The sequence below is a fragment of the Paenibacillus algorifonticola genome (assembly GCF_000971975.1).
GTDB classification, from domain to species: Bacteria; Bacillota; Bacilli; order Paenibacillales; family Paenibacillaceae; genus Pristimantibacillus; species Pristimantibacillus algorifonticola.
The window spans coordinates 1-57,671 of record NZ_LAQO01000047.1; the positions used below are offsets into that span (position 1 = coordinate 1).

48 protein-coding genes and 2 pseudogenes (1 of these 50 running past the window's edge) are annotated in these 57,671 nt (G+C 50.3%); 43 read left to right on the forward strand and 7 right to left on the reverse strand.

Features of this window, described 5'->3' with window-relative positions; genetic code table 11:
• The first annotated feature begins 256 nt into the window (after positions 1-256).
• The 4 genes from WH37_RS29650 (at position 257) to WH37_RS37180 (ending at position 6,635) form a co-directional block, all read left to right on the forward strand.
• Positions 257-580 (forward strand): transposase, encoded by a 324-nt coding sequence (locus tag WH37_RS29650; RefSeq protein WP_052737294.1) that lies wholly within the window; start codon positions 257-259, stop codon positions 578-580.
• A 29-nt stretch (positions 581-609) separates the two neighbouring features.
• Positions 610-1,206: an IS3 family transposase gene (locus WH37_RS35090; protein WP_082111066.1), complete on the forward strand. Its 597-nt coding sequence runs from the start codon at positions 610-612 to the stop codon at positions 1,204-1,206.
• Positions 1,207-1,241: 35 nt separating this feature from the next.
• Positions 1,242-1,496 carry an integrase core domain-containing protein gene (locus tag WH37_RS37590; protein ID WP_177218090.1) on the forward strand — a complete coding sequence of 85 codons (255 nt, stop codon included), beginning with the start codon at positions 1,242-1,244 and terminating at the stop codon, positions 1,494-1,496.
• A 537-nt stretch (positions 1,497-2,033) separates the two neighbouring features.
• A complete protein-coding gene (locus WH37_RS37180; protein ID WP_063838052.1) occupies positions 2,034-6,635 on the forward strand; it encodes a rhamnogalacturonan lyase family protein in 4,602 nt (1,533 codons plus the stop codon).
• Between the two features lie 355 nt (positions 6,636-6,990).
• Here WH37_RS37180 and WH37_RS29665 read toward each other — a convergent pair whose 3' ends face one another.
• Positions 6,991-7,686, reverse strand: a complete 696-nt coding sequence (locus tag WH37_RS29665; protein ID WP_046234268.1) for a uracil-DNA glycosylase — start codon at positions 7,684-7,686, stop codon at positions 6,991-6,993.
• A gap of 206 nt (positions 7,687-7,892) precedes the next feature.
• Between WH37_RS29665 and WH37_RS29670 the strand changes: the two genes are divergently transcribed.
• The 5 genes from WH37_RS29670 (at position 7,893) to WH37_RS29690 (ending at position 14,697) form a co-directional block, all read left to right on the forward strand.
• Positions 7,893-9,242, forward strand: a complete 1,350-nt coding sequence (locus WH37_RS29670; protein WP_046234269.1) for an ABC transporter substrate-binding protein — start codon at positions 7,893-7,895, stop codon at positions 9,240-9,242.
• Positions 9,243-9,439: 197 nt separating this feature from the next.
• Positions 9,440-10,384 carry a carbohydrate ABC transporter permease gene (locus WH37_RS29675; protein ID WP_082111068.1) on the forward strand — a complete coding sequence of 315 codons (945 nt, stop codon included), beginning with the start codon at positions 9,440-9,442 and terminating at the stop codon, positions 10,382-10,384.
• A gap of 3 nt (positions 10,385-10,387) precedes the next feature.
• Positions 10,388-11,230, forward strand: coding sequence for a carbohydrate ABC transporter permease (locus tag WH37_RS29680; RefSeq protein ID WP_046234270.1), 843 nt, complete (start codon positions 10,388-10,390; stop codon positions 11,228-11,230).
• 39 nt (positions 11,231-11,269) lie between these two features.
• Positions 11,270-13,081, forward strand: a complete 1,812-nt coding sequence (locus tag WH37_RS29685) for a cache domain-containing sensor histidine kinase (protein WP_046234271.1) — start codon at positions 11,270-11,272, stop codon at positions 13,079-13,081.
• Positions 13,078-14,697, forward strand: coding sequence for a response regulator (locus WH37_RS29690; RefSeq protein WP_046234272.1), 1,620 nt, complete (start codon positions 13,078-13,080; stop codon positions 14,695-14,697). Before WH37_RS29685 ends, WH37_RS29690 begins: the two co-directional genes overlap by 4 nt.
• Positions 14,698-14,835: 138 nt before the next feature.
• On the opposite strand, the gene WH37_RS29695 is transcribed toward WH37_RS29690, so the two are convergent.
• A complete protein-coding gene (locus WH37_RS29695; protein WP_046234273.1) occupies positions 14,836-15,018 on the reverse strand; it encodes a hypothetical protein in 183 nt (60 codons plus the stop codon).
• 345 nt (positions 15,019-15,363) lie between these two features.
• Here WH37_RS29695 and WH37_RS29700 point away from each other — a divergent pair, with 345 nt between their 5' ends.
• Both WH37_RS29700 and WH37_RS29705 read left to right on the forward strand, forming a co-directional pair.
• Complete coding sequence (locus WH37_RS29700) at positions 15,364-18,039, forward strand: YhgE/Pip domain-containing protein (protein WP_046234274.1); 2,676 nt, start codon at positions 15,364-15,366, stop codon at positions 18,037-18,039.
• An 18-nt stretch (positions 18,040-18,057) separates the two neighbouring features.
• Positions 18,058-18,654, forward strand: a complete 597-nt coding sequence (locus WH37_RS29705) for a hypothetical protein (protein WP_046234275.1) — start codon at positions 18,058-18,060, stop codon at positions 18,652-18,654.
• A gap of 356 nt (positions 18,655-19,010) precedes the next feature.
• Here the strand turns inward: WH37_RS29705 and sigK are convergent, their stop codons facing one another.
• From sigK to WH37_RS29725, 3 genes are all read right to left on the reverse strand, one after another.
• Complete coding sequence (sigK, locus tag WH37_RS29710) at positions 19,011-19,709, reverse strand: RNA polymerase sporulation sigma factor SigK (RefSeq protein ID WP_046234276.1); 699 nt, start codon at positions 19,707-19,709, stop codon at positions 19,011-19,013.
• Between the two features lie 865 nt (positions 19,710-20,574).
• The gene (locus tag WH37_RS29720) at positions 20,575-21,516 is read right to left on the reverse strand and encodes an aldo/keto reductase (RefSeq protein WP_046234278.1); all 942 of its coding nucleotides are present in this window, start codon (positions 21,514-21,516) and stop codon (positions 20,575-20,577) included.
• Between the two features lie 96 nt (positions 21,517-21,612).
• A complete protein-coding gene (locus WH37_RS29725) occupies positions 21,613-22,023 on the reverse strand; it encodes a MerR family transcriptional regulator (RefSeq protein ID WP_046234279.1) in 411 nt (136 codons plus the stop codon).
• Positions 22,024-22,207: 184 nt separating this feature from the next.
• Here WH37_RS29725 and WH37_RS29730 point away from each other — a divergent pair, with 184 nt between their 5' ends.
• The 21 genes from WH37_RS29730 to WH37_RS29830 all read left to right on the forward strand — a co-directional run bounded on the left by WH37_RS29730 (position 22,208) and on the right by WH37_RS29830 (position 43,171).
• Positions 22,208-23,239: a hypothetical protein gene (locus tag WH37_RS29730; RefSeq protein WP_046234280.1), complete on the forward strand. Its 1,032-nt coding sequence runs from the start codon at positions 22,208-22,210 to the stop codon at positions 23,237-23,239.
• Between the two features lie 196 nt (positions 23,240-23,435).
• Positions 23,436-24,278: a class I SAM-dependent methyltransferase gene (locus WH37_RS29735; RefSeq protein ID WP_231594429.1), complete on the forward strand. Its 843-nt coding sequence runs from the start codon at positions 23,436-23,438 to the stop codon at positions 24,276-24,278.
• Between the two features lie 2 nt (positions 24,279-24,280).
• Positions 24,281-24,520: an acyl carrier protein gene (locus WH37_RS29740; protein ID WP_046234308.1), complete on the forward strand. Its 240-nt coding sequence runs from the start codon at positions 24,281-24,283 to the stop codon at positions 24,518-24,520.
• Positions 24,517-25,851, forward strand: coding sequence for an ATP-binding protein (locus tag WH37_RS29745; RefSeq protein WP_046234282.1), 1,335 nt, complete (start codon positions 24,517-24,519; stop codon positions 25,849-25,851). The genes WH37_RS29740 and WH37_RS29745 overlap by 4 nt, the downstream gene beginning before the upstream one ends.
• 30 nt (positions 25,852-25,881) lie before the next feature.
• The gene (locus WH37_RS29750; RefSeq protein WP_046234283.1) at positions 25,882-27,012 is read left to right on the forward strand and encodes a hypothetical protein; all 1,131 of its coding nucleotides are present in this window, start codon (positions 25,882-25,884) and stop codon (positions 27,010-27,012) included.
• 32 nt (positions 27,013-27,044) lie between these two features.
• Positions 27,045-28,154 (forward strand): radical SAM protein, encoded by a 1,110-nt coding sequence (locus WH37_RS29755; protein WP_231594425.1) that lies wholly within the window; start codon positions 27,045-27,047, stop codon positions 28,152-28,154.
• A 79-nt stretch (positions 28,155-28,233) separates the two neighbouring features.
• The gene (locus WH37_RS29760) at positions 28,234-29,424 is read left to right on the forward strand and encodes a radical SAM/SPASM domain-containing protein (RefSeq protein ID WP_046234284.1); all 1,191 of its coding nucleotides are present in this window, start codon (positions 28,234-28,236) and stop codon (positions 29,422-29,424) included.
• A 14-nt stretch (positions 29,425-29,438) separates the two neighbouring features.
• A complete protein-coding gene (locus WH37_RS29765) occupies positions 29,439-30,467 on the forward strand; it encodes a Gfo/Idh/MocA family protein (RefSeq protein ID WP_052737295.1) in 1,029 nt (342 codons plus the stop codon).
• 14 nt (positions 30,468-30,481) lie between these two features.
• Entirely contained in the window at positions 30,482-31,474 is a 993-nt protein-coding gene (locus tag WH37_RS29770; RefSeq protein ID WP_046234285.1) for an ABC transporter ATP-binding protein, read from the forward strand.
• Positions 31,461-32,270 carry an ABC transporter permease gene (locus tag WH37_RS29775; RefSeq protein ID WP_046234286.1) on the forward strand — a complete coding sequence of 270 codons (810 nt, stop codon included), beginning with the start codon at positions 31,461-31,463 and terminating at the stop codon, positions 32,268-32,270. The genes WH37_RS29770 and WH37_RS29775 overlap by 14 nt, the downstream gene beginning before the upstream one ends.
• A gap of 5 nt (positions 32,271-32,275) precedes the next feature.
• Positions 32,276-33,079: an ABC transporter permease gene (locus WH37_RS29780; protein WP_046234287.1), complete on the forward strand. Its 804-nt coding sequence runs from the start codon at positions 32,276-32,278 to the stop codon at positions 33,077-33,079.
• A 130-nt stretch (positions 33,080-33,209) separates the two neighbouring features.
• Positions 33,210-33,992 (forward strand): glucose-1-phosphate cytidylyltransferase, encoded by a 783-nt coding sequence (gene rfbF, locus WH37_RS29785; protein WP_046234288.1) that lies wholly within the window; start codon positions 33,210-33,212, stop codon positions 33,990-33,992.
• Between the two features lie 19 nt (positions 33,993-34,011).
• The gene (locus tag WH37_RS29790) at positions 34,012-35,106 is read left to right on the forward strand and encodes an NAD-dependent epimerase/dehydratase family protein (protein WP_197091404.1); all 1,095 of its coding nucleotides are present in this window, start codon (positions 34,012-34,014) and stop codon (positions 35,104-35,106) included.
• Positions 35,103-36,398: a UDP-glucose dehydrogenase family protein gene (locus WH37_RS29795; protein ID WP_046234289.1), complete on the forward strand. Its 1,296-nt coding sequence runs from the start codon at positions 35,103-35,105 to the stop codon at positions 36,396-36,398. The genes WH37_RS29790 and WH37_RS29795 overlap by 4 nt, the downstream gene beginning before the upstream one ends.
• Complete coding sequence (locus WH37_RS29800) at positions 36,385-36,651, forward strand: phosphopantetheine-binding protein (protein ID WP_052737314.1); 267 nt, start codon at positions 36,385-36,387, stop codon at positions 36,649-36,651. Before WH37_RS29795 ends, WH37_RS29800 begins: the two co-directional genes overlap by 14 nt.
• Positions 36,652-36,656: 5 nt before the next feature.
• Entirely contained in the window at positions 36,657-37,721 is a 1,065-nt protein-coding gene (locus WH37_RS29805) for an LLM class flavin-dependent oxidoreductase (protein WP_052737316.1), read from the forward strand.
• A complete protein-coding gene (locus WH37_RS29810; protein WP_046234290.1) occupies positions 37,699-38,742 on the forward strand; it encodes a hypothetical protein in 1,044 nt (347 codons plus the stop codon). The genes WH37_RS29805 and WH37_RS29810 overlap by 23 nt, the downstream gene beginning before the upstream one ends.
• Positions 38,739-39,767, forward strand: coding sequence for a phosphotransferase enzyme family protein (locus WH37_RS29815; RefSeq protein ID WP_046234291.1), 1,029 nt, complete (start codon positions 38,739-38,741; stop codon positions 39,765-39,767). Before WH37_RS29810 ends, WH37_RS29815 begins: the two co-directional genes overlap by 4 nt.
• Positions 39,768-39,807: 40 nt before the next feature.
• Positions 39,808-40,068, forward strand: a complete 261-nt coding sequence (locus tag WH37_RS29820) for an acyl carrier protein (protein WP_046234292.1) — start codon at positions 39,808-39,810, stop codon at positions 40,066-40,068.
• On the forward strand, positions 40,065-40,946 hold the full coding sequence (locus tag WH37_RS29825) for a cysteine peptidase family C39 domain-containing protein (protein ID WP_046234293.1): 882 nt from the start codon (positions 40,065-40,067) through the stop codon (positions 40,944-40,946). Before WH37_RS29820 ends, WH37_RS29825 begins: the two co-directional genes overlap by 4 nt.
• A 236-nt stretch (positions 40,947-41,182) precedes the next feature.
• On the forward strand, positions 41,183-43,171 hold the full coding sequence (locus WH37_RS29830; RefSeq protein WP_052737317.1) for an amino acid adenylation domain-containing protein: 1,989 nt from the start codon (positions 41,183-41,185) through the stop codon (positions 43,169-43,171).
• Positions 43,172-43,352: 181 nt separating this feature from the next.
• Here the strand turns inward: WH37_RS29830 and WH37_RS35100 are convergent.
• Positions 43,353-43,606, reverse strand: a pseudogene (locus tag WH37_RS35100) (hypothetical protein); the annotation flags it as partial.
• Positions 43,607-43,711: 105 nt separating this feature from the next.
• On the opposite strand from WH37_RS35100, the pseudogene WH37_RS36790 reads away from it, so the two are divergent.
• The 9 genes and pseudogenes from WH37_RS36790 to WH37_RS29880 all read left to right on the forward strand — a co-directional run.
• Positions 43,712-43,813: pseudogene (locus WH37_RS36790) on the forward strand (RNA polymerase subunit sigma-70); the annotation flags it as partial.
• A gap of 11 nt (positions 43,814-43,824) precedes the next feature.
• Entirely contained in the window at positions 43,825-44,202 is a 378-nt protein-coding gene (locus tag WH37_RS29840) for an S-layer homology domain-containing protein (protein ID WP_269431355.1), read from the forward strand.
• 212 nt (positions 44,203-44,414) lie between these two features.
• Positions 44,415-45,764 carry an ABC transporter substrate-binding protein gene (locus WH37_RS29845; protein ID WP_231594426.1) on the forward strand — a complete coding sequence of 450 codons (1,350 nt, stop codon included), beginning with the start codon at positions 44,415-44,417 and terminating at the stop codon, positions 45,762-45,764.
• 93 nt (positions 45,765-45,857) lie between these two features.
• A complete protein-coding gene (locus WH37_RS29850; protein WP_414812597.1) occupies positions 45,858-46,763 on the forward strand; it encodes a carbohydrate ABC transporter permease in 906 nt (301 codons plus the stop codon).
• Between the two features lies 1 nt (position 46,764).
• Positions 46,765-47,592, forward strand: a complete 828-nt coding sequence (locus tag WH37_RS29855; protein ID WP_046234295.1) for a carbohydrate ABC transporter permease — start codon at positions 46,765-46,767, stop codon at positions 47,590-47,592.
• 94 nt (positions 47,593-47,686) lie between these two features.
• Positions 47,687-49,258 carry a glycoside hydrolase family 43 protein gene (locus WH37_RS29860; protein WP_046234296.1) on the forward strand — a complete coding sequence of 524 codons (1,572 nt, stop codon included), beginning with the start codon at positions 47,687-47,689 and terminating at the stop codon, positions 49,256-49,258.
• Positions 49,259-49,311: 53 nt separating this feature from the next.
• Positions 49,312-51,135 carry a cache domain-containing sensor histidine kinase gene (locus tag WH37_RS29865; protein WP_231594427.1) on the forward strand — a complete coding sequence of 608 codons (1,824 nt, stop codon included), beginning with the start codon at positions 49,312-49,314 and terminating at the stop codon, positions 51,133-51,135.
• The gene (locus WH37_RS29870; RefSeq protein ID WP_046234297.1) at positions 51,128-52,708 is read left to right on the forward strand and encodes a response regulator; all 1,581 of its coding nucleotides are present in this window, start codon (positions 51,128-51,130) and stop codon (positions 52,706-52,708) included. Before WH37_RS29865 ends, WH37_RS29870 begins: the two co-directional genes overlap by 8 nt.
• A 294-nt stretch (positions 52,709-53,002) precedes the next feature.
• Positions 53,003-54,154, forward strand: a complete 1,152-nt coding sequence (locus tag WH37_RS29880; protein WP_046234299.1) for a glycoside hydrolase family 88 protein — start codon at positions 53,003-53,005, stop codon at positions 54,152-54,154.
• A 208-nt stretch (positions 54,155-54,362) separates the two neighbouring features.
• Here the strand turns inward: WH37_RS29880 and WH37_RS29885 are convergent, their stop codons facing one another.
• On the reverse strand, positions 54,363-56,264 hold the full coding sequence (locus WH37_RS29885) for an AraC family transcriptional regulator (RefSeq protein ID WP_046234300.1): 1,902 nt from the start codon (positions 56,262-56,264) through the stop codon (positions 54,363-54,365).
• Positions 56,265-56,651: 387 nt separating this feature from the next.
• On the opposite strand from WH37_RS29885, the gene WH37_RS34050 reads away from it, so the two are divergent.
• Both WH37_RS34050 and WH37_RS29895 read left to right on the forward strand, forming a co-directional pair.
• Positions 56,652-57,035 (forward strand): AraC family transcriptional regulator, encoded by a 384-nt coding sequence (locus tag WH37_RS34050; RefSeq protein ID WP_052737322.1) that lies wholly within the window; start codon positions 56,652-56,654, stop codon positions 57,033-57,035.
• 43 nt (positions 57,036-57,078) lie between these two features.
• On the forward strand, positions 57,079-57,671 hold the 5' portion of the coding sequence (locus WH37_RS29895) for a LacI family DNA-binding transcriptional regulator (protein ID WP_082111074.1). 424 nt of this gene lie beyond the right edge of the window; the window shows 593 of its 1,017 coding nt (coding positions 1-593); its start codon is at positions 57,079-57,081; its stop codon lies off the right edge, out of view.

The window sequence follows — 57,671 nt, forward strand, 5'->3', positions numbered from 1 at the left end:
TTCTTTTTCGTTACGTCTATTATTAGGCGTTCCTTAATGCTGTGTCCACTTTTTATTCTAGCTACAGGAGATCCGCTATTGCCTTCATAATCCCTTCAAAATGACGATTGGCAGCGCATTAGCGGCTCCTGAGTCCGCAGCCTGTGCCAAAACCCGTGATTCGGTTGAAATAGCGGCTGCTGTCTCTTTAGCCCCCTAATCCACTTGGACACTTTTAACCCCTTCAGCTACACTATAAGAAGTGGAGGAAGTATCCATGAAAAGACGATTTCGGTGCCCCGTGCAAACGAAGAAGGAGTTTGTCGTGGAGGTGCTGTCGGGGTACCGGATAGAGGCGGTAGCCCGGCAGCATGGCCTCTCCCCCAAGACACTCGGAAATTGGGTTCGCCAATATCAGGATGAGGTGGATGACCTTATGGAAAAAAAGCAAAAAGAGGCCAAGCAAGTCCAGCAGGATGCGGCGCAGTTTCAGGACCTCCAGAAGAAATACGAGGACGCCGTTAAGCTGTTGGGTGAAAAAGAACTGGAGATCCATGTCCTGCGAGACCTGGTTAAAAAAAAGTATCCCGACTGGAAGTAGCAAGCCATTGGATTGGACAAGGCTACCCCGTGCGTACCGTGCTGCGAATCTGCGGGGTTCCCCGTTCTACCTACTATTACCGTCTCCAGCATCCAGAGCCTCAGCGGCCTGCTGGTAAAGGCCGTCCGGTACCTGGATTTTCATACGACAAGACAGGAACGCAGGTGAAAGATGTCCGCATTCAAACGTGGCTGCGGCGCTTGGTACAGGGACCCAATGGTGCTTTTGGTTACCGGAAGCTCACCGTCCTTTTGCAGCGGAAACATGGTCTTCTCATTAACAAAAAGAAGGTGTATCGGCTCTGTAAATCCCTGAACCTGCTGGCTCCAAAGCGGGAGAAAACGAGCGTGGTCCCTCGAAAGATCGCAAACAACCGCGTGGTCACCGGAGCCAACCAGCTTTGGCAGATGGATATCAAATACGGATACGTAGCTGGCCAGCGCAGACACTTTTTTCTGGCTAGTATTATTGATGTGTTTGACCGGAATATTGTCGCGTACCACCGGGGTTCTACCTGTCGCACGCCAGAAATCCTGCGGACCGTACAGAAGGCGATAGAAGCCCGCAAGGTGGGGCAAAGGGATACCCCGCTGATCTTCGCACGGACAATGGCCCTCAATTCATAAGTAAAGCCTTCTATGCGTACTGTGAGCAGGCGGGGGTGGAACACGAGCGGATCCCGCCACGGACCCCGAACAAAAATGCTTTTATTGAGTCGTTCCATAGTATTTTGGAACGGGAATGCTACCAGCGCAACTGTTTTGAAAGTAAAGAGGAAGCCTTTGCCGAAGTGGACCGTTTCGTTCGGTATTACAATAATGATCGTATTCACGGCAGTCTATATGACTGGCCTCCAAAGGAATATCTGCGCAGGGTACAGACAGGAGCGCTATCTCCTAAGACCCTTGCGCTTTAGTGCGATTTTGCAAGAATGAATGGGGTAGTGTCCAATTTTAAGGGGTTAAACCGCTGTGTCCACCAAGTTATGTCCACCAAGTCTATCTTTGTATCTTCGTCTTTGTGTCTTCGTGCAGGGAGCAAACCCCTGAAACGAAGAGTATGAAGCTGCCTTTCGGTACGTATGTTCAGATTCAGAAGTTGTGACAACTGGTAGTAGAGGGAATACGTTTGACGCTGGCCTCTATCGGGATCTGGCTTGCTTACGTTTGCATACACGCCCTAGAACGGGGTTGGAACGGGTACAATGCAGATAAAAACTCATATACATTTGGATAAAATGTCTAGTTTTTAATCAAACAGCTCTGTTTTTTGGCGTGGTTTATTTCGGAAAATTCCCTATAATTGGAGAAGTATTCTCCAGAGCAGCAAGGGTGCCTCATGTATTTTAGCATGCTTGCCTATTTTGGAAAGCGCTTTATTTCTGCGGGGGAGAGGATGGACCTTCAGGAGAAAGACGGGATACAAACCTAATTTCAGGGAGGTAATAACGGTAATGCGAATGCGCAAGAAGGGGAAAGGAACCGCAGCGATGTCGAAGTTCCTGTCATGTCTTTTAGCACTCACTCTCTTAGTCCCAGCCTTTTCTATGCCTGCAGCGGCAGCTGATTCGGTGCTTGTATCCGATGATTTCAGCAGCTATGCGCTTGGCGATCTGACAATTGGAAGCGGTAACACTTGGACGAAGGAAGGCGCTGCGCCAGCTTTTAAAGTCAAGCAGGATTCCGTTACAGGTTCTACTTATGGAGCGATTACGAATGAATCGACTGGCTCCTCTTATATTGGCCAACGTTTTGCCGGAGAAAGCGGCGGCTTAATCGTTGAGTTTGATGTCAATCTGCCAACGAATAAAGGAGGCGCGCTATGGGTCATGGATGGCAAGGTGAATGCTACAAATGCCGCCGCTGCCCGCTACCAGCTGGATGCTGGCGTCATCAAGCAGCATAACGCAGCTGTGGATAAGCAGCTTGCTTATGATGTGACGCATTGGTACCGTTTCAAAATGGTATTTAATGTGCCAAGCAAGCAATATAATGTAAGCGTTACCGATTTGACGACGAACCAAACGGTAAACTGGCCGTCCGCTTTTTACAGCAATCGGGAACGGATCAGCAGCTTTGGCTTCTTTGTTAACCCGAATGGCGGCCAAATCAATGTGACGAATGTGCGTGTAACCGCGCTTGATGTGAAGCTGGCTGGCCTGGTGCTTGGCTCAGGCGAATTTGCACCATCGCTGAATCCGCCCTTTGATCCAGGCGTGTACGATTATACGGTAGAGCTGCCGTATTCGGCTACTTCGGTGGATGTAACACCAACAGCAAGCAACGCTGGATTTGTTAGCCTTAAATTGGATGCCGATGCGATTGCAAGCGGACAGAAAAGCACGGTTCCATTGACGGGCGACGAGACGGAGTTTGGCATTTCGGTAACCTCGTCGGCTTACACGGACATTAGCCGTTCGTACAAGGTGAAAGTCAATAAGCTGGAAAAGTCGCCTAATGTGAAGTATGTCGTCAGTGAAGCGTATGATAAAACGGTCAAAATCGGCTGGGAACAGCCTCAGGACCCTGCTTTTAAGGAAACGCGCGTTTATTTGAAAAATGAAGACGCTTCCTTGACACTGGTCGATACGGTGCCGGCAGGCAAATATATCTCGACCATCGCAGCGCTTGCCAATGGCACGACGTATTCATTCGTAGTCAAAGGCGCATATGAATATGCGGGAGAAGCGGTTAGCGAAGCAAGCGGCGTAGAAATTAGCGAAACGCCAATCAAACTCGCTCCCCGTCAAATGGAAGCGCTTGATCGCGGCCTCGTTGCTGTGAAGGAAGCGGACCACGTATATGTGGGCTGGCGCCTGCTGGGCACCGATGCAGAGGATATTTCATTCAACCTGTACCGTGACGGCGTAAAGCTGAACAGCACGCCAATTACGAACAGCACCAACTATGCGGATGCGGGCGGCAGCAGCAGCTCAACGTATTATGTGCGGGCCATCACAGGTGGAGTGGAGCAGCCGCAATCGGAAACGGTTGACGTGTGGGATACGAACTACTTGAATATTCCGCTTGAGAAGCCGGAAGGCGGCGTAACCCCAGATAGCGTAGCTTATACGTATTCGGCGAATGACGCTTCCGTTGGCGATTTGGACGGTGACGGGCAATACGAAATTATAATGAGCTGGATGCCGAGCAATGCGAAAGACAATTCGCAGGCTGGCTACACAGGCAATGTGTATGTTGATGCTTACAAGCTCGACGGCACACGCCTGTGGCGAATGGATTTAGGAAAAAATATGCGCGCAGGCGCCCATTATCTCGATATTATGGTCTACGATTTGGATGGAGACGGCAAAGCCGAGGTGACGTTCCGCACGGCGGATGGCACGATTGACGGAAGCGGCGTCGTCATTGGCGATGCCAATGCGGATCACCGCAACGCCAGCGGATATATTTTGACCGGACCGGAGTTCCATACGGTGTTTGAAGGCGCGACAGGCAAAGCGCTGGCAACAGATGCTTATGAGCCGGAGCGGGGCAATGTTGCGGATTGGGGCGATGCCTACGGCAATCGGGTTGACCGTTTCCTTGCGGCGATTGCTTATCTCGATGGCGAGCGTCCGAGCATCGTGATGCAGCGTGGTTATTACACGCGGATGGTGCTTGTTGCTTACAACTATCGCGATGGCGAGCTGACGAAGGTGTGGACGTTCGATTCCAAGACGCCAGGCAATGAAGATTATTACGGTCAAGGCAATCATCAGCTAAGCGTTGCTGATGTGGATAATGATGGCCGGGATGAAATTATTACAGGTGCGGCAGCTATTGACGATAATGGAGACGGGCTGTGGAGCTCCAAGCTCGGCCATGGCGATGCGATGCATTTAAGCAATCTTAACCCGGATCGTCTGGGACTGGAATTGTTTGCGGTGCAAGAGGATACCGCCGTTAAATATTCCTACGACATGAAGGATGCGCGTACAGGCCGTGTATTATGGGGACAGCTGCAGCTCGGCATAGATGCTGGACGCGGTTTGTCAGCAGATATTGATCCAACACATAAAGGCGCGGAATCATGGGCAATCGACGGCGCGTGGAACAGTACGACGGGTGGTCTGTTTAATGCGAAGGGGGAGAAGCTGTCCTCCAACATCCCAACGTCCAACTTTGCCATTTGGTGGGATGGCGATCTCAGCCGCGAGCTGCTTGATCATAATTGGCTCGGCGATCCTCGCGTAGGCGTTCCAAAAATCGACAAGTGGGATTATGAAAACGAAGCACTCGTCAATTTGGAAACATTCACAGGCACATATTCCATTAATGATACGAAAGGCAATCCGAACTTGCAGGCCGATCTACTTGGAGACTGGCGCGAAGAGGTGGTGCTGCGGACGGAAGACAGCAGCGCGCTGCGCATTTATACAACGACAGCTGTAACCGAGCATCGGATTCATACGCTTATGCATGATCCCGTATACAGACTTGGAATCGCATGGCAAAATACGGGCTACAATCAGCCGCCACATACGAGCTTCTATTTGGGTACAGATATGGAGATGCCAGAACGGCCGAATATTCGTACCAATGCCATTGCAGCGACGAGCCTTAGCATTTCCGCTCCTTCGCAAGTGGTGACGGCAGGGCAGCAATTGCAGCTTAGCCCGGTATTTTTGCCAGGCGGAGCGACGAACAAAGCGGTAACGTGGGCTGTTGCAAATGAAGATGGCTCAGCAACAACGCTTGCTTCGATTAATGCGAATGGCTTGCTGTCGGCAGTGGCGGCAGGCAAGGTGAAGGTTACAGCGACTGCAAGTGACGGCTCAGGGGTAAGCGGCGAGCTCGTCGTGACGATTGCAGCAGCAGGAGCTGTGAACCCTGGAACGGGCTCTGGCTCTGGATCAAGCGGAACGGGCACAACGACTCCGCAGCAGCCAACTCCGGCTCCGGCAAATGTTGTGCTTAAGCCTGTCGTAACGGTAGACGCTGGCGGCAAAGCATCGGCAGAAGTGACTGCGGCTGAATTGACTAAAGGGCTGGACGATGCAGCAGGCCAAAATCTTGCGATCACCGCTGTGCCAACTGGTGGAGCAAGCTCCGTTCAAGTAACGCTTCCAGCACAGGCAATGAAAGCGGCTTCCGGCAAACAGGTCAGCCAAGTAGAAGTGAATCTAGGGCTAGCGAGCATAACGCTGGATACGGCTTGGCTTTCCGGGCAAATTGAAGCAGGTGCAGGGAAGCTGGAAATATCCGCCGCTGAGGCTGATATAAGCGATCTTTCCTCCGAGGCAAAGGCTCAGCTGGGGAATGCTAAAGTTTTTGACTTGACGTTGACGATCGATGGCAAAGCGATTTCTTCTTTTGTAGGCCGTGTTAAAGTTGCATTGGACTACAGCCTGCAAGCAGGAGAGAGCCCGAATAAAGTGGTCGTCTATTACATCGATGCTAATGGCGATATGCAAATTGTGAAAAATGGCAAATATGATGCGGCGGCAGGCCACGTCACCTTTAAACCGGAGCATTTCAGCAAATATGCAGCAGCCTACGTCAACATTCAATTTAATGATATTGACCGTGTAGCATGGGCGAAGGACAGCATTGAATCGCTCGCTGCCAGAGGCATTATTGATGGTATGGGCAATCAGGCCTTTAAGCCGGATCAGCAAGTAACGCGTGCCCAGTTCCTGAAAATGCTGCTGCAAACGTTCGATTTGGAGCAGGCGGATGCAGCAAGCACGTTTAGCGATGTGCAGCCAGGCAGCTGGTATTACAGCTCGGTCGCAACTGCGCAGGCGCTAGGCATTATTGAAGGAAAAGCTAACGGTACGTTTGGCTTTAATGATGAAATTACGCGCGAGGATATGGCCGTTATGGCCCATCGCGTTATTCAGAAACTTGAGCTGAAGCTGAATGTACAAGGCCAGCCAAGTGATTTCAAAGACAGCTCGGCGATTTCCAGCTATGCCAAGCAGGCAGTAGATGCGATGCAAAGCGCTGGCATCATTAAAGGAACAGGCAATGGCAGCTTCGAGCCGAAGAGCCATGCAACGAGAGCACAGGCGGCGGTTGTCATTAACCAGCTGCTTGGGGCGAATAATTAAGCAGACTGCGAACAGGGAACAGGATGCGGGCTGTATAAGAGGAGAGGAGGCGGCGTAGCATTACGCAGCCTTTTCTCTTTATTTTCAAACTAGCTTAAATCGTGTGAAGGAAAGGGGATGGGGAGATGAACGTAGGCTGCGGAACCCAGCTGTTGCTGGTATTGGTAATTTGCGCTGCGCTGCTGATTTTGCTGTCTATATGAAGTGAAGGCGGCAGTGATTATTCATGCTAAGCAGGAATAGTAGGATGAACGCAAGCAGGCGCTCCATCTGGCTTTACGGCCGGACGAGCGCCTGCTTTGTGTTTTTTTTGGACTTGTTGTTGCTGCCGTTGTTCGTTGTGCTGGCGAAATGGTTAACGCTCCAGCTGCTCCGCCGTCATAGGCAGCTGCCAGTTAATTTCTTCGCTGCCGATGCTGCGAAGGAAGGCGTTGGCCCGGGAAAAGGGCTTGCTCCCGAAAAATCCACGATCTGCTGAATAAGGGCTTGGATGGGGAGAAGCAATCAGGTGATGCCGGGAGCGGTCAATACGGGATGCCTTATCCTGAGCATGCTTGCCCCAGAGTATAAATACGATGGGCTGCTCCCGCTCGTTCAGCGCCTCAATGATCCGGTCGGTAAATCGCTCCCAGCCCATGCCTTGATGCGAGCCCGCGCTGCCCGCTCTTACGGTAAGCACGGCATTCAGCAGCAGTACGCCCTGCTTTGCCCAAGAGGCAAGATAGCCGTGGGCAGGAGGCGTGCAGCCGAGATCATGCGCCAGCTCCTGATAAATATTTTGCAGCGATGGGGGAATGCGCACGCCGGGCTGGACGGAAAAGCTAAGGCCATGCGCCTGGTTAGCACCATGATAAGGGTCCTGTCCCAAAATGACGACCCGCGTATTTTCAAAAGATGTATAGTGAAGGGCGTTATAAATATGATGCATATTGGGATAAACGGTAGTGGTACGGTATTGCTGGGCGAGATGAGAGCGCATTTCCTGGTAATAAGGCTCCTCCAGCTCGGCGTTCAGCAGCTCCGCCCAATCATTATGAAAAATAGTCGCCAAGGTAAAATCCTCCTTTTTTGCGTATGATTCTTATTCTAGCATAAAAAAATAGGTGCATAAAAAATAGCCATTTTGTAGGGTGCCCGGGAAAGGGGCATTACCTTTTTGATGATTTAGATTACCATAGTTAATTCTTTGTTGCGGAAAAATCGTCTACAATAGGTTTTGTAAGCACTTACAAAAAGAATGGTTACAGGAGGTCAAGCATGATTAAAAACAAGTTTGGTATCGTAATGGTCCTCTCCCTGTCGCTAATCTTTGGGGGATGCTCAGCACAAGGAAGCAAGGAGCAGCCGGGGGCTGGGGCAAGCACGGATAACGGAAGCGGAAGTAGCGACAGCAACTCGCAAAAGGTCGAGCTGAGAATAACCTGGTGGGGCTCGCAAACCCGTCATGATCTGACTATTAAAGCGCTTGAGCTGTTCCAGCAAAAGCATCCTGACATTGTTATTAAACCAGAATATTCCGGATGGGACGGCTATTTCGACAAGCTGTCCACCCAGGTGGCTGGAGCGAACGCGCCTGACCTCATTCAAATGGATTACGCCTTCCTGACGGACTATGCGAACCGCGATGCGCTGCTTGATCTAGATACGTATACACAAAGTGGCGACCTGAAAATCGACAAGCATGATCCAAGCATGATCACAGCGGGTACGGTAAATGACAAGCTCTACGCCATTACGCTCGGCGTGAATGCCCCAGGCGTCGTATACAGCTCGAAGGTTTTCAAGGAGCTGAATATCGCTGACCCGGATACGAGCTGGACGTGGGAGGATTTTGCCAAAATCGCACAGCAAATTAAAGATGCGAAAGGCGACGGTTATGTCGGGGCAGCTGACAATTCCGGCACCTTTAATATTTTTCAAATTATGGTTCGCCAGAGCGGACGCGCTTTGTTTGAAGATGGACAGCTCGGTGCGACGAAGGAGGATTTCTCAAACTGGTTCCAGTTATGGAACGATTTACGCGCGGGCGGGGCTATTACTTCACCGGAAGCAACGGCAACAATGACGACTGCTTTGGAGACGCGGCCACTGGCACTTGGCACGGGGGCTATGGATTTTACATGGTCGAACCAGCTGATCGCGTTCCAGAAGGCGATGAAGGATTCGGATGATTTATTGAAAATTCAAGTATTGCCGCATTTGAAGGGCGAGGTAAAAAGCGGTGAATACTTGAAGCCAGGACAGTTTATGTCCGGCTACTCCAAGACCCAGCACCCGAAAGAGGTAGCTATGGTTATCGACTTCCTTGTGAATGACCCAGAAGCGACGGCTATTCTTGGCTCGGAGCGCGGCGTACCTGTCAACTCGGATATTCGGGCGCAGATGGCGTCCACGCTGTCGGAAACCGACCAAATGATTTTTAACTTCGTCGATACGGTTGCAAAAGATAAAAGCGACATTGACCCACCCTATCCGCAAGGCTTCTCAGAAGTGGATAAAAACTTTAGAACGCTCAGCGAGCAAATTGCATTCGGTCAGGGCGAGCTCAGCGGCAACATCGATGAGTTTATGACCAGCTCCAATTCGGTGCTCAGCAAAGCTAAATAACAAGTAAACGAATCGTAATGCGCAAAATAGCAGCAGCCAAGGAGGCCGTCCGCAAAAGAGGCGGCTTTCCTTGGATATACAAACCCTTATAGGTGCCATGCCGATAATCGGCGTATATTTCACCGCGAAACGTATGTTTGCCGCCGAAGGATGGCGATAGCCGTTTACGCTTGAAGCAAGGAAAGAGGGGAAACGCGATGACAGCATCATCGATGACGAAGCCGCAAAAACGCAGCAAACGCGCCAAAAAATCGGCAGCCAGCCCAAATAACCGCGCCGCCTTATTTTTTCTCGCGCCATGGCTGATCGGCCTGATTTGCCTGACGCTCGGCCCGGTGCTGGCGTCGCTATATTTTTCACTAACGGATTACAGCATTCTGGCAAGCCCCAATTGGGTGGGACTCAGCAATTATACGGAAATGCTTACGGCCGATAAGCTGTTTGGAACGTCGCTCAAGGTTACCTTCACATATGTATTCGCATCGGTGCCGCTTAAGCTGATTTTCGCGCTCGGCGTTGCGCTGCTGCTTAACAAAGGAATCAAAGGTTTGGGCATTTACCGGACCATCTATTATATCCCGTCCTTGCTGGGGGGCAGCATTGCGATCTCCATGTTATGGCGGAAAATGCTTGGCGGCGACGGCCTGGTGAACCAGGTGCTGCTGAAAGTAGGCATTCACGCGCCAGACTGGGTGGCGAATCCGAAATATGCGCTTTATTCCATCGTGCTGCTGTCGGTGTGGCAGTTCGGCTCCTCGATGATTATTTTTTTATCAGGGCTGAAGCAAATTCCCAGCGATTATTATGAGGCTTCATCGGTCGATGGAGCGGGCAAAATCCGCCAGTTTTGGAGCATTACGCTGCCAATTTTGACGCCGGTTATTTTCTTCAATTTGGTGATGCAAATTATTACGTCTTTTCAATCGTTCACACAGGCATTCGTCATCAGCAACGGCTCCGGCGGCCCGCTGAATTCAACGCTCATGTATTCGCTCTATTTGTATAAAAAAGGCTTCGCCTTTTTCCAAATGGGCTACGCTTCGGCGATGGCTTGGGTGCTGCTGCTCATTATTGGCTGCTTCACCTTCATTATATTTCGCTCCAGCAGAGGCTGGGTGCATTATGAGGACGGGGGAAAATAAACGATGGCAGAGACGCTGCGCAAAACGGTATGGCTCAAGCATTTGGCGATTATGCTGATCGCCTTCGTCATGTTATATCCGGTATTATGGATGGTCGGGAGCTCGTTTAAGCCGAATAATGTTATTTTCACGGAAATCGGCATTTGGCCGCAGCAGTGGGAATGGAGCAATTATTTAGCGGGCTGGAGCGGCATTCAGGGCAATCCGTTCTCGCGTTTTCTCAGCAACTCGATGATCGTCTCGATCGGGGCGGTTCTTGGGAACGTCCTGTCCTGCTCGATGGCGGCCTATGCCTTCGCGCGCCTCAGCTTCCGCTTCAAGGCGGCCGCTTTTGGTCTGATGCTGCTGACGATTATGCTGCCGCATCATGTGACGCTTATCCCGCAATATATTTTGTTCAATCAGCTCGGCTGGGTCAATAGCTTTCTGCCGCTGATTGCGCCAAAATGGCTCGCTACCGACGGCTTCTTTATTTTCCTGACGGTGCAATTTATTCGTGGTTTGCCGAAGGAGCTGGATGAAGCGGCGACGATTGACGGCTGCGGTCTCATTCAAATTTACTGGCGCATTGTGCTGCCGCTCGCGGTACCGGCGCTCATTACGACGACCATTTTCACCTTCCTCTGGACGTGGGATGACTTTTTCAGCCAATTGATTTATTTGAGCGATGTGACGAAGTTCACGGTTCCGCTCGGTCTGAGGCTGTTCCTAGATTCCAGCTCGCAATCCGACTGGGGCCCCATGTTTGCGATGTCGGTGCTGTCGCTGCTGCCTTGCTTTATCATTTTCATCCTCTGCCAAAAATACTTTGTTGAAGGTATTGCGACCTCCGGCATTAAAGGGTAAGCTTCACTTACTCCAAACGGTCAGGGTGATGACATTACGATGCGTACGATAGATTTTTCTTTACGGCAATCCATATTGCGGAGAAGCAAGCTGTCCACTTTGATGGTCGCTTGCTTTGTGCTGTTAAACCTGTTGTTTTTGCTGGCGATTATTTGGCTGTCCTACCGCTCCTTCTCGAATGTGACCTTTAGCGAAATCAGCAAGGCGCGGCTTGCGCTGCTCAATGAAAGCACGAATCGCGGCTTCGATTTCATGACCGATATGACGAATACGGCGTATTCCGTCGTGAGCAATAAGGATGTGAAGGAAATGCTGGAGGCTGGAGCTATATCCAAATACGATATGCTCGTCAAACGGCGGGCCATCTCAGATTTGCTGCATCATACGCTGGTCGTCAATTCCGGCATCAGCTCAATTGAAATTTACAGCGATAAATTCAATGGCGTTCCGTATAGCTCAACCGATTTAGTGTTTCCCGTCAGTAAAATCGCCGATCAAAAGTGGTTTTCCTCGTTGGAGAAGGCGGATGCCATTTGGATTCCAGAAGAAGAAAACGCTTCCTCGAAGTCATTGATTGGGTATGCCCAGCATATGTTCGACAGCAAAGGGCGGACGATGGGCTATCTGGTCATCAGCATGTCGCAGCAGGATGTATTGCGCAATTTTGCCGATGTGCCGATGGTGCTGGAGGGGCAGGTGCTCGTCGTGGATACGGCGGGCAACATTATTGTGAAGGTAAACGACTCGCAGGTGGAGGGCAAGGAGGTCATTTTAGATGCCGAATGGCTCAATGACCGCTCGAAAACGTTCAGTGACGGATATGAGCTGCTGCGCAGGGACGATCAATCGTATTTGGTCGTTTTCTCCAAGCCAAGCTCAGTGCAGTGGCGGCTGGTACAGACGATTCCAACCAGAACGCTGCTGGCGACTACCTATAAGGCGGGCTGGTATGTGCTCGGCATCGGAATATTAAGCTTATTGCTTTCTGCTGTTTTGACCTATTGGTTTGTGAAAAGCATCATCAAGCCGCTGCGCCGATTGATGGCGGAGATGAAGCGGCTGGAGCGCGGCGACTTCCAGGCGAAAGCGACAAGCGCCTTCACCGAGGAATATGTACAGCTTTCCTACAGCTTCAACCATATGGTGTCGCGCCTGAAAGAGTCGATGGACCATGTGAAGACGGAGAGCAAGGCGAAGCGCGATGCGCAGACGAGCTTGCTGGAGGCGCAGATTAAGCCGCATTTTCTATATAATACGCTCGATATGATCCACTGGCGGGCGCTCGATTATAAAGCTGAGGATATCAGCTTTATGATTACGCAGCTTGGCAAGCTGCTGCGCATTGGCCTGAGCGGAGGCAAGCTGTTCATCCGCGTGCGCGATGAGCTGGAGCACGCCCGCTGCTATCTCAGCATTCAGAAGGAGCGGATGACGTTTCCCATCACTTATACCGAGCAGGTAATGGACCCACAAATGCGCGGCTATTATATTCCAAAAATTATTTTGCAGCCGCTTATCGAAAACGCGGTCATTCATGGCAGTCCTGCGGACAACACGTCGGAGCTGGCATTGGCACTAGATATCCGTGAGCAGCATGTGCCGGGTCAAGCGCCTTATTTGGAAATTAGCCTGACCGACAACGGACGGGGCTTGCCGGAAGATTGGCAGATGGACAAGGCGACAGGCATCGGCATTCGCAATGTGCATACTCGCTTGCAGCTTTATTGCGGGCCATTGTATGGCTTGCAGCTCGCAAATAGCGAGCAGGGAGGCGTGAAGGTGACAGTGAAGCTGCCGATTATTGAAACGGAAGCCCAATTAAAACGGTTGCTGGACGGTGAAAAAGGATGAAATCTGTGCTTCTTGTAGACGATGAGCCGCATATTATTGCGGCGCTGACGCGGCATGTGGGCTGGGAGAAGCTGGGACTGCGCATTGCAGGAACAGCTGCGAATGGCATGCAGGCGCTGGCGAGCTACCGCGAGCTTAAACCGGATCTCGTCATTACCGATGTGAATATGCCGCAGATGAACGGGCTTGAACTTGTCGAAGCGCTGCGGCAGGAGGATGCGGGCTTGCCGATCGTTATTTTGAGCGGCTTCGATGAGTTTGAGAATGCGCGGCAGGCGATGCGCTGGGGCGTCCATCATTTTTTGTTGAAGCCGGCTGCTGTAGCAGAAATTGAAGGCGTGCTCGCTGAAATTATGGGTGAGCTGGATTTGCAGGCGGAGAAGCTGCGGCTGGAGGAGCATTACAAGCTGGAGCTTGACCGGCTGCTGCCGTATTTGCGCGAGCGATTGTTCACTGAGCTGCTAACGACGCGCTATCAGCCGCATGAGCTGCATGAGGAGCGGCTTGCTTACTTGAACATTCCATCGCCAAAGCAGGTGGCGGCGGTGAGCTTGCAGTTGACGCGCCCCGCACTTCTTACAAAGCTGAAGGAGCGAGACTGGCAGCTGCTCAAATTTGGTGCGAACAATATCATTCGCGAAATGCTGGCGGGCAAAGTGGGCGGCTCGCAAATCCACGGCTACGCAATTGATTATTCCGACCGGCTGTTCGTGCTCGTCCTGCTGTCGGAGCAGGCGCAGGAGGGCGAGCTGTACCGGGCATGCGAGGAGCTTGCCTACAGCGTGACGGAGAAAATAACAGCGCTGCTCAAGCTGGAGGCTACCGCGGGCATCGGTTCGGTACGCAGCAGCCTGCATGAGCTGATCGATTCGTATTTGGAAAGCCGCGTGGCGCTGGAGGCGGCGGAATTTCAAGGGACGAGCCAGGTGTATCCTTATTCGGAATGGGCACAGCTGGATACGACCTATGACCAATATGCGCCGCTGCTCAAGCAGTGGAACGAGGCGCTGTCAGATAAGGATTTGGAGCGGGCGGGCCAGCAGTGGGAAGCCATATACAATCAGCTGCAAAAGGAAGCGAGCGGCTCGCTCACTGATATTCAGACGATTTGCGTCGGCTTGTTCAGCTCGCTGACTTTTTTCTGGAATGAGGCGTTCGCCCAGCATCAGCCGCCGCGTACGCTGTCGCAATTTTTGCAGGGCATCCAGCAGCATTTGACGCTGGGCGACTTGGCCCGATGGATGAATGAGCTGGTAGGGGAGTGGCTGCAAAGCGCGGCGCAGGAAATTTCCGGCCGGAAAAGCAACCGGCTTGTCGATAGCGTGAAGCAGTATGTAGCGGCGAATTTCAGCCAGGAAATCAGCTTTGCGGCTATTGCCAAGGAGCTGTTCGTACATCCCAAATATTTAAGCCAGTTGTTCAAGCGGGTAACGGGGCAAAACTTTGTGCATTATTTGAATGATTACCGCATTCATAAAGCAATCGACTATTTGCAGTCGGGCCATCATATGGTGTACGAGGTGAGCGAGATGGTTGGCTTTAATAATCCGACCTATTTCAGCCAAGTGTTCAAAATGAGCACGGGCAAAAGCCCTTCGGATTATTTTCGGATGTGAGGGGATAGGATATGTAAAACGTATCAAACGTAGAAAGAAAGTCCCACATGGATCATGTGGGACTTTTCAATATAGAAGTGAAACAGACAGGCCTTCCAAGGATGGCAACAGTGTTTACACTTGATATTTTAAGATCATTTATTTTGAAGAGGGCTTATGTTCCTTATGGTGATTAATAAACTTCTGCATTTCCTCATGCGCTTGTTCACGATCTTCCGGGGCAATTGGTACAGCCAGTATCCCATCATCGTGTGGGCGAATGACAGGAGAGCGTCTATTATCAGAAATCTGATCTGCTACGATAGGCTTAGATTTTCGCATGAACATCAACTCCTTTAAATTAAGTATAAATCAATTAGCCTTGTGGCTTCAACTGTTGGAATTGCTAGAAGTCGCTTTTTAATATTTACGGCTTCCATGCCATGTTATGCACCTCTCCATATTCGCTTATTTACATTTTACAACAAATCCTGACGCTCATCATTAATCATCGGCGTTACCACCGTATGTCCCTGTAAGGCGCCTGATACAAGCCCGTTTTCCCCCGAAAAAAACATCATGATATTTCTTCTTTTCCCTGTTAATGCTAAACTAAGGTCTGATTAGCGGCAATCGGTGTTGCATAGGCCACTCCACAACTTATGACATTGCAAAGGGGGTCTACTCATGCGCAATATTTGGCATATTTATAAAATAGATTGGCTCCATATATTACGTGTGCCTACTGGCATTTTTCTTATTTTAGCGATTATATTGCTGCCTGGCCTCTACGATTGGGTCAATATTAAATCGGTGTGGGACCCGTACAGCAATACGCAAGGCATTAAAATTGCAGTCACGAGCCTTGATGCGGGAGCGACCGTTCAAGACAAGACGGTTAATATCGGCGAGGAGCTAGTTGCAAGCCTGCAAAAAAACGAGAAGCTGGGCTGGACGTTTGTAGGTGAGAAGGAGGCGATGGATGGTGTTGAAAAAGGCACCTATTATGCAAGCTTGCTTATTCCAGCCGACTTCTCTGCCAAAATAACCGGCATTATCGAGGGCAAAATCGAACGGCCGGAAGTCATTTATACGGTTAATGAAAAGGTCAATGCCATTGCGCCGAAAATAACCGGCTCCGGCGTTTCGGCGATCACAAAGCAAATTAACGAAGGCTTCACAGAAGCCGTAAGCGAAGCAGTCCTGACGAAGCTCAAAGAGGCGGGCGTAGAAATTGAAGCGGAGCTGCCAACGATTCGCAAAGTCGAGAACGGTATTTTTAGTCTGGAAAGCCATTTGCCTGAAATCGAAGCGGCTGGACAGAAGGTGCTGGAAATCGAAAGCAAGCTGCCAGAAATTAATGAGAAGGCGCAAAAAATGATCGAGCTCCAGCAAAAGCTGCCGGAGATTAATGAAGCTGCGCAATATGTGCTAAAGCTGCAGCAATATTGGCCGAAAATCAGCGATGCCGCTTCGGAGGTGCTCCTCATTCAGGAGAAGCTTCCTGAAATCCAGAAGGCGGCGCAGCGCATTCAGGAGGTCGATGCAAATTTCGACCGCGTGAGTGAGACGGTGGACACCGCGCTGGATAAAACGAATACAGCACTTGGCATTGTGACAACGGCTGAGGAGCAGCTGCCGAAGCTTGAAGCGCTGGGAGGAGACGCGATCGCTTTCGCGAATGGGCTTAATGATTTTTTAGCATCAAGCCAGGAGGCCTTTCAGACGATTAGCCCGACGTTGAAGCAAAATCTGCTGCTGGTCAAGCAAATTGCTGATGCTGCCGAGCTGCTGACAGCAAGGCTGCAGGAAGCTGATCTTAGCAAGCTGCCGACCGCAGCGGAAGTGCAGGCGCTCTCCGATCGGCTCAGTACGGCGACAGGCGTAATCGGTAGCATGACCAATGTGCTGCAGACGATAAACAGCCATTTGCCGGATGGACAGCTCGGCGGAGCCATTCAGCGGCTGAGCGGTCTCTCTGAAAAGCTGAATACGCAAATTCAGCTGCTCGGCATCATTAAGGAAGCGATGGACCGGGGAACTGCGCCGCCAGAGGAAATCGTAGCGCGGCTGCATACGGTAACCGCGCAGGTGAGCAGCGATCTTGGCTACGTGCTGGAGCATTACGACAGCGATATTGTGCCGGCGATCACCGAAGGCTTGAGCAAATTGCAGGAGCTTGGCACGGCAGCGTCTAATGTGCTGCAAACGGCGAAGAGCAAGCTGCCGGATATCGCAGAGCTGCTCAAGGCTGCGCGTGAAGGGCTGACATTCGGGCAGCAGGAGCTGACCCGCATTCAGGCAGAGCTGCCGGAAATTCACATGAAGGTGCATGAAATAGCGACTACCTTGCAAAGCAAGACGGACGCATTCGTGAACGCTATTAACACGGCTGCGCCGTTCATCCGCAATGATTTGCCAGCCATCGGTAAAAAAATCGACGCTGCAGCAGCTTTTGTCCAGAACGATTTGCCTGAGGCGGAAAAAGAGCTGGCAAAGCTGGCCGATTTCGTCAAATACCAGCTTCCGGAGCTTACGGACAGCGTGAAACGCGTTGCCGGACTTGTACGCGACGACTTGCCGCAGCTGGAGGAAGCGATTCGTAGAGCGGCAGACAAACTGCGTGAAGTGAAGGCTGATAACAGCTTTGCCGAGCTTGCGAAGCTGCTGCGTGGCGATATCGAGAAGGAAAGCGAGTTTCTGGCGAGCCCCGTGCTCATTAAGGAAAATCAGCTGTATGCAATTCCTAACTACGGGTCAGCGATGTCGCCATTTTACGGTGTGCTGTCGCTCTGGGTAGGAGCAGCGCTGCTCATCTCGATGCTGCGCTCAGAGGCGGAAAATCCTAGCGGAAGCTATCGCGGCTACCAGTTGTATTTGGGGCGGCTCGGCACTTTTTTAACGATTGGTCTATTGCAGGCACTATGCGTGACGCTGGGAGACATTTTTATATTAGGCGCCTATGTCGCAGATAAGCTGTGGTTTGTTTTATTCGCCATGCTCGTCAGCATTGTATTTGTCACCATTACGTACACGCTGCTGTCTGTGTTCGGCAATGCGGGCAAGGGTATTGCGATTATTTTTATGGTGTTTCAATTTTCCAGCTCAGGCGGTACATTCCCGATCAGCATGACGTCGCCTTTTTTCCAGGCGCTGAATCCGTTTATGCCATTTACGTATGCGATTAGCTTGCTGCGCGAATCGGTTGGCGGCATTTTGTGGGAAACGGTGCTGAAGGATGTGCTGTTCCTGCTCGGCTTTATTGCCATTAGCCTATTCATTGCTCTGGTGCTCAAGCGTCCGCTTAGCGGCATCATCAAGCGCTCATCCGACAATGCAAAGAAGACGAAAATTATAGCATAGAGATTGAAGGGGAAACGTATGAAAACGTACGAACAGTTCGTGGGAGAAATTATTGCGGCGGCGCAGGCTGCGGAGCTGCACATTTATCAAAATAAAAACCGACTGGAGACAAGGTCGCTGGATCGCGAGTTTTCGTTTTTTTGCACGCCGAGGGCTCACCAGCAGCCGTATCAGACGAGCGCCTATATGTATTTCGAATGGAGCAGCGTGCTGACGGCGGAATCGCTTCGTGAGCGGGAAGAGACGTCGTTACATCCGGTTCTCGGTGTAATGCGCAACGCGGATGACGGTGCTGTGAATGAGGAGCCTTGTACGCAGCTGCATATTCAATATGAGTTCGAGGTCGCGGAAAATTTTCAAACGAAGACGGATGAAATCAATCAGCAGCTGCTGACGATTTTTCGCAAGTCTATGGGCCATACGAACGTTCCGGTTATAAAATGGGAGTTGATTATACAGGCGAGCGGCGAAAATCATATTTCTAAAATATCGGCGCAGCAGCACTGGAGCATTCCTTTGCTGTCGGATTCCGGTGTTGGCCCGATTATGGCTGAGGTTAACGATGTTTTGATCGCGATAAGCGAGCTGCCTTTTATCAAAAAGGATGCGCAGTAGCATGCTGCGTTGAACCATACGGCGACAGGGCCCGCTCTTGCGGGAACGGCATGTGAAAATAATGAAGTTGACCGTCCAAGAGGCTTGAAGATGGCTGCCGTTCCTATAGGGGCGGCTATTTTTCTTGCTCTTTTTTTGTTCTTGACAAGCAAAATCTCCTTTTAGTTGATGGGTATAACTCATATATAGAAATGGCAAGCCTCATGGCGGGTAGTCAACTTCATGTAACTATAATAGTTACAGTAGGGCGTTTGCTCAAACTTTTATATGCGAGGGGGCGGGGAATTAAAAGACAGTTTATTCATTCTGTTTCATAAAAAAAGTGACTAAGCCTCGGCTTAGTCACTTGCTTTTTATCATCTCTTCGCTTTATAAAATTCATGATACAGCTTCATCAGCGCCCGCTTCTCAATACGAGATACATAGCTGCGGCTAATACCTAATTCCTTCGCAATCTCTCGCTGTGTCCGTTCCTCTCCGCCATGCTCCAATCCGAATCTGCCCATAATCACTTCCTTTTCACGTTCATCAAGAATGACTAAATTTTTATAGATTTTACTTTTTTCCATTTTAAGCTGAACGGTTTCCACAATTTCATTGGGATCACTTCCAAGAATATCGACCAGCGTTATTTCATTGCCTTCTTTGTCCGTGCCGATTGGATCATGCAGCGATACGTCCTTGCGCGTTTTTTTCAAGGAACGAAGATGCATTAAAATCTCGTTTTCTATACAACGGGCAGCAAATGTTGCTAGCTTCGTGCCTTTGCCCGTCTGAAAGCTTTCGATGGCCTTTATCAGCCCGATCGTGCCGATGGAAATCAAATCCTCTAAATCTTCTCCCGTGTTATCGAATTTTTTGACGATATGTGCAACAAGGCGCAGATTATGTTCAATAAGTAAATTGCGGGAATGCGTATTGCCTTCCGCCATTAATGCGAGGTGCTTCGCTTCCTCTTCTTCACGAAGCGGCTGTGGAAAAGCGTTATTTTTTACGTATGACACGAGTAGCGTTAGCTGTTTAATAAACAAAGCGATTGCAGCAAATAATCCCATCGTCAGGACACCCCCATGCTGTATTGCCTGGCCTGCGGTTCAGCCTCGGCGCGCAAGAATATTAGTTTTATATAGTATGTAGGCGGGGGCCTATATGTGCATGTACGAATTTGTATATCCTAAAAAAGCTGTATTTCAGCCGAAGGTCTAAAGTGCAGTTGTAAATGAAAGCACGTTGATTGTCTCTGCACAGTGACCATAGAAGAAGATAAAATTATAAAACGATTGATGCCCCTTAACTAATACGATTTTTTACAATTGTATACGGATAAGCCCTTCGACAAGGACATTTTTGGCTGAGTTTTTATTTGGGGGAACCATTGCTGTGGAGGCATAATAATAACATATCGTTGGTCCTTAAACTGCTGACAGACTACTTATATGCAAAAAATTCGTATGACAGCATGCCTTTATTCACAAAGCCAAGAGAGCATGCTTCCTTCGGGGTAGCTGTATACGCGGATCTCAATGATTTTCTTATCCAAATCAAGCAGAATAGCATACAGCATTCAAGCTTGCCTTTTCACATTTTGTATGAGCATAAAAAAGTTCTTCACTTACTAGTGGAATACTTAATCAAGATAGATTGCATAGCGGATTCTCAATCCATGTTAAATGATTTTTCACTTTTAGTAGAGAAAACAATCGTATTAAGGAACTTGTATTTGAAATTTGAGATTAGCGAGGACCATTCGCTCATTAATAAAATGAGAGAGTCTCTTGAGAGCATACAGGCACTTGAAGCTTCAGCACTTGAAAGTCTAATAGACTTGATCGAAATGATCTGTAAGCGAGATTTTTCGATTGTTTGAGGGCGCTTTATAGACGCCCTCCTTATAAAAAGCGATAATTAGCAGTTCATTGGTTAATTGAAAATAACATCGAGCTGTTTAAGCTCTTCCTCCGAAAGCTGAACATTCAGCGTTTGAAGATTGGAATCCATTTGGTCGGGCTTCGTCGCACCAGGGATAATTAGATGAACGGCTGGTCGTGTCAATAACCAAGCAAGCGCAATTTGCGCAGGCTCAGCTCCCTTGGCCTGTGCGAAGGCTTTGAAGCGATCCACACGTTCCAAATTTGCAACATAGGCTTCTTTTTGAAATAAAGGGTTATTCATTCGTGAAACATCATGGAAGACATCATCCTTCTTATATTTACCAGCTAACAGGCCTGATGCAAGTGGGAAAAATGGAATCAGTGAAATTTCATGCTCTAGGCAATAAGGAATAACATCCGCTTCGGCTTGACGGACCAGCAGGGAATATTCGGCTTGGAGCACATCTAAATGCTGATTTGCATTAAATTCCTGAAGCTGCTCAAAGCTTAAATTTGAAGCGCCAATCGCTTTGATTTTTCCTGATTTTTTCAGCTCCGCAAGGGTGTCCGCTGCTTCTGAAAGCGGGGTACGGCTGTCAGGAAAATGCAGAAAGAATATATCGATATAATCGGTCTGCAATCTCATCAAACTGTCATCGACCGACTTGCGTAATGCAGCGGGACTGTTGTCGACTTCCAGACCCGTTTGACTAAACTGGGGGTTGGCAGAAGCTTTAGTAGAGATGACAAGCCGCTCCCGTCCTCCGTGCGCTCGTATGGCTTCACCGATTAACTCCTCAGAATGACCCATTCCGTATAAAAATGCGGTGTCAATGAAATTAATTCCTTTTTCCAGTGCAGACTGAATTAATTGACGGCTTAAAGCATCATCAACTTTTGGATACATCATCGAATTGCCTACCACACCAGCTCCAAACCCAAGTTTAAAAGCCGTCAATCCTGTTCTGCCTATCGTTACCTCGTGATTCATGTTTACATGCTCCTCTTTTGTTTGATGTGAAAATCCCGTGAAGGACTCTAACTCACATCCTACAACCTTGTGCGAACACGAGGTCAAGCAGAACGATTACGGTTTAAAAATAGATTGAATTTGAGGCTGGACGGGGGAGTGTTCACCGAATTTTTGTCCGGTTTGCAGTTTCATCTTAATCATATCCGTAATTTGCTGAAGCGCTTGCTGCTGCAGCTCTATCTTTTTTTGATAGGCGCCAAGCCTTTCGCGCCATTCGCTATTCGTTGAGGTGTTCTCATCTAACTGCAGCTTAATGATAGGTTTTAACTCCTGCAGCGACATTCCGGTTTTTTTTAAACAATGGATCATAAGAAGCGCTTCTTTATGCGATTGGTTATAAATCCGATGACCATTATTTTTTCGGGCTACGGGAGGCAGCAGATCTATTTTCTCATAATACCGCAAGGCATCCTCACTAACCTGAAATTGCTCCATCATTTCCTTCATTGTAAAAGCTTCTGGCATTACGCCACCTCCATAAGGAACTTATCCATTATTCCACTAATGAATTCATTATAATAGCTGGTGTTAACACTAGGTCAAATAACAGTGCATTTTCAAATTTTTAAACTTGTTCAAAAAAGTGCAATTGCAGGAAAAAAGATATTAACCTATGGTGGAATTATCTCATTGAAAAGAGGCGATCTATTTGGAAGCTGTAAACACCTCACATGTTCTTCCGCTTCGCAAGCCGATCATTGATGTCAATTCGTACCACGCCTTTTCCCAAGCGATTGTGCTGACGGACGAAGCGTTGTCGCTGCCGTGGCTCTTTAGCCACTACATCCATCTGTTTGGCGTTCCCGAATTTGATAAGGGCAACTTTATTCATTTCGCGTCCTCTTCTTTTTTTCACGAACTGCCCTATACATTTGTGTCAAAGCTGCATACGGATCAATTGAGGTCGTGGTTTGATGACCCGTTATCCTTCTTCATCGATTGCTTGCACAAAAATCAATATTTAGCTATCGCGCTTGACGAATATTATATTCCCGGCACTTCCTCTTACCAAACGAAGCAGCAGGTGCATCATTTGCTTATTCACGGCGTCGATGTTTCGCAGCAGTTGTTCTATGTCGCAGGCTACTTTTCGCATCCGCCGGTCTATGACTCGGGTCGACCGGTCAGCTTCGATCTGCTCCGAGAATCGCTCCGGCATGCTGGGCCCATCAGGCAGCGTATCAGCCAGACATTGGAGATTATAGAGTATCCATACCGGGATTTAAGTACGCAAGCATTTGAGCTTGATGTTCATTTTATCGCAAGGTCACTGGAGGAGCATTTGCTGTCCAAGCCGTTGACTGAAAAAAATCCGAAAAGGATCCATTTTTGGTTCGGCCTGCGCGTGTATGATCTGCTCGAGCAATTCCTTGAAAGGGAGTTGGAATCAGAGCAGCCGCTCATTCATATGAAAGCGCTCCAGACGCTCGTCAATCATAAGCAATGGATGAATAAAAGGATCGAGTATTTACATGCTCACAAGCTGATATCCGATAATGGCCTGCTTGCGATGGGGCAGGATGTGCTAAAGCAAACCGTTATTCTTCATCAATGGTGTGTGAAGCAGCGGGTCAGAAGGGACCCAAGCAACATCGTAAATGCCATTCGCTGTACGCAGCAATTGAAACGCAGTGAAGCGTTGTTTTTGGAGAAATGCTTGGATCAATTGGCTATTCCTTAACGATTTCTAAAAAGTGCAAATTTTTTAAAAAAGTGCAATAGAAGGAAAAATGATTTTTTCAAAGAAAGAAACCGCTCATCAAAAAAGTCTTATTGCATGGCGAACACGTTTGTCTATAAAGTTGAAGTAGGCCACTGACTCACAGGATCTACATCAACCATGTAGTAGATGAGAGGAGTTGTTCACAAGCTTGGCAATGAAGACAACGCTAACAACCTCACCGATTCAGCATCAGGTCAGTCGACACACAAGTCCGCTTGGCGTTATGCTGCTGCGATTTATTTACCTCATGTATTACGCCTTGTTGTATCCGCCTTATTATTTTTGGAACAAACGCGATTTCAAAACGCAAACGAAAAAAAATCCTTTCTACGTCAGTAAGCTCGTGCGATTGGTGGAAAAGCATCCCCGGCTATATGAGCTGTCGATGTTTGTGCTGAACTTTCCAAGACCGACAGCGGTTTATCATTTTTTGCCTGAATTACAAGGAAGAGTGCTGCAGGTTGGCTGCGGGACGGGGCTTCTGAACAAGCATGCGAAGGGGTGGAGGCATGTCGAGTTTTTTAATCTGGATATTAATGAAAAACACCTTCAATTCGGCATGAAGAAGGGACGGCTGCACAATTGCATCCATTCTGGCATTTATCAGGTGGAGAAGGAGGACGAATGCTTTGACAAGATCGTTTTCGCCAGATGTTTTCATCACATCCGGCATCATAAAAAAGCGTTCAAGGAATGTGCAAGACTACTAAATAAAGGAGGGGAATTGTGGATTCTGGATCCTGTTATTCTGGAGGAGCAGGGCTCAGGCAAACAAATGAGCGCGGGTTACATGGCCAATTCGTCTATTGACGGCGTTATATGGCGTTTTACGAAGAAAGCGTTTATAGAGCATGTGCTGGCTTCGCTCCCAGGGGAATTGGAGCTCATTTCGATCACGGAAAATCGGCAGCCGCACTTAACCAATTATAATTTGAAATACCCGCAAACTGATATTTTGGCGGTTATTCGAAAAAGAAGCGAAGGGGAGAACAAGTAATGCTGCAGACTCAAATTATTACGATTATTTCCGAAATCAAGAACGAACCCGACTTGACGGCTACGCTGACGGGAGCCTCCGACATGCTGAACGATGCGGGGCTGGACTCGCTGCAGCTGATTAATTTCATACTCCGGATCGAAGACGAATTCGAAATCGAAATCGATTTTGACCAATTTGATATGGAGCACCTGCAGTCGATCGATATATTCTGCGATTTTATTCAAGCCAAGAGCGCATGAGGCGGGCTGGGGGCGTAACGACGATCCATTGCGGCGCCTTCGATGCGGAGACACTTTGGCGGGATGAAGCGCTGGCGAAGCTGCCCTCCCTGCCTGATCCGCAGGCAAAGGCAATAGTTGGCGCCATGGACGAGCTGTTATTTTTATTTTGCGAAAGCTCGGACGTGCTGCTTACCCGAAATCCGGTGGCTCCGGCGCAGCTTAGCTATTTGAGCGGCATTGGCTTGACGTTCAGGACTAGCGGCGAGCCACTCGAGGATAGCGGCGGAGTGCGGGACGCAAATCCCTTCCAGCAAATGCTGAATAAGGGGGCAGTGCGCAAGTATAAGGAACTGCTTCCGCCGGGCGGCTTTATAGAGCCGTTTGCCGTACTGGACGGCTTGCAGGAGCTGTCATCGATTTACCGGCTCGGAGGGCTTTATCCGGATATGGAGACGATCCGGCACGTGAATTCCAAGCTGTATTCGGCAGAGCTCAGAGAAAGTCTGGGATATGGCCCGCCTACGAGAATTGTGAGGGGTCATACGGAGCTGAGGCGCGCCGCCGAAGCGATGCTGAATGACGGTCCCGTGCTTGTCAAGGATACGTTTGGGGTATCCGGCAAAGGGAACTTGCTGATCCAAAACACGGCGACGCTGGAGCGTATAGCCGGGTATGTTGCTGCCCAGGAGCAAAAGGGAAAATCAACCTTATTTCTATTGGAGCCACTGCTGGACAAGGAAGCCGATTTTTCATGCCAATTCCATATTGATGCGGACGGCGGCTTTGAGCTAATTTCCGTACAGCAGGTCATGAACGCCGAATTTGCCTATCAGGGCACGTTCAGTGCAAGCGGAGAGCTCATGGAAAAGCTTGAGCGTGAAGACTATTTTAAGCTTATGCAGAAAACGGCCAGCATGCTTTATGAAAGCGGTTACTACGGTCATGTCTGTGTCGATTCGATGCTGCTGGCGGACGGCGGTCTCGTGCCTATTGTAGAAATTAATGCACGCAAGTCGATGAGTCTGATTAAAAAGCGGCTGGACGATTACTTGGCCAAGTTTTCGCTTCAGGGGAACCTTACCTATTTGTCCGTCATCTGTCCTGGAACTGTGGAGTACGCAGAACTGCTTGCGGCTATGGAGCGCGAAGGCTTGCTCTTCCGGCCTGACCGAGGAGAGGGGATCCTCCCGCTTAGCGCTGGTACGTTTACGATCAATCAGGCGGCCGGATTAAAGCGCAAGGGAAGACTTTATTTGTCCGCGGCAGCGGGGCGGATAGAACGCTGCGGCGAGCTGCTTGCCCGCATGCGAATCCTCTTGAAGACACGCGGTATTGCCGTGACCAATTAAGCGCCTAAAGGGAATGAGGAGGAAAATAAGATGGGCAATGGGGCTAATCGGGACAATCGCTTCACCACGATTCTTTGCTCAGGCTTCGGGCTCGGCTTCTACAACCCTGGTTTAATCGTGAACTATCAATTGAGACAGCGCGGCATACCGACCGAGGTGCTGGTATTCGAAGGGTTCATGCAAAAGGAAAAGCAAGCAAAAATCGTAGACAGCAGGAAGGCTTATCATGACAATTTTGCGCTTGCGAAAATTGCCACGAAGCTGCCTAAGGATATTCGGGACAGCTTTAATCTGGAACAAATCAATGACATGCTAAACGGCTGGGCGGCGGAGGGACGCAGAAGGTTTATTTCCTTGTCCGGGCATTGGGTGTACATCTTGGAGCTGTACAGAGAGAGGCTGGGTGCCGCCGCCGACGAGCTGGAGGTCGATCTGCTTTATGTAGATTCAGACCTGTCGCCCTCTTGGAAAAGCCTCAAAAAATATATGCCCGATTACTCAACCCGTTATCGGGAGGTTTGGCTGTATGCGTCGTCAACGTTGTCTATTCATCTGCAAATTCGTGTCGGCGACGGAGAACCGCTGCCTTTCGCAGGCAGAGCGCCTCGGTATGTGATTCACGGCGGAGGCTGGGGGATGGGGACGTATCAAGGGAAAATACCGGAGCTGGAGCAGCAGGGCCTTGCCCTCGATGTCGTTGCTTATGAGCTTGCGGAGACCGAGCGGCAGAAGCAGGGCAATCGTTATTACATGAACGATCCCCAATGGATGGCTTGGAATAAAGGGGAATCAGGGGAGCATGAATTTCCAAGGTTCGGCGAGATTAGGCCGGATACTGCACCGTCATTTTCCAATCTGCCGTCCCATCACGGTCTCTATGATGTTATTCGCCAGGCTAAGGGCATCATTAGCAAGCCCGGTGCGGGGACGCTGATGGATTCACTGGCCTCGGCCACGCCGGTCATTATGCTCGAGCCGTTCGGCGAGCATGAGAAGAGAAACTTGGAAGTATGGCTGGAGCACGGACTCGGAATTACCTATGAGGATTGGGAGCGTGCGGGATTTACAGAGGATGTGCTAGCGACGATTCATGAACGGCTGCTCGTGAAACGAGCGGCTACAAGAACGTATACGGACGACTATTTGGAACGAATCGGTTGAGGTGAAGGACGGTATCCCGATAGGAGGGCGACATGATGGCGATCAGAACGGAGTCCGCGCCTGCCGCGGCGCAAGCGTTAGACCTGCACAGTCCCAAGTGGATTTTTCTGCAGCTGCTCGAATCATGCAATTTGCGCTGCAAGATGTGCTTCGAGTGGGGAGAGAACGGCTCTTACAAAGAGAAGCCGGAGCTAAAAAAGCTCGATATCAGCGTGGTGAAACGGATTATTGAGGAATGCAAGGAGACACGCCCCTATTATGAGCTTTACGGGGGCGAGCCGCTGCTTTACCCATGGATCGACGAGGTGTTGGAGCTCATTCACACAACGGGGAGCAAAGCACATTTTCCCACTAATGGTACTTTGCTGGAGCGGCATGCGGAGATGATTATGGCCTTTCCTCCGGAGCGAATCTGGGTGTCGCTCGATGGTCCCGAGGAGATCAATGATGCACAGCGAGGAGCAGGCGTCTTCCGCAAGGCCATGAACGGCATCCGCAAGCTCTATGAGCTTAGGGAAGCAATGGGCAGCGAATACCCGAAGATTGGCATCAGTACGACCGTCACGCCGACGAACTACAAGCATTTGGAGCGATTCTACTTTGAAAGCGTAGATCTTGCGATGCTGGACTGCCTGAGCGTCGAGCTGCAGCAATATGTCACCCGCGAGCGATATGATCACTACGCAGGCGTGCTGCGGGAGCATTTCGATATTGCCGCCGCGCCAATTGCGAGAGGCTTTATCGCTGACCCTGCGCAGTTCGCGGAAGTCGATGCGGCGGAGCTGTGCCGGCAGTTGAAGCGGATCGAGCGCTATTGCGCGGAGCACGGCATGTACTTCAATGCGTATCCGAAGGTAATCAGCGAGGAGAACATCCGCCATTATTTTAACGCGGAGTGGTCCAAGGTCACAAATATGAAGAAGCGCTGTGTTTTTCCATGGATCAGCACGGAGGTGAACGCTAGAGGCGAGGTGACCTCCTGTCACAATTTCTATGATCTGACGCTCGGGAACGTCAATGAACTCAGCTTAAAGGAGATTTGGAACGGCACGAAATACAAGCAGTACAGGGATTATTTGCGCAAGCAGCTGTTCTCCATTTGTCCGGGCTGCTGCTTGTATTATAACGAGAAGCCGCGCTGAGCGGCCTTACCAAAGTTGAGGCGGCAGAGCCTCGCTCTGCGTAGGAGTCTCTGCTGAGCTTAAGGGGAGGGAAGCAAGCATGCAGCCTAAAACAAATATCCAAATGGATGAGAAGTCGTTCGAGATTCTGAAGCGAACGATCCGAAACGCAGCGATCCCGATGAGGCAGAAGCGAGAAAACCCGAAGTACAAGACGGAGCTTCCCGAGGTTGTCGCCATTAAGCTGACTAACCGTTGCAATTTGCGCTGCAAGCATTGCTACCAATGGAACGAGGATGGCTACCATCATCAGATGGATGCGGCTGAACAAAATTTGGATATCGACGTGGCCATTGTGGAGCGGTTGTTCGAGGATACAAAGCAGGCGAAATCCCGCTTGTATTTGTGGGGCGGCGAGCCGATGTTCCACCGGCGGTTCGGCGACATTTTGACGATGCTGGAGGAGGATCCTCGAGAGGTCACGATTTGCTCCAACGGTCTGCTCTTCGATCAATATATGGAGCAAATGCTGCGCATTTCTGAACAGCTGGAGCTGCTTATCGCCGTGGAAGGGTTCGAGAAGGACCACGATCTGATCCGGGGAAAGGGCTCCTACAACAAGGTGATGAAAGGCATCGACCAGCTGCTGGCGCTTCGATCGGAGGGCCGGTTCCATGGACGGATTTCGGTCCATTGCGTCATTAATAACGCAAACATCTATTATTTATACGATTTGATGGAGAGCTTCGAGCAGCGGGGAATCGATCTCGTGCTGCTGACGTTCCCCTGGTACATTGCTCAGGATACGTCGCTGCAGATGGACGATTATTTTCGCGAGCACTTCGACTGGCTGCACCATATTGAGGAGGGAGAGAAGAGCAGCTGGCACGCCTTCAAGTACCGGATAGAGCCGCATCATCTTCCCTACCTGCTGGAGCAGCTTCGCAAAATGAATGAACGTGTCTGGCACACCCGTCTGCGCTACCAGCCAGGGCTCGAATTTGACGAAATTGAGCGTTTCGTCACAGGCGAGGTCATGACCAGCCGCTGTGCGACCGATTGTCTGGCGCTGGCTACTCGTATTGACGTAACGCCGACGGGAAACATTTCGGCCTGCAAATTTTTCTCCGAGTTCACGGTAGGCAATCTGAAAGAAAAAAGCCTCATGGAAATATGGAATTCCGCGGAATACGATCGCCTTCGGGAGACCATCAATAACGGCTTGACCCCGGCATGCTCCAAGTGCAATGTGCTTTATCTGCATGGCGTCTCGGCGCTAAAGCACATATAGGAGTTGATGATGACGTGAGAACTTTAGCTCTAGGCATCATCGGCTGTGCGTCAATCGTTCGCAGGGCGGTATTCCAGCCGCTTCCATTCGTTGAAGGCATTAAGGTGGTGGGCATTGCCAACCGTACAAGGTCGCGAGCGGAGGCGTTAGCCGCGGAATTCGGCGTGCCGCGCGTATTTGAGCAGCTTGAGGACGTATTGGCAAGCCGGGATGTGGACGCCGTGTATATCGCGCTGAGTAATGACCTTCATACCGAATGGGTGCTGCGCGCGGTCGAGGCGGGCAAGCACGTACTGGTGGAGAAGCCGATCGCCATGAATGCGGCGGAGTGCGCGAAGCTGGAGGAGCGGCTTGCCGGCCGCTTGGCGGTCGTGTTGGAGGGGCTGATGATCCAGCATCACCCGTGGCAGAGCGCCCTGCGGGAGTTGATTCAGGAGCAGCGTTATGGCAGGCTGCTGCAGATGCGGACGGAGCTTCATATACCCATGCGCGATCTGCCATTGACGAGCTACCGCTGCGATCCGAGCAGGGGAGGCGGCGTCTTCGCTGACCTTGGCTGTTACTGGCTGCAAATGCTGCAGCAACTGCCGGGCTTTGAGGCAGCCAAGCCTTCGAAGCTGAAGGCGGAATCAGCGTTCGACGGTCCGCGGGGCTGCGACTGGACGTTCGACGCATCGCTCGCCTATGCCAGCGGGGTCGTTGCGGAACTGTCGGCTTCCTTCGAACGCCCTTACCGCACGCGACATGTGTTGAGGCTGGAGCATGCCGCCCTGGTAGTAAACGATTTTTTTCGCGCCAACGTTGGGAGATATAAAATCACGATTAAGATCGAGGAGCCGGGAACCGGCCGCTCGCTCGGCAGTATAAGCTTTGATCCGCTGCATTATTACGAAAATCAACTGAGGTATTTTCGCGACAGCGTCTTGGCTGGCCAAGGAAATCGGGAACTCCTTCACGAATCGCTGGAGCGGGTCAGGCTCCAGGAGCGGATTCAGGCGGCCGCTGTATACCGAAAGCGCCATTCCGAGGATCGTATGAAGTAAAGGAGACGACATGCATGATCATTGAGGTTGACGGCTTATCCAAATCCTTCACTTACCATAAGAAAGAGCTGGGGCTGAAGAGTTCGATCCAAAACTTGTTCCGCCGCGAGATGCAAACGAAACATGCGGTGTCGGATATTTCCTTTAGCATCGAGGAGGGAGAGGTCGTCGGGTTCCTCGGGCCGAACGGTGCCGGCAAGACGACGACGCTCAAGATGCTATCGGGCATTTTGCATCCGACGAGCGGCAGCGCCAAAGTGTTCGGCTACACGCCATGGGAGCGGAAAAATGAATTTAAACGGCAATTTTCCATCGTCATGGGACAGAAGAATCAGCTATGGTGGGATCTGCCCGCGAATGAGTCGCTGTTCCTGAACAAATGCATCTACGAGGTGGACGATGTGGAGTATGCGCGTACGCTGGGAGAGCTGACCGAGCTGCTCGACGTGAAGGAGCTGCTTAAGGTGCAGGTGCGCAGATTGTCGCTAGGCGAACGGATGAAGATGGAGCTGATTGCCGCTCTTATTCATAAGCCGAGAATCCTCCTCTTAGATGAGCCGACCATCGGTCTCGATATCATTTCGCAGCGCAAAATAAGGGAATTTTTCAAATATTACAATCGCGACAAAAAAACGACCATCGTCCTGACCAGCCATTACATGAACGATATTGAGGAAATGTGCGATCGGTCCATTATCATCAACCACGGAAGGATCGTATTTGACGGAGGGCTGAATGAGGTCAATGAAAGGCTTGGGCATAAAAAAATCATGAAGCTTGTGCTTTCCGAGCCCGTTGAAGAATGGGTGCTGAATCAGGTCGGAGAAGTCAAGGAATTCAAAGATACGCATGTGAAGTTCGTGTTCGAGCAGTCGGAAATCAAAAAGATGTCGCGCTGGGTGCTTGATCACCTGCCCGTGATCGATTTCACTATCGAGGATATTCCGATTGAGGAGGGCATCGCCCTGCTGTACCAAAGTGGCGGTGAGAAGCATGAGACTGCATAGCATGTATTTGAAGACCTTCTCACTCGGCGTGCAAAATTCGCTGGAATACCGGACGAACTTCTTTCTAAACCTGTTTGGCGCGATATTTCCGATTTTAATCCAGTTTTTCTACTGGAGAGCGGTTTTTACCAGCTCGGGCCAACAGATCGTGTTCGGATTTTCGTATAACCAGATGATCGCCTATTCCGTTCTTGCGGTTCTGATGTCCAAGCTGATTGGCACCACGTTCCAGTACGAAATTGCCCGGGACATTAAGGACGGCGGATTGAATAAGTACCTCGTCAAGCCGATAGGGTATTTATCATACCGGATTTTCTGCTTTCTTGGGGAAAAAAGCGTGCAAATGCTCGTTGTGCTCGCCCTTTCGGTAATCATCATGCTGCTGCTGAACGCGTGGCTGGACTTTCCGGTCAACCTGCCCTATATTTTGCTGTTTCTATGCGTCGTGCCCAGCGCCTTAATGCTGAACTTCTTCATCTACTATAGCCTAAGTGCCGTCGCTTTCTGGTTTACGGAAGCGAATGGCGCGTTTCGGACGTTTGCGCTGCTCGCCAATATTGCGGGCGGGGGCCTGTTCCCGCTGGATATTTACGGCCCGGTTACCAAGGCGATTCTGCTAGCGCTGCCGTTCAATTATGTGATCTACTTTCCGATCCGTCTGCTCAGCGGCACGTTGACCGGCCCGGAGATTGCTGCCGGCGCAATGATGCAGTTGGTCTGGATCGGGGTGTTCGCCGCGCTCTCGACCTTGCTGTGGAGGCAGGGTCTCACGAAGTATATTGCGGTGGGAGGGTAGCCGCCTTGTTAAAGACATTAAAAAAATACGCGTTGATCTACAAGGTTTTCGTCAAAAACTGCTTTATCGCCCAGATGGAATACCGGATCAATTTTTTATTTGCTAACACGATCGAAATCGCTTATTTATTCATCAAGCTGCTTTATGTGATGGTTGCGTTTCGCGTCGGGGTCGTCATTAACGGCTATACACCGGATATGATGATGATGTTTGTCGGGTCCTTTACGATGATGACGGGCTTTTATTGTCTCTTCTTTTATTCGAACTTCATGAATTTGAGCAATCACGTTCGAAACGGCACGCTGGATTTGCTCATCACAAAGCCGGTTTCGTTGCAGTTTATCGCTACGCTTCGCAATGTGGACTTCGGTTTTTCGTTTACAAACGTGGTGGCCGGAGCAGGGATGATTATCATTGCCTGGTCACGCATGGACATTCCTGTCACACCTTCGCGGGTATTGGTGTTCATGCTGTTCATTTTCCTTGGCATCGTGCTCAAGTATGCCATCTTCCTGATGCCATCCTTAATCTCGTTCTGGACGGTACAGACGGCGGCGGTCAATCAGATGTCTACCGCGATATGGGATATGAACCATGTGCCGATGCACATATACGGCAGCTCGGTTCGGCATGTAGGCACGTTTCTGTTCCCGGTGTTTGTAATTACTAATTTTCCGCCGCTGTTCGTGCTCGACCGGCTCACCTGGGCGCATATGGTCTGGTTCCTGATCGCCCCGCTGCTGTTCTTATTCCTCTCGCGGAAGCTGTGGAACGTGGCCATCCGCAACTACTCCAGCGCGAGCAGCTAGCCTTGCGGAGCCTAGTCGAGCCGGGTATGCCCATTTACGGGCTGCAAATGGCCGGAAACCGCCATAGCAGCGGGGACGCCAAACGCATGATGATTAGAAAATAGAAGTTCATAACAGAGGAGCGTCGGGGATGGAGAAAACAAAGGTCGTCTTATTGTCCGGCGGCTTCGGTACCCGTCTGGGTGAAGAAACGATGCTGCGGCCGAAGCCGATGGTAGAGATCGGAGGCATGCCGATTCTATGCCATATTATGAACATTTACGATGCTTGCGGCTTCAATGAGTTTATTATCGCTTTAGGCTACAAGAAGGAAATGATCAAGCAATATTTTCTCAATTACATGTATTTGCAAAACGATTTCTGCATCCATATGGGCCAAGCGACCGTCGATATTGTCAGGCACAGGCAGCCGGATTGGACGGTGCATCTGCTCGATACGGGACTGAGCACGATGACGGGCGGGCGGCTGCACAGACTTCGGGATCAGCTCTGCGGCGATACATTCATGACGACCTATGGGGACGGAGTGGGCGACATCGATGTCAAGAGATTGCTCGATTACCACAGATCTCATGGCAAATTGGCCACGGTCACGCTCGTCAAGCCTCGCGCCCGATTTGGCACGGTGGACCTGATGGGCGATCAGGTCGTCTGCTTCAAGGAGAAGGCCGATACCGGAGGCTGGATTAACGGCGGTTTTTTTGTTTTTGAGCCAGGCGTACTTGATTATATCGGTCACGATACGGATGTGCTTGAGAGCGACGTCCTTCCTCGGCTGGCTGAGCAAGGACAACTTATGGCTTACAGACACGACGGGTTCTGGGACTGCATGGATACGATGCGCGACAAGCAATATCTCGAGAGCCTTTGGGCTTCCGGGGAAGCCCCCTGGAAGCGCTGGCGCGAGGATTAAGGGAGGTGCTGAAACGTCTATGGATGCGATGAATAATCCGATCATGCAGGAAGATATGGCGTATATTCAGGATAAAATGGTCAACCCTGCCTGCTTCGCCGGCATGAAAATTCTGATTACCGGCTGCGGCGGCTTTATCGGCTTTTACCTGACTCATTTGTTCGTCCATCTGAAGCGGCAGGGCTATGCTTATGACAAGCTGCTGCTTCTGGATACATTCCGTTCCGGCATCCCGGAGTGGCTTTCCCACCTAGTGGCGGAGCATCAGGATATCGAGGCGCACACGTTCGATATTGCCAGAGACGACCTTGAGCTTGTGCAGGGCGCCGAGTCTGCGGATTACGTCTTTCATATGGCTTCCATCGCCTCGCCCACGTTTTATCGGCAGTTTCCAGTCGAAACGATCGAAGCGAATGTCATGGGACTGCAGCGGCTGCTCGACTTCTATAAGCGTCGCCCGCTGAAGGGCCTTCTGTTCTTTTCCAGCAGCGAGATATACGGCGATCCGGACCCGGATTTCATACCGACCCCGGAGTCGTACTGGGGACATGTGACGAGCATCGGCCCGCGCGCATGCTACGATGAGTCGAAACGAATGGGCGAGACGTTATGCTACGTCTATCATCACACATTCGGCATGCCGGTCCGCATTGTAAGGCCGTTTAACAATTTCGGTCCGGGCATGCCGCTTATGGACCGAAGGCTGCCTGCCGATTTTGCGCTTGCTGTACTCCGGAATGAACCGATCGTCATTCACTCGGATGGCAAGCCGACTCGGACGTTTTGCTACATTGCCGACGCGATTGACGGCTACATCCGCGTCCTTCTGCATGACGAATTCGACTTCTTTAATATCGGCATGGACGGCGGCGAGCTGTCCGTTGAACAGTTGGCTGGTATATACCGTGAGGCTGCCGCCGAGCTGTTGAGCTACACGGGTGATATCCACTACGCTGCATCCCCGGAGAAGGATTACTTGCTGCATAATCCGTCAAGGCGCTGCCCGGATCTGTCCAAAGCCCGGGGTGTGCTCGGTTACCAGCCCGGGATTGAAGTGTCCGAAGGAGTCAGACGTTATTTAAGGTTTTTGCAGAAGGAGTTGATCTTCGTATGATCGCGGTGATCGGACTTGGTTTCGTCGGTCTGACGACCGGACTTGGACTTGCCCATCGCATCGGCTGTACCTTGTTTGCATACGATTGCGATCCGAAGAAAAGGGAGCTGTACCGAGCTGGAAGAATTCCATTTCACGAGCCGGAGCTGCAAGAGCATCTTGGACGCTATCTGGGCAACCGATTCGTGGTTTGCGATACGCTCGAAGAAGCATTGCGTAGCGCGGAATATATCTTTTACTGCGTAGGCACTCCCGCTCTTGCCGATGGCGGCGCGGATTTGAACGCTCTGCTGGGTGGCCTGAAGGCAAGCCGCGAGGTGTTGTCGGATGGACGGTTTCGCGTGCTGGTCATTAAGTCCACAGTGCCGCCGGGTACGACCTCCCGCGTAATTGCTCCTCTGCTCGAACAGCTGGGATTGCGCCCTGGAGAACATGTCGGCCTAGCAGCAAACCCGGAGTTTCTAAGAGAAGGCTCGGCATGGCGTGATGTGATGGAGCCGGACCGGATCGTCATCGGGGAGGCTGAGCCGGACGGTGGACGGAGGCTTGCGGAGCTGTATGCCTTGGGCTTTGATGCTCCTGTCCGCCGCGTATCGGCCACAACCGCCGAATTTGTCAAATACATGTCCAATTCGCTGCTCGCCACGATGATCAGCTTCGCGAATGAGATGGCAATGATCGCGGAGCAGACTGGCGACATTGAGATTCCTCAGGCGTTTCGTTTGCTTCACGAGGACAAGCGCTGGCACGGCACGCCGGCCAAGATGACCGATTACGTGTATCCGGGCTGCGGTTTCGGCGGGTATTGCTTGCCTAAGGACATCGCTTCAATGATTCATCACGCTTCCGTCATTGGCGAACATGCTGGCCTGCTTCAGGCCGCGGTTGACGTGAACCAAAAGGCACAGATGCGAATGGCCGAGCGGATTGCCGCTGCTGCCGGAGACCAGAAGAGCCGAAAGATCGGCATTCTGGGGCTTTCGTTTAAGCCGGGCAGCGACGATGTACGCGGCGCCGTTTCTTTTGAAATCATTCGTCTATTGCTCGGGATGGGATATCTGAACATCGCTGCCTATGACCCGCTATCGATGAATGCGTTCGATCTAGCTTATGGGCTGCCAATTTCGTATGCGCAAACGATGGAGGAGCTGGCTTCGGGGAGCGAAGTTATCGCGCTGATTACCAGCTGGGAGGAATTTATAGAGAAAAGGCACCTGCTCTCGGGCAAGCTCGTCATCGACGGCAGATATACGGAAGCGCAAAGCGGGGTGATTGTTCATGCTGGAGAATAAGGAAAGCATCGTGAATATTTTGGCAAAACTGCTGAGCCTAGAGCCGGAGCTGCTTGTGGCGCTTGGAGGGGATGCGGATTTAACGGAGCAGTATCTAAGCTCCGTTCTCGTGGTGGAGCTTGTGGTGGAACTGGAACAGTATTTTGGCCTGATGATCGATGATGAAGATTTATTGACGGAAAATGTCTCCACGATTCGAAAAATCGGGGAGCTGATCTCGAAATATAAGGAGATGCAGCCATCAAAGGAGTGAGCGAAATGGCTTTTTGCTGGATGCTTCCGCAGGGTGACCTTCATCGGATAACGGAGCAGACTAGAGCTGCCGAAGGGTACGGCTTCGATTCCGTGTTGTTGATCAACGCGAATGATTACATGGACCCTTGGATTGCTGCCTCGTATTTAGCCGAGCGGACTGAAAAGCTGCGGTTCCTGATCGCACAAAATACGAGCTATATTCTGCCAACGGCAGCGGCGAAAGCGCTAGGCACATTAAACCTGCTAACTGGCGGCCGGGCGGATATAAATGTGGTAACCGGCAGCTCGGCCATTGAGACGGGGCGCATGACGAAAGCGGCTAGCCACGAGCAGCGCTACGAGCGGACGAAGGAGTTCATAGAACTGTTTCACCGGCTGCAAGAAGGTGAGACCATTCACTTTAGAGGCTCCTGGTTCGAGGTGAATCAAGGGGAGTTGTATCCGAAGCCGTCTTCTCGCGGCAGCGTGTTCATATCCGGCAGCTCCCCAGAGGCCATGCAAATCGCAGCTGCTGGCGGGCACCATTATTTAACGTACGGGCATGATTATCCGGTTGTCAGCAAGCGGCTTGAAACGTTTCGCGGATACATCCCGAAGGCAAGTCTGCATCGTCCCAAGTGTGGCATTATGATCGATATAATCGCCAGAGAGACGACTGAATCGGCTTGGGCCGCAGCGGAGCGTTTTCTTGGCGGAACGAGCGCTATAGAGAAGCGCACGAACCGACTGTTCCGCAATAATTGCGATGCTGCAGGTATTCAGAGCTACAAAGCGCATTATGCAGACCCGATGGCAAAAGTATCCGAGCACTTATGGGCAGGACTCGTGCAGCTGAATACATCAAACGGGTTTTCCATCGTCGGGTCGTACGAGGAGGTGCGGCAGTCGATTCAGAAGTTCCGGCAGCTAGGCGTAGACTATTTTATTCTGAGCGGGCTCGCGGGGCCCGATGAACAGTTGCGCATCGGCGAGTACATTCTCCCCTATGTAAGAGGAAATGGTGAATCTGATGGACTCTCGTCGGTGGGAAAGGAGGCCTCATCCCATGGAAATGGACGTTATGCCTAAGAAACCTTTTGCCATTCGCGCGGGCCTGCACTGCTTGTTCTCCGGTTTGTACCACATCCTTGAGCGAGAACGGCCGGAAGCGGCAGCGGAGAGCGATGAAGCGGATATATATTTCGAGACGAACGGACTGAATTTGGAGTACTACGGAGATTTGAACAGGGTATGGCTTGCGTCTCAGGAGGACATTGTTGATCGATTCGCCCAAACTTACGGACTCGAGCTGCATGCCTCGTTCGAGGCGGAGCTGGATCCGGATGCCGCGCTGCTGCGACTGCGGGAGGCTGTGCTTCAAGGCCGCATGCCGCTGCTGTTTGTACGTACGACATCGCTCGACTACCATGAGGTATTCAGAGACGGAGAGGAAAGAAATCACCTTGTACTTCTGCTTAGCTGGGACGATGGCGGCGATTCGATAAGGATCGGCGACACCTCTTTTCTCGATAAGGCAGGGCACATCACTACCTACGAAGGAGTGTTAACGGTTGATGCGCTGCGAAGAGGATTATGGGGCTATGCGTGGTTCCAGGCTGATGCAGAGCAGAATCCGCTCTCAGGATTAGGACGATTTACTGCGGCGCTCCAGAACATTCGCTCATTCAATCAAGGTTTAGAGTTGCCTGAACAAAGGTACCAAGGCAGTCTTGCCTACCGTATGTATGTAAGGGACTACGCTAAGCTGCCTGCGTTAGATGCTCTGGCCTTTTCTGCCGTGTGCCGGAATGTGTATTATTGCTTCCGGGTCGGGGGGATGCTTCATCAGCTCGACTACCTTGCGGCATATATTGGACGCTATAAAGGGCGATGGCCACAAGAGGGTCAAGAGCTTCTACACCGCGTGGAAGGATTGCGGGAGCAATGGCGCAAAGCACTGATGCAGTTATACAAGGTCGGTTTATCCGTCCAGCGCGATAAGATCGGCCTTGTGCAGGAGCGATTCGCTCTACTTCTTGATGAGCACGAAAAGTTGCTGCGTACGCTGCTGAGCGCGGTAGGCGGGGAACAAGGAACTGCCCGCCGATGAAAACTAATCTATTTGTACAAGACGACAATGGACTCGTTCAAGAAGCCATCGGACGTTTTGTTGTAGAACGGGTCGCATTCGTTCCGCTGGAGAGCTATGAGAGCGCAGTATACGCATGGGAATTGGAGGGTCGCAAATTTATTCTAAAACTGACCCGGAAGAGCCGTCGAACTCGGGAACAGCTGATGGGAGAAATCGATTTTGTTCAATTTGTTGCCTCTCATGGCGTTTCCGTGGCTAGGCCCATCGTTGCAAGGAGCGGGCAATACGTAGAAAACATCGGCGGCAGCATGGATGGCATGGTGGACGGCGAAGGAAGTGGAGGCAGCGCGGGATACTGGGCGTATGCTTTCGAGTGGGCGGAGGGCGAGCGAGTCGGCCCCGGCCACTATGGCTCCAAGCTTTACAAAGTATGGGGGATCGCCATGGGACGGCTGCATAGCCTTGCCGAGCTGTATGCGCCGAAGCAGCCCGAATGGATTCGTCCCAGATGGGAGGAATCTGAGCTGCTGCCAACGTTAGATGTGTGTGCCCTCAGCTCGTTTCCGGAGCTTCGATCTGCGGCTGAGACATGGATGAGCAAAGTAAGGCGGATTCCCGAACATAAGGGGGAATTCGGTTTAATCCACAACGATATGCATCCTCGCAATTTTCATTGGACCGAGGAAGGCATCGTAATGTTCGATTTCGACGGATTGACGCATCATCATTATGCGAGCGACATTGCGGTTGCCTTATATTACGGTTTGGCGGAACATAGCCGGGCGAGTGAGAACAGTTGGTCTCCGGAGCAATTCCTGCATTATTTTTTGGAAGGATATTCCGTTTGCCGGACCGTCTCAGCAGAGCTGCAGCGCCATATTCCCGATTGGATGATGTTTCGTCATATTCAGCTTTATATGTTGTATTTCCGATCTTGGGGGGAGCGGCCTGCTGGTATCACGGAGAGATGGACCTTGAGCCGTTACAGGAAAGATATTATAGGAGGAACCTTGTTCGGCAAGAAGCCTGAGGATTTGGCATGAGCAAGTTATTTGCGTTCCAAGCCTAGAAAGGAGACCCATAATGAATCGTACGGAATGGAACAAGGAACATATCGAGGGTTATGTGCTGTCGCAGGTCAAGGAACAGCTTCAACTGCAGGAAGATGTCGCGCCAGATTATGAGCTGGCAAGCTATGGTATGGACTCTTTTGCTTCGATGAATCTTGTTGTAGCGTTCGAAACGAACTTCAATATCGTCTTTGAAGACGAGGAGTTGCTTTTCGAAAATTTTGCCACCGTACAAGATATGGTCGATCGTATTTACGGAAAGCTGCAGCCATGAATCTCGCGTGGGTTGATTGCTATATCGACAAGCTGCTCACCCTCTTTCCAGACATTCACCCTTATGCCGCAATGATAGACCGCTGGGCATTCAAGCCGGTATGGGACGGGAAAGGCGAGGAGGTGGATTTGAGCCGGGTGCTGGCTACGGAGGAACAGCTGCTTACATTCTATGGCATTGAGCGGAGTTGCGAAAATGACTGGATCGATGAGGCACTGCGAAGCGGGCATCTGGTATTACTTCCTTGCGATCTGTTCTACATGCCGCATGCCAAGGTGTTCTACGGTAAGGAGCATGCAGGACACTTCATTGTTGTGCGTGAGCTTCTGCCGGGCGGGAGTTACTTGATCTTCGACGATCATCCCGCGTTTTGCGGGAGGATGGATCGGACAGGACTAAAGGCTGCCCACGATGCATTGGGCTTGCCATATCAGAGGTTTTTGCCAGAAATGCTTCAGGTGACGGACGCTTCCGCGATTGGCTACGTGTCCCGCATGCTCAAGGCGGACTCCTTCTTCTTAAGCGACTTTGCACGGCGATTACTGGTCTCGGAGGAAACGACGATGCGCAAATGTCTGATTCTGAAGGGAACGCGCCATTTCAATCATCGGCTGAATGGCTTCATCCGAATGGTGGACGCTGCGCCGCTACCTTCCGGGAAAGGCGAGGCCGTGTCGGAGTTGCGGCGTAGTATTATTCAGTATATGGACGACTGGAGAGTTACGGTCAATTTGGCCACGAGAGTCTTGCTTCAGCCGGAGCTGCCGATATGGGATCGTGTCCAGAATCGGCTAGAGAACCATCTGGAGAGCGAGGCGCTGCTTCCGAATGCAGCCGTTCGTTTTCTTGAGCTGTTGCATGCAGAGGCGAATGGTTAGCTCGCGGGTATGGCGACGATAGATGTGACGGCAAGATGTGACCGGGAATATAGGCTACATTTTTTACTAACAACGACTTTAGCTTCTATCCAATCGGCAGTGAATACAAGGCGAATCAGGAAATGGCTGCAAACGATTTGCAATCCAGAGAAGGAGGCTCTTGCCTCCATGCTCGAAGCTCTGCAACGAAGAATACTAAGCTGACAAAACCTTCTACAAGGGAGGGGCAGATGTCGATGACGCTCACTAGGTATGATAGTGTACGATTAACGAGTTTACGGCTGGCTTGGGGGCTCGTGCTGACGAAATACCATGAGCCCGGGCAGCTTCAGCTGTACGTGAATGAGCAAGGGAGCCCGCCAGTGTGGAGCTGCGAGCGAATCGGTGAGGCTCCGGGCTCCGGCAATTGGACTTATTTGGAACTAGGCTGCTCTGTGGAGGAAACCATTGAAAACTGGCTGCAGCAGCTTCAGGCAGTGCTTGGCATTCCTGCAATGGACGAGGTTATTGCAGCTTCTCCGCAGCGATGTTCCTCGGAATGGCTGGATGAGCTTGAACAAATCGTGTATGACGATGCGAGATGGAATGGGCATTTGCACGAAAATATTTCTATAGAGCGTTTCAAGTCCCATGTGGCCAGCCTGGAGGAGGCGCTGCTTCAAAAGCGGAATCAGCTGCTTAGGGATGTGCCCATGCTGCTAGCTGATGAATATATGCAGCTCATAAGGGACTTCAACCGGACAACGCTGGAGTTTCCACGGGAGAGGTCGATACATGGACTGTTCTCGGAACGCGCGGCGTCGCATTCGGAGCGTATAGCAGTTGTTTCGAATTCTGGCAACTTGTCTTACGGGGAACTGGAGAGAGAATCCAGCAGACTTGCCGCATCGCTGCACAAGAGGGGAGTCGGCAAGGGGCAGATCGTTGCCATTACGGCCGACCGCACGCCAGAAATGCTGATCGGTTTATTGGCGATATTGAAAGCAGGCGCCGCATATATGCCCATCGATCTCCGCGCCCCCGAGGCGCATAACCGCACTATTTTGGAGGACTGCGGAGCTCAAATCGTAATCTCCCGCACGCGGCTGCAGGGATTTCAGACGCTTGATCCATACGAGGCTTTTTCTTATTCAGACGAGGCTGAGAAGAACGTTTTCACGTCGAGCGATTCAGAGCTCCTGGCGTACGTCATCTATACATCGGGAACGACGGGAGCCTCTAAGGGGGTTATGATCCGGCATCGGAGCGTCATCAATTACGCAGCTTGGTTTAACGCCCAATATGGAAGAGAGGAGCCGCTTCGTGTGCTTCTATCCGCCAACTTGACGTTTGACGCATCGGTAGAGTCAATCTTTTGCACCTTGCTAGGGGGCGGCAGCGTCGTCATGATTCAAACCGAGCTGTTGCTGCATCAGCGTGCATTCCGGCAATTCATTGACAAGCATCAGGTACAGGTCATTCATCTTGTCCCTACGCTGCTGGATCGACTGCTGTCGGAAGGAGAGCGGCTCGCTAGCGTGCATATTGTGATTTCCGGAGGAGAAGCCCTTGAGCAGGGGCTGAAGGACCGTCTTCTGCACAAGGGATATCGGGTTTATAATCACTACGGTCCGACGGAGGCGACGGTCGTGTCCGTAACCGCCGAGCTGAAGGAAGGTTTACCCGTAACGATTGGCAAGCCGATTGGAAATACAAGCATTTACATCGTTAATTCACACATGCAGCTTTGCCCGATCGGTGTGATGGGGGAAATCTGCATTGCCGGAGAAGGCTTGGCTGCGGGATATCTTCAACGTGAGGATCTGATGAAGCAAAGGTTTGTTCCGAACCCATTCGAACCAGGAGCTTTGTTATACCGCACCGGTGACTTTGGAAAATGGCTGCCGGAGGGGCTAATTGAGTATGTCGGCAGAGTCGACGATCAACTGAAAATCAATGGCATACTCGTTCATCCTGAAACGATTCGTAAAGCGGTTGAGGCTCATCCGGCGATTCAAGCTGCCATCGTCATTTTTTCACCGGATGAGGAGGGAGGTAAGCTGATCGTTTTTTATCGCCTAGAGCAGCCTGGTGCGGTAACGGTAACGGAACTGCGAGCATTCTTGCTTCAGCTGCTGCCGCCCTCGATCATCCCTAAGCAGTTTGTCGAGCTTCAGGAATTCCCGCTTAATTTAAATGGGAAGGTGGATAAAAAACGACTGCTTACGAAGCAGGAGAGCGTCTAAGTACAACGATATGATGTTTTGACAGCGATAAGCGAGCCGCCTTTTATCAATAAAGATTCGCAGTAGCATGCGGCGCTGAGCCAGATGGCGACAGGGCCCTGTCTTGCGGGAACAGGTTGTGAAAATAATGAAGCTGGCCATCGTCTAATAGGCTTGCAGAAGGCTGCCCTTCCTTGGAGGGGCGGCTTTTTTCCATTTTAAGCTGCACGTTTCCACAATTTCATTAGGGTTGCTTCCAAGAATATCGACCAGCGATATTTCATTGCTTTCTTTGTCCGTACCGATCGGATCATGCAGCGGTACGTCCTTACGCGTTATTTTCAAGGAACGAAGATGCATTAAAATTTCGTTTTTGATACAGTGGGCAGCAAGTTTCGCTAGCTTCGTGCCTTTTCCTGTAAGAAAGCTTTCAATGGCTTTAATCAGCCTCAGCGTGCACGAACATCAATTTTACATTCTATGTAGGCGATGGCCCATATGCGTATGTACATTCGAAAAGACGTAATCAAACAAAATTAATAAGTCTATAGAGGAGGTTTTAATGAAATTACGCTTATCGATATTCTCGGCACAGAGGCTGGCGATATTGTAGATAAGGTACAGATGAAGATTGAAAAGTCCAAAATCTACAGAAATCTCGACACTTCGATCTGATTGATGAAAGCGCCGTCTCTTCATTCGGTGATGTAGAGCGGGATGCCTGGTATTACGGTGCCATTGCCAGCGCCGAGAAGCTGGGCATCGTGGAAGGGCAGACGGAGAACCGCTTTGGCGTTCAGGCTTCAATGACCCGTGAGGATATGGCCGTCATTTTGAGCCGATTAATGGAGCTGCTCAAAACCGAGCCTCCTGTCCGGTCGGAGCAAGTGCAGTTTGCCGATGCCAAGGACATCAGCCGCTACGCAGAAGCGGCTGTTGCAGCGATGCAGCGCGCAGGCATCATTCAAGGCTTTGAGGATGGACGCTTTGTGCCGAAGGGAGCGGCAACCCGCGCTCAGGCAGCTGTCATGATCGACAGGCTGCTGCAATAGCATGAACGAAGAGCCCTGCCTCCGGGATTTCGGAAGCAGGGCTCTTGTCTAATTCAACTTCTTAAAATCCCGCATATGAAGCTTAAAAAACAGCATACTACACCTTTTATGTTTATGATAATTTAAATACACGGGAATGAAAGCGGTGCTATTTTCATCAGGCACGGTTTATAACGAAAGACGTTCCAGATAAAAGGGAGGCTTACACACCTATGGCAATGAATAAAAAGGCAATCGCATTATCCATTACAAGCATCATGGCATTCTCGCTCGTTTTGTCCGCATGCGGCAGCACAAATTCAGGCTCGACCGAAAACGCAAATTCTGCTGCTCCTGCTTCAAGCGAACCGTGGAAGAAGGAAGTAGCCTTCACCATCGGCTATGCTACCGGCGATCCGGCTACCAAACAGGCAATGGCGGATGCGGTATCCGCCTTCACCAAAGCCAATCCGAATATCAAAATCAACGATCTCTCCGGGGGCGGTACGGCAGCCTATTTGGATTGGCTCAAGACGAAGGAAGCGGTGGGGGAATTTCCGGATTTGATCGAAATGCGCGATACCCAATTGTTCGCAGAGGCGGGAAAAATCGCGGAGCTTCCTCAGGCTTGGCTTGATTTAGTAGCAGACGCACCAACCCTTAATGACAAGCATTATACCGCTCCAATCATTGGCGCTTACCCTCAAGGCATCATTTACAGCAAAAAAGCATACGAGAACGCAGGAGTAACGGCCGAGCCGAAAACGTATGATGAGTTTTTAGCCATTCAAGAGCAGCTGAAGACGAGCGGCATCACGCCATTGACCTTCGGAGGCAAGGATATTTTCCATTGGGGCTTCTGGGTAAACAAGTTTTTCATGGACAATATGCTTGCTGATGATCCGAATTGGAACTCCAAGCGCACGAAAGGTGAAGTCAGCTTTAGCGATGCGGCTCCCATGCAGGCGATGACGGATTTTACGGAGTTGTTCACTAAAGGGTATGTGGAGAAAGGCTGGGCGAGTACAGCTGATAATCAAACGGCTTCCATGCTGGTTACCGGCAAAGTGGCGCAGCTGTTTTCAGGGCCTTGGATGTTCGCCCAAATCTCGCAAGCTGATCCGAACTTTGATTTCGGCTGGTACCCGGTTCCAGACCGCAAAGGCAGAGTTATTGTAAGCGGCGCGAACAATTTGCAAGGCTGGGCGATTTCAACTGCGGCCAATGGAGACGCAGATAAGCAAGCTGCAATTACGGAGTTTGTGAAATTCTTCTTCTCGAAGGAGCAATATACGAAGTTCCTGCAGGCGGTTAATGGAATTCCGACGACGAAGGAAGCTATCCAATATGAGGCTTCGCCGCAAATGCAGCGCGTGCTGGAAGTGATGGGCGATTCGAATACGGTGAAGTCCATGATGATCAACTCCTTCTGGGGCGAAGATCAAATGCCTACGCAATGGAGAAACTGGTTCTACAAGCTCGCTCAAGAGTGGCTGACTAAAGGCGACTTTAGCGCAGAATACATGAAAAAAGCCGATGCAGAGTGGGATGCCAACGTTAAGGCAAACGCAGCAGCGAAATAATAGCATGATGCATAAAGGCAGAGGCGGCCGATTCGGCTGCCTCCCCTCAAGCATTGGCGCTTTAGGAGTGAGAGTGTGGCTAACGCAGAAACTATACCCGTTGCATCCAATGGGGCAGCTAGAAAGAGAAAGCGGTTTTCTTATTCGGTTCTGTTTATTTTACCGGCCTTTATCCTATATACCTTGTTTGTTATTTATCCGACCTTAAACAGCGTGAATCTCAGCTTTACGAGCTGGGATGGCGTCAGTGATCACATACGCTACATCGGCTTTGATAATTTTGTGGAAATGTTCCAGAGTGAAAGGGTTTATAACGCGCTTAAAAATACGTTGATTTTGTCCATAACATTAGTTGTTCTTGAGAATATCTTGGCCCTTATATTGGCGATCCTCGTGGATCAGGTGCGTTGGTGCAAAAGCTTGTTCCGGAGCATATTTTATTTTCCTGTATTGCTTAGCGGTATCGTGATGGGTTTCGTATGGACGATTATTTTCAACTTTAACTTTGGAGTGATCTCCCAGGTGCTGGACAAGGTGGGGCTAAGTGATTGGAAAATAGACTGGCTGGGCGATCCGGATTACGCGCTGCTGGCCATTATCATCACCACCGTCTGGAAGGGCTCGGGCTACTATATGATTATTTATTTGGCGGGGCTTCAGGGAATACCGCCAGAGCTTAACGAGGCGGCTTCGATTGACGGTGCTAGCCGTTGGCAGAAGTTTCGACACATTACGTTCCCCCTTCTGGCAAGCGCGATGACGGTCAGCGTGATGTTATCCATGATCGGCGCTCTGAAAATATTCGACCAAATTGCAGTCATGACGGACGGAGGACCTGGTTTTGCAACAGAAACTTTGACCTACATTGTCTACAAGGTAGGCTTCGGCGAGCTCCGGCAAGGCTATGGAACCGCGTTGTCGCTTATGCTGTTCGTCTTGATTTTAATGGTGTCCCTCATTCAAGTTAAGTTTTTGCGGAAACGGGAGGTGCAGATGTAAGATGGTCAAGGTTAAGCTTCGCATTGAAATTCTGTTTTTAATTTCGGCTATCGTACTGGCGGTCTTCTTTTTCTTCCCTGTTTTTTTAAGCTTGATTTCGGCTTTCAAAACAAATGGGGAAATTTTGCGGGATGCACTGTCCCTTCCTTCGAGCTTATATTTGGACAGCTTTAAGTATTTGCTTACAGAGACAGACTTTCCGAGAGCTATGCTGAACAGCCTGATTCTGACCGTTGTTTCAATTGTGTGTATGATTGCCATCATTCCGATGGCTGCTTATGCAATAGAGCGTACTGGGAAAAAATGGACAAACTATGTTTACGTCTATTTTTTGGCAGGAATGATGATTCCTTTTCAAGTTTACATGATTCCGTTGTTCAAAGAAATGAAAACGCTGGGCCTCTACGGTTCATTGACGGCTCCGATTCTGATTTATATTTCCGGTTCGGTTGGTATGGGCGTTTTGCTCTATACAAGCTTTATTAAGGGTATTCCTGCTGAGATTGAGGAAGCCGCAGCCATAGACGGATGCTCAAGGGTGAGGACGTTCTGGCAGATTGTATTCCCGCTTCTGGGACCGTGCACCGCAAGTATGGTTGTGCTTCAGGGACTTGGAATTTGGAATGATTTCCTGATGCCGAGTCTGGTGCTTCATTCGGATCAGCGGACGCTGATCGTAGAGATTTTCAATTTTGTGGGAGAGCTTGCCTCGCAGTGGGATTTGGTGTTCGCAGGTACGACAATGTCGATTGTTCCCGTCCTTATTGCTTTTATCGCCCTGCAGAAGTACTTCGTAAAAGGGATCGCCGCAGGTGCAACTAAAGGCTAGCAACCCAGCCGCTCCTGGCATTCAGGTGCGGCTTTTCTCCGCCGTTTATGCGCCATTCATAATAATTATTGAAAATCGGGAGGGGTTCGGTACGATGATACAAAATCCAATAATACGCGGCTTTAATCCAGATGCTTCAGCCATCAGGGTGGGGGAGGATTATTATATTGCGACATCCACCTTCGAGTGGTTTCCAGGGGTAGTCATTCATCATTCCAAGGATCTCGTCCATTGGCGGCCGTTAACTCGTGTATTGACCCGCGAAAGCCAACTGAATTTAGCAGGGGTTCCGAGCTCTGGCGGCATTTGGGCCCCGTCCCTTAGTTATGATGAGGGAAGCTACTATCTATGCTTTACTAATGTGGTTGGCCGCAAAGGCGTATTCAAGGATCTTCATAATTATGTCATTTCAGCTCCATCGATAGAAGGGCCATGGTCTGAGCCCGTTTATCTCAATTCAAGCGGCTTTGATCATTTCCTGTTCCATGATACGGACGGGAAAAAATATTTGTTTAATATGCAGTGGGATTTTCGGAAAGGCAAAAGCCGGTTTGCTGGCATCATTATGCAGGAGTTTGATCCAGACGAGCAGAAGCTGACAGGATCGGTAAAGCTTGTTACCAGAGGAACGGATATTGGCGTTACGGAAGGGCCGATGGTATACAAAAAGGATGGCTATTACTATCTGCTGGTAGCGGAAGGAGGTACAGGCATCAATCATGCGGCGACACTGCTTCGCTCCAGATCAGTAGAAGGACCTTATGAGCTTGATCCTGACTATCCGGTTATGACTGCGAAGGGGCATCCGGAGCATCCGCTGCAGAAGGCGGGGCATGGCTCTCTTATCGAGACTCAGAACGGTGAATGGTATATGGTGCATATATGCAGCAGGCAGCTGCCAGACGGCAGCGGATTAAGTCCGCTTGGCCGGGAAACCGCGATTCAGAAAATGGCATGGACCGAGGATGGCTGGCTTCGGCTGGCCTCGGGCGGAAAGCTGCCTGCGCTTCATGTACCCGTACCGGCGCTTCCTCTGCATCCTTTCCCTAAGGAGCCCGAGCGGGATGATTTCGATAGATCGGAGCTTAGCGTCCACTGGCATACACTCCGTACGCCGGCGGATCCGTCATGGCTAAGTCTGACGCAGCGTCCAGGGTATTTGCGTCTATGGGGGAGGGAATCCTTATATTCTCTGCATCGGCAAAGCATGGTGGCACGGCGCATCCAAAGCTTTCGCTGCGAGATGGAAACCTGCATGGAGTTTGAGCCCGCTAGCTTCAATCAGATGGCAGGGCTCGTGCTGTATTATGACGATCAGGATCATTATTATTTGCGGATCAGTCATGATGAGGAGATCGGCAAGCATTTGACCGTGATCATTAGCGATCAGGGGCAATATGATGAGCGCGAATCGGAACCTATTAACGGCTGGCAGCGAATCTATTTGAAGGCGGCAATTGACATGGATAAGCTGCGCTTCAGCTTCTCGCCAGACGGCATAAAATGGCAAACGATCGGCCCGGCCTTGTATACAGGATTGCTTGCCGACGAATACAAGAGCAAGCTGTCCTTTACAGGAGCCTTTGCGGGCTTGTGCGCGCAGGACTTAAATGGGACCAAGCTGCAAGCGGACTTTGATTACTTTATTTATCGGGAGTACAGTTAAGCACTCTGATAGGCATGAAAACCGTTGAATGTTATGATAGGAAGCGAGAGCTGTTGTTTCACTTGCAGCGCGATAATGAAGGAGGAGAGCTGTCGTTGAATGCTTTCAAGCTGAACAGATTGCGGAAAAGTATTTTTGCTAAATTCGCGCTTTCCTTCATTATTGCTGGTCTAGTACCGTTGCTGGCAGTAAGCTTCTTCTCGCTCAATACGTTCGGCAATTACATGGAGCGTTATTCCATCAATAACTTTGAGCAAATGGTGATGAATGCGGGCAATAATGTAGATGCGCTTTATACGAAATATAATACTATTTCAAAGCTGATGTATTCCTACGGCCAGCAGGAGGGCTACGGGCAATTGGCGAAACGGCTCGCCGAGGGTGCTCCTGACAACGATTATCAAATTATAGCGTCAGTGGATGAACTGCTCCAGACTGTAGTGGCCACGGATGTTCATATTCGCAGCGCTGTGTTTGTTTTTCCGGACGGCAGCTACCGGGATATGAACCGGACAGGAAGCCGGATTGACTTCCGCTATGCCTTTCCGCTGCCAGAATGGAAGACGGCGCTTATAGAAAATCCGAACCAGCTGGTGATGATGCCAACGCATCATCAGGATTATTATTTGAATTCGGGAACGACCGTTTTGACTTTTGCACGCAATTTGATCGACGTGGTCGGCAGTGCCGGGCTGGACGGGAAGGTTGCGGGCAGTTTGTATATGGACATTGCCTTGGATGCATTTGAGGAAATTTTTCAACGCCTCACCATTGATTCTCACGATGGCATGTATGTCGTTGACGAGAACGGCTGGATTTTGTTCAGCAATAAAAAAGAGAGAATCGGACAGAGTTTTCAAACATCGGCTTCAAACGAACATCAATATGTGATACAGAATCTTCCTAATTCGGGCTGGCATGTGATCGGCGAGGTGAACAAGGAAGAATTGCTCAGCAAGATTAACGGAACTAAAAGCACGATCACCATTGTCATCCTGCTCTCCATCATCTCTCTGGTTATCGTAGCCGTCTGGTTTTCCAATAATTTGTCTAACCCGATTCGTGTAATTATCCAACATATGGCTAAAGTGGAGTCCGGAGATTTCGATACGCGGGTCCAGATCAGAAGTCCCAACGAAATAGGCATGCTTGCCCGCGGCTTCAACCGAATGTCGGACCGGCTAAAAAGCTATATTGACGAGGTTTTTGTGGCCCAAATTAAACAGAAGCAGGCCGAGCTGACAGCTTTGAAAAGTCAGATTCGACCTCACTATCTTTACAATACGCTGGAAGTAATCCGGATGAGCGCAGTAGCCAATGACGATGATGAGGTTGCGGATATGATTCTCGCCCTTTCCCGCCAATTGAAATATGTGCTGGATTATGGAGAGGAAACCGTCACCTTGCTTGATGAAAAAACAAACATTGAGCAATATTTTAAACTGATGGAGCTGCGCTACGGCGAGCATCGGCTTGCTATGGATATTCGAATCAAGGGTGAGCTTCTGGGCTGCCAGCTGCCGAAGCTATCTATTCAACCCTTAGTGGAAAATGCGATTTATCACGGCATTATGCCTAAGACAAGCAAAGGGACCATTCGGATTTCCGCAGAAATGGCCAAAGGCCGGCTGGTCATAACGGTTGATGATGACGGGATCGGTATGGATAGTGAGAAGCTGGAGCAGCTGAGGGGCAAGCTGCAGGGGAATATCCCATTGGAGCAGGGAAATGGCGGCATCGGCATTAAAAATGTGCATGATCGGCTTGCTGCGCTGTATGGGGCTGAATACGGCGTTCATATTAATAGCACGCAAAATATAGGGACTTCCATCCGGTTGTATCTTCCTTACCAAGAGAGGGTGCTGGGCAATGATTAATGCGATTTTGGCGGATGACGAGCCTATCATTATCAGGGGGCTAAAAAAGCTGCTTCCATGGGAAGAGCTTGGCATTCGGATAATTGGAGAGGCATGGACCGGCCGAGGCCTCATCGAACTGGTGCAAAAGGAAGGTCCATCACTTGTCATTACCGATATCAGCATGCCGGACGGTACGGGAATCGATGTGCTGAAGGCAATCAGCCGCTTAGGCTGCAAAACGAAAGTTATTTTTATTAGTGCTTATCAGGAATTTTCTTATGCGAAGGAGGCATTGGCGCTTGGAGCAGTCGACTATTTGGTAAAGCCGATAGAGAAGGAGCTGCTGCTTTCGGCTGTTAAACGCGCCTTGTCCCTGCTGAAAGAAGAGTCCGAAGATCTCCAATTTAAAAATAAACTCGCTCTCTACGAGCACAAGGATCGTAAAACTCAGCTAGAGGAGCTATTCGATTGTCTGATTGACGGGGACATCCGCAAGAAGGAGGCGGAGGAGAAGCTGCGCATGCTGGATTCAGGATGCGATTTTGATTTCTTTACCGTCATGCTGCTGGAGCCCGAGCTGCACAAGACGGATGCTCGTTGGGGGGAGCATGAGAAGCGCCTTCTCCTTTTTGCGGTAAGCAATATGGCAGAGGAGCTGATGTCGTGCGATTTTGCAGGCGTCCTTGTCCGAAGGGGAGACCGGATCTGTGCCGTTATAAACCATAAAGAGGAAGCCCCGATTAAAGCTCTTGCGCTAGAGATCGTCATGCATGCAGCGAGCTTTCTAAAAATAACTTTGTCGGCAGGAATCGGTCAGGAGCAGCCGGGAGCCGAAGGCATTAGAAGCACCTATCAAACGGCGACCGAAGCGTTGAATCGGATTTTTTTTACGGATGGCGGAAAGGTCGTGTGCTGGTCGGAGGAGGACTGGGAAAGCTGCGTATCGGCGAGAGAGCTTGGCGAAGCGAGAAATAAAGTTCTGCAAACTTTTCTGAAAAGAGATCGGGAGCTTATGCATGCTGCATGCCAAGCGTTACTTGAGAAGATCGAGGGCCACTCCGGCGGCAGCAGAGAAAAGACGATTTTGGCCGCCTACGGGACCATCACGGAATGGGCTGGGGGCCTAGCGGAAATTGGTATCGTTCTGGATGAAACAGAGCTCCAGCTGCATTTGAATGCGATGCAGAGCTTCACTAAATACGAGCAAATCAAGGCGTACATCCGGGAAATCGCAGCTGGCATTTTCCAGCGTCTGGAGCCGGCAGGGAAGGATACCCAGCAGCTAAAAACCGTAAAGGATTATATTGAAAATCATTATATGGACAACATTACGCTAGAAGGGGTCGCCTCCAAAATATTTATGAATCCCTATTATTTCAGCAGCTTCTTCAAGAAGCATACCCGTATGAACTTTAAGCAGTACTTGACCGAGGTCCGCATGAAACAGGCTGTTAAGCTCCTCCTGCAAACCGATATGATGGTCTATCAGATCGCTGAGGAGGTAGGCTATAACAACGCCAGACAGTTTAGCGATATGTTCAAAAAGCATTACGGGAAGCTGCCGCAGGAATTTAGAAACATGGCGACATAAAAGAAAAGGCTGCAGATGAGGGCGAGAAATGGCCGCATCTGCAGCCTTTTTTGCGTAACAGGCGCTATTTGTTTTTCTCGCATGGACAGGCGGCGGAATACGGCATCCCCAGAGCTGGCGCAAGGCGTCATGCCACAAATCGAGCGCGATCATGCTGCGGCAGCAAAGTGCAATAAAGAAACATTTTTAGCTGTTATACGGAAACTTTTGCAGGTAATGAAACACTATAATGAGAACAATGAAAGCGTTTAAAGCGTCATGCAAATATACGAAATGAAGGAAGGTAATTGAAGAATGATACCGGAAAATGAGCAGGAATGGCTGAACGCAGCCATCAGCAGGCTGACTGTGAAAATGGAATGGGTCAGTGAAAAATCGAAACATAAAATCCCTTATACAACTGTAAACGGTACGCATGATGACCGCGCTGCTGTAAATCCGAGTGGTGCAGAGGCGGATGGCATCAACTGGTGGACGAATGGCTTCTGGGGCGGCATGATGTGGCTCATGCATCACGAGACCGGCAATGAAAAATACAAAGCAATCGCTGCCATTTCGGAGGAAAAGCTGGATCGCTGCTTCGAGGAATTTTATGGCCTGCACCATGATGTCGGATTTATGTGGCTTCCAACCAGCGTGGCTAATTATAGAGTGACCAAAAATCCTGCTTCGCGCAAGCGCGCCTTGCATGCAGCGAATCTGCTGGCCGGACGGTTTAATTTGGCAGGAGGCTTTATCCGGGCGTGGAACGATTTGGAGGAAGGCGACACGAGAGGCTGGGCGATCATCGACTGCATGTTGAATATTCCGCTTCTCTACTGGGCTTCGGAAGAAACTGGAGATCCCCGCTTTAAGCAAATCGCGATGAAGCATGCCGATACGGCGATTGATGCCTTTGTTAGATCGGATGGCTCGGTCAATCATATTGTGGAGTTTGATCCGGAGCACGGCGGAGTTGTTCGGACATATGGAGGTCAAGGGTATGAGGAAGACTCCTCTTGGACGAGAGGTCAGGCATGGGGTTTGTACGGGTTTATGATGAGCTATATTCATACGCAGAAGGATGAATATTTGCAGACGGCAAAACGCATCGCGCATTATTTTATTGCAAATATGCCAGAGAACGGCATTATTCCGGTCGATTTCAGACAGCCGGCGGAACGGAGGCTGGAGGATGATACAGCAGCCGCGATTGCAGCATGCGGGTTGCTTGAAGTCGCCAAGGCGGTGGGCAAGCACGAGCAGCGCCTTTATGCGGATGCGGCGGTTAAACTGCTCAAAGCCGTCGACAAACGCAGCGATTGGTCGCAGGCGTCAGACGGAATCATTCAATACGGTTCGGGGGCGTATCATACGCCGGCACACCACCATACCATCATCTATGGCGATTATTATTTCATGGAAGCTATTTTTAAGCTGAAGGGCAATGACCTGTATCTTTGGTAGCTGTCTGGTTGGGCTGAAAACGAAAGAGGGGACGCTTGCTTTGCGGCAGGCGGCGGGTTTGTCGTTTTTGCGGGCGGCACATTTGTCTCAGGTACCATTTTCTTGAAATTTTGGAGTATCAGCCTTTGTTGTATGTGCAAACGAGCTGAAAGCTAATCGCCCCGCTTCCATATTCGGAAGCGGGGCGATTTTCGTCTAATGTGATCAATTAGCGCTTGACTAAAGCAGCTTCCACCAGCTCAAGCGATTTGCTTTTAATATTAGGGTAATCCCCGAACACCCATTGCGGCATAATGTGCACATTGTCCGATTGAACGGCCTTCAGACTGCTCCAAACCGCCGATTCCTTCATGTCGGCCAGCAGCTTCTCGGCGTCATCATCATGACTGACGGTTGACTTGCCCACTGTCATAAAAATATGATCCGGATTCAGCTCAGGCAGCGCTTCGAGGGATAGCGCCGAATAGCTTTCTTCCTGGTTTGCCAGCTGCGCCACATAGGTTAAGCCCAAATCCTTGGATAGCGTAGCAGCCAGATGAACATTAGGGCTGGCAGCCTGCACATCCTTTTGCAGACGCACAAACAGGAAGGTTTCATCGGGACCTACATGCTCGGCAATTTTTTCTTTAATTTCCGCTGCTTTTTGATCATATTGCTCAAGCCATGCTGCGGCTTCCGCTTCCTTGCCAACGGCACTGCCGATTTCACGCATTTCCTCACGCCAATCCCCATCTCCACGGAATACAAGAACGGGGGCGACTTTGCTTAATTGCTCGTAGACCTCCGGCTCGATGTGACGGGCGATAATCAGATCCGGTTCGGTTTCGACTGCTGCTTCGAGATTGATTTTATCCCCCAGAGCCAAGATGGTTTCGCTCTGTACATCTTTCTCCAAATACGGCAGCTCCGTCGATCCGCCATAAGTGGTAGTCGCGTATGGCTTAATGCCAAGAGCATATAAGGTATCCAGAATGCGGTAGTCGGCCGCTGCGATTTTGTCCGGAATGCCGGTTACTTCCGTTACGCCCATTGCATGCTCGTATTGCACACGCTGAGTTGACGGAGATGATGGCGTTTCTACGCCGCAGGCGCTGATCATAATCATCATACATAGCAGCATGGCTGCAGCCAGCGGTGTTTTGAATTCTTTTGACACGTAGGAATCTCCCTTCTTCACTCTAAATTCGTTGCTTACGGTACGAGATTTAGTATAAAGGAGAGAGGGATGACTCCATATGGACGATTTGAGCCTCTTAGATGGAACATCCGGTAAGCAAGAATGCGCAGCCTGCTTGCGGAACTGTCCAGGAACAAGGCCGGTGTGTTTCTTGAATCTTTTTATAAAATAAAACAAATCGCTATAGCCAACGCTTTGGGCGATATGCTGAATCGTTTCATCCGTTTCCAGCAGCAGCCGGGCGGCCTTTTCCATGCGGACATAGATGAGATAGTCAATCGGGCTTCGTCCCGTCTTGGCTTTGAATTTTTTGGATAAATATTGGATGTTGTAATTAAGCTCTCGCGCTATGCTGTCCAGCGTGACTGCCTCCAGCATATGCTCCTCGATGTACCGGATCGCCTGATCGACAATATCCGGCTTGTCAGCCAAAAAGGACGGGTTATCCAATTGACGCAAAACCTCGTGCATAAACAAATAAAAAATCGTTTTCGTTTTGAATCGGGACAAATCTCCGCCGTTCAACCAAGCATCGTACATCTCGCGGGCATGTTGATGAAGAAGCACCGGGAATTCCGGGACAAAACCCAAGGGGGCGGTCATAGAGTTGTCCGCTTCCGACTCTGTTGCATGAATGGAATGGCGGGATGACGTGAGCTCGCTTTTGTACAGGATCAAATAAAATTCCAACTGCTCCACGCTGTGAATTTGCAGATGAAGGCCTTTATCGGCATGCAGCAGGCAGCTGCGCGACAGGGTAAACGTGCGGTCGTTGAACATCGCGGTTCCCTGCCCCCGGCACAGCAGTAAAAAGGCGTTGGCCGGAAGCGGGTAGGGAGGCATAGCTTCCCCGGACAATAAAACAAAGTGGCGGATATCGAATATATGAAAGGATGAATGGACCCAATGCTGGATAAGGCTTTGATGATTCATGTGCTCCTCCTGAACAGGCATGGAAAAAGATGTAGTCTTCATTATAGGTGATAATTATTCTCATTTCAATTCATTTTCTGTTCGCAGCTGGCGACGACCCTTGATTTTCTGGTGATCGTCAACTCGCTTGCTAAAGCTTATTTGCTGGATACCCCGACCTAACCTTCGTCTACATTATTGGCCATTCGAATATATTCGTAGTGAGAACGCGGGTGTAGAATTGAAGGAGGAATTGGGCAGATGGAGGATTTAGGATCTTTCTCCTGCTAATCAACGGGTGACGAATATGATTGGGTGCCTTTCACAGCAATTGCGCGCCTACTACTAAACAAACTTACGCTCCCTTTTTTAAGTCAATATCAGCAAAAACAAGCGGAAAAGCTAGGTTTGTTGTTTCGTGAAACAAATGAGGAATGGGTCGCTGGAATTGCCGCTGGCGCCAGCGTTGCCCAATCCAAATTGCAAATATTGCTGCATAGACTTCATCAGATTGAGCAGCCGGACTGGAACTTGGCTGAATCGGGAGCCTTCGCCGCCTTTGAACAAATTAAAAAGCATTTGGAGGGCAGCTACAGGGAAAATTTGCGAATTGAGCGGCTGGCTAAGGAATACAGCATTTCCGCTTCATATCTGCGAAAGCTTTTTCTCAAATATACAGGCATGGGACCGAAAGAATATTTGAACCACCTGCGCAACCAGCAGGCTTGCGGTTATTTGCGATTTACAGATTATAAAAAAGCGTTTTCAATCGTCTTGCTCTGTCGAATATAACGTGTTAATATGTTAACGATAACACATGTGAATCTGGAGACTAATGATGAATATTAAGATGTCGGATGTGGCTAAGGCAGCTGGCGTTTCGCTTGCGACCGTCGGCCGAGTTCTGCATAACAACGGTTATGTGTCTGAGGATAAGCGCCGGGAAATCGAACGGATCATCAAAGAGATGGGATATATTCCGAACCGAATTGCACAGGGCTTGAAAAGCAGTCGCAGCAACATTATTGGACATTTGACGCTTTTTAACACCAATATGCAGTTCAAGGAGATCAGCTCCGCGATTAGCGCAGCAGCGGCAAACAGCGGTTATCATGTGCTGACGCTGACGAGCCATATGGGCTTAGGTGAGGAAGAACAGCAGATTAACGACCTGATCGGTCACCGGGTGGATGGAGTCATTCTGACTTCCTATCATTCCATTTCCAAAGACTTGATTGGGCGTTTAATTGAAAATCACATTCCTGTTGTGATGATCGAACGAACCTATGACATGCCGATGGTAGACCGCATTGTCGTTAATGATCGTGCGAGTTCATTAGGTGCCGTTCGGCATATGCTGGAAAAGGGGCATCGGCGTATTGCCTTTATCGGCTCCAAGCTGGGGCATCAGGTGGAAGAGGATCGTTA

Coding starts and splice junctions, on each gene's coding strand:
- WH37_RS29735 (WP_231594429.1), top strand. CDS start 23,436: ATGAAGACAACGCTAACAACCTCACCGATTCAGCATCAGGTCAGTCGA.
- WH37_RS29755 (WP_231594425.1), top strand. CDS start 27,045: ATGATGGCGATCAGAACGGAGTCCGCGCCTGCCGCGGCGCAAGCGTTA.
- WH37_RS29720 (WP_046234278.1), bottom strand. CDS start 21,516: ATGAATCACGAGGTAACGATAGGCAGAACAGGATTGACGGCTTTTAAA.
- WH37_RS29810 (WP_046234290.1), top strand. CDS start 37,699: ATGGAAATGGACGTTATGCCTAAGAAACCTTTTGCCATTCGCGCGGGC.
- WH37_RS29775 (WP_046234286.1), top strand. CDS start 31,461: ATGAGACTGCATAGCATGTATTTGAAGACCTTCTCACTCGGCGTGCAA.
- WH37_RS29770 (WP_046234285.1), top strand. CDS start 30,482: ATGATCATTGAGGTTGACGGCTTATCCAAATCCTTCACTTACCATAAG.
- WH37_RS29680 (WP_046234270.1), top strand. CDS start 10,388: ATGGCAGAGACGCTGCGCAAAACGGTATGGCTCAAGCATTTGGCGATT.
- WH37_RS29670 (WP_046234269.1), top strand. CDS start 7,893: ATGATTAAAAACAAGTTTGGTATCGTAATGGTCCTCTCCCTGTCGCTA.
- WH37_RS29825 (WP_046234293.1), top strand. CDS start 40,065: ATGAATCTCGCGTGGGTTGATTGCTATATCGACAAGCTGCTCACCCTC.
- WH37_RS29685 (WP_046234271.1), top strand. CDS start 11,270: ATGCGTACGATAGATTTTTCTTTACGGCAATCCATATTGCGGAGAAGC.
- WH37_RS29805 (WP_052737316.1), top strand. CDS start 36,657: ATGGCTTTTTGCTGGATGCTTCCGCAGGGTGACCTTCATCGGATAACG.
- WH37_RS29760 (WP_046234284.1), top strand. CDS start 28,234: ATGCAGCCTAAAACAAATATCCAAATGGATGAGAAGTCGTTCGAGATT.
- WH37_RS29675 (WP_082111068.1), top strand. CDS start 9,440: ATGACAGCATCATCGATGACGAAGCCGCAAAAACGCAGCAAACGCGCC.
- WH37_RS29815 (WP_046234291.1), top strand. CDS start 38,739: ATGAAAACTAATCTATTTGTACAAGACGACAATGGACTCGTTCAAGAA.
- WH37_RS29795 (WP_046234289.1), top strand. CDS start 35,103: ATGATCGCGGTGATCGGACTTGGTTTCGTCGGTCTGACGACCGGACTT.
- WH37_RS29870 (WP_046234297.1), top strand. CDS start 51,128: ATGATTAATGCGATTTTGGCGGATGACGAGCCTATCATTATCAGGGGG.
- WH37_RS29800 (WP_052737314.1), top strand. CDS start 36,385: ATGCTGGAGAATAAGGAAAGCATCGTGAATATTTTGGCAAAACTGCTG.
- WH37_RS29880 (WP_046234299.1), top strand. CDS start 53,003: ATGATACCGGAAAATGAGCAGGAATGGCTGAACGCAGCCATCAGCAGG.
- WH37_RS29700 (WP_046234274.1), top strand. CDS start 15,364: ATGCGCAATATTTGGCATATTTATAAAATAGATTGGCTCCATATATTA.
- sigK (WP_046234276.1), bottom strand. CDS start 19,709: ATGGGATTATTTGCTGCAATCGCTTTGTTTATTAAACAGCTAACGCTA.
- WH37_RS29750 (WP_046234283.1), top strand. CDS start 25,882: ATGGGCAATGGGGCTAATCGGGACAATCGCTTCACCACGATTCTTTGC.
- WH37_RS29820 (WP_046234292.1), top strand. CDS start 39,808: ATGAATCGTACGGAATGGAACAAGGAACATATCGAGGGTTATGTGCTG.
- WH37_RS29860 (WP_046234296.1), top strand. CDS start 47,687: ATGATACAAAATCCAATAATACGCGGCTTTAATCCAGATGCTTCAGCC.
- WH37_RS37180 (WP_063838052.1), top strand. CDS start 2,034: ATGCGAATGCGCAAGAAGGGGAAAGGAACCGCAGCGATGTCGAAGTTC.
- WH37_RS29830 (WP_052737317.1), top strand. CDS start 41,183: ATGACGCTCACTAGGTATGATAGTGTACGATTAACGAGTTTACGGCTG.
- WH37_RS29855 (WP_046234295.1), top strand. CDS start 46,765: ATGGTCAAGGTTAAGCTTCGCATTGAAATTCTGTTTTTAATTTCGGCT.
- WH37_RS29845 (WP_231594426.1), top strand. CDS start 44,415: ATGGCAATGAATAAAAAGGCAATCGCATTATCCATTACAAGCATCATG.
- WH37_RS29695 (WP_046234273.1), bottom strand. CDS start 15,018: ATGCGAAAATCTAAGCCTATCGTAGCAGATCAGATTTCTGATAATAGA.
- WH37_RS29745 (WP_046234282.1), top strand. CDS start 24,517: ATGAGGCGGGCTGGGGGCGTAACGACGATCCATTGCGGCGCCTTCGAT.
- rfbF (WP_046234288.1), top strand. CDS start 33,210: ATGGAGAAAACAAAGGTCGTCTTATTGTCCGGCGGCTTCGGTACCCGT.
- WH37_RS29650 (WP_052737294.1), top strand. CDS start 257: ATGAAAAGACGATTTCGGTGCCCCGTGCAAACGAAGAAGGAGTTTGTC.
- WH37_RS29790 (WP_197091404.1), top strand. CDS start 34,012: ATGGATGCGATGAATAATCCGATCATGCAGGAAGATATGGCGTATATT.
- WH37_RS29725 (WP_046234279.1), bottom strand. CDS start 22,023: ATGCCAGAAGCTTTTACAATGAAGGAAATGATGGAGCAATTTCAGGTT.
- WH37_RS29885 (WP_046234300.1), bottom strand. CDS start 56,264: ATGAATCATCAAAGCCTTATCCAGCATTGGGTCCATTCATCCTTTCAT.
- WH37_RS29705 (WP_046234275.1), top strand. CDS start 18,058: ATGAAAACGTACGAACAGTTCGTGGGAGAAATTATTGCGGCGGCGCAG.
- WH37_RS29690 (WP_046234272.1), top strand. CDS start 13,078: ATGAAATCTGTGCTTCTTGTAGACGATGAGCCGCATATTATTGCGGCG.